This window comes from Ruegeria alba (assembly GCF_022321465.1).
Classification (GTDB): domain Bacteria; phylum Pseudomonadota; class Alphaproteobacteria; order Rhodobacterales; family Rhodobacteraceae; genus Ruegeria_B; species Ruegeria_B alba.
The window spans coordinates 1-43,963 of sequence record NZ_JAKOEM010000028.1; the positions used below are offsets into that span (position 1 = coordinate 1).

42 protein-coding genes, 2 tRNA genes and 1 pseudogene are annotated in these 43,963 nt (G+C 62.2%); 16 read left to right on the top strand and 29 right to left on the bottom strand.

Annotated elements, in window-relative coordinates; all coding sequences use genetic code 11:
- The 6 genes and pseudogenes from MB818_RS19915 to MB818_RS19940 form a co-directional block, all read right to left on the bottom strand.
- Positions 1–173, bottom strand: a pseudogene (locus MB818_RS19915) (S-(hydroxymethyl)glutathione dehydrogenase); the annotation flags it as partial.
- Positions 174–203: 30 nt separating this feature from the next.
- Complete coding sequence (locus tag MB818_RS19920) at positions 204–1,418, bottom strand: cytochrome-c peroxidase (protein ID WP_238906177.1); 1,215 nt, start codon at positions 1,416–1,418, stop codon at positions 204–206.
- Positions 1,415–2,128, bottom strand: a complete 714-nt coding sequence (locus MB818_RS19925) for an SCO family protein (RefSeq protein ID WP_234166746.1) — start codon at positions 2,126–2,128, stop codon at positions 1,415–1,417. The genes MB818_RS19920 and MB818_RS19925 overlap by 4 nt, the downstream gene beginning before the upstream one ends.
- Positions 2,129–2,197: 69 nt before the next feature.
- Positions 2,198–3,508: a methanethiol oxidase gene (gene mtoX, locus MB818_RS19930; RefSeq protein WP_234171587.1), complete on the bottom strand. Its 1,311-nt coding sequence runs from the start codon at positions 3,506–3,508 to the stop codon at positions 2,198–2,200.
- A gap of 22 nt (positions 3,509–3,530) precedes the next feature.
- Positions 3,531–4,343, bottom strand: coding sequence for an IclR family transcriptional regulator (locus MB818_RS19935; RefSeq protein ID WP_238906178.1), 813 nt, complete (start codon positions 4,341–4,343; stop codon positions 3,531–3,533).
- A 176-nt stretch (positions 4,344–4,519) separates the two neighbouring features.
- Positions 4,520–5,422 carry a LytTR family DNA-binding domain-containing protein gene (locus tag MB818_RS19940; protein ID WP_234166743.1) on the bottom strand — a complete coding sequence of 301 codons (903 nt, stop codon included), beginning with the start codon at positions 5,420–5,422 and terminating at the stop codon, positions 4,520–4,522.
- Between the two features lie 435 nt (positions 5,423–5,857).
- Here MB818_RS19940 and MB818_RS19945 point away from each other — a divergent pair, with 435 nt between their 5' ends.
- Positions 5,858–8,419, top strand: coding sequence for a Hint domain-containing protein (locus MB818_RS19945; RefSeq protein ID WP_238906179.1), 2,562 nt, complete (start codon positions 5,858–5,860; stop codon positions 8,417–8,419).
- A gap of 936 nt (positions 8,420–9,355) precedes the next feature.
- Here MB818_RS19945 and MB818_RS19950 read toward each other — a convergent pair.
- Both MB818_RS19950 and acnA read right to left on the bottom strand, forming a co-directional pair.
- Positions 9,356–9,430 (bottom strand) — tRNA-Glu (locus tag MB818_RS19950).
- A gap of 509 nt (positions 9,431–9,939) precedes the next feature.
- Positions 9,940–12,630: an aconitate hydratase AcnA gene (acnA, locus tag MB818_RS19955; RefSeq protein WP_238906180.1), complete on the bottom strand. Its 2,691-nt coding sequence runs from the start codon at positions 12,628–12,630 to the stop codon at positions 9,940–9,942.
- Between the two features lie 251 nt (positions 12,631–12,881).
- Between acnA and MB818_RS19960 the strand changes: the two genes are divergently transcribed.
- Positions 12,882–13,580, top strand: coding sequence for a DUF1223 domain-containing protein (locus MB818_RS19960; RefSeq protein ID WP_238906181.1), 699 nt, complete (start codon positions 12,882–12,884; stop codon positions 13,578–13,580).
- Here the strand turns inward: MB818_RS19960 and MB818_RS19965 are convergent, their stop codons facing one another.
- The 6 genes from MB818_RS19965 to purB form a co-directional block, all read right to left on the bottom strand.
- Positions 13,581–14,507, bottom strand: a complete 927-nt coding sequence (locus tag MB818_RS19965) for a lysophospholipid acyltransferase family protein (RefSeq protein ID WP_238906183.1) — start codon at positions 14,505–14,507, stop codon at positions 13,581–13,583.
- Positions 14,508–14,516: 9 nt separating this feature from the next.
- Positions 14,517–15,338, bottom strand: coding sequence for a DMT family transporter (locus MB818_RS19970; protein ID WP_234178107.1), 822 nt, complete (start codon positions 15,336–15,338; stop codon positions 14,517–14,519).
- 204 nt (positions 15,339–15,542) lie between these two features.
- Positions 15,543–16,592 (bottom strand): flagellar motor switch protein FliG, encoded by a 1,050-nt coding sequence (locus MB818_RS19975; RefSeq protein WP_234140729.1) that lies wholly within the window; start codon positions 16,590–16,592, stop codon positions 15,543–15,545.
- Positions 16,593–16,734: 142 nt separating this feature from the next.
- Entirely contained in the window at positions 16,735–17,289 is a 555-nt protein-coding gene (locus MB818_RS19980; protein WP_238906185.1) for a tetratricopeptide repeat protein, read from the bottom strand.
- A 94-nt stretch (positions 17,290–17,383) separates the two neighbouring features.
- Positions 17,384–17,548 (bottom strand): hypothetical protein, encoded by a 165-nt coding sequence (locus tag MB818_RS19985; protein WP_234140676.1) that lies wholly within the window; start codon positions 17,546–17,548, stop codon positions 17,384–17,386.
- 104 nt (positions 17,549–17,652) lie between these two features.
- Positions 17,653–18,957, bottom strand: a complete 1,305-nt coding sequence (gene purB, locus MB818_RS19990) for an adenylosuccinate lyase (RefSeq protein WP_234140677.1) — start codon at positions 18,955–18,957, stop codon at positions 17,653–17,655.
- An 88-nt stretch (positions 18,958–19,045) separates the two neighbouring features.
- Between purB and MB818_RS19995 the strand changes: the two genes are divergently transcribed.
- From MB818_RS19995 to MB818_RS20015, 5 genes are all read left to right on the top strand, one after another.
- Positions 19,046–19,378 carry a hypothetical protein gene (locus MB818_RS19995; protein ID WP_238906186.1) on the top strand — a complete coding sequence of 111 codons (333 nt, stop codon included), beginning with the start codon at positions 19,046–19,048 and terminating at the stop codon, positions 19,376–19,378.
- Positions 19,375–19,797, top strand: coding sequence for a DUF6314 family protein (locus MB818_RS20000; protein ID WP_234178110.1), 423 nt, complete (start codon positions 19,375–19,377; stop codon positions 19,795–19,797). The genes MB818_RS19995 and MB818_RS20000 overlap by 4 nt, the downstream gene beginning before the upstream one ends.
- 76 nt (positions 19,798–19,873) lie before the next feature.
- The gene (locus tag MB818_RS20005) at positions 19,874–20,461 is read left to right on the top strand and encodes a biotin transporter BioY (RefSeq protein WP_238906188.1); all 588 of its coding nucleotides are present in this window, start codon (positions 19,874–19,876) and stop codon (positions 20,459–20,461) included.
- Between the two features lie 113 nt (positions 20,462–20,574).
- Positions 20,575–21,138: a hypothetical protein gene (locus MB818_RS20010; RefSeq protein ID WP_234217507.1), complete on the top strand. Its 564-nt coding sequence runs from the start codon at positions 20,575–20,577 to the stop codon at positions 21,136–21,138.
- Between the two features lie 10 nt (positions 21,139–21,148).
- Entirely contained in the window at positions 21,149–21,436 is a 288-nt protein-coding gene (locus tag MB818_RS20015; protein ID WP_234217506.1) for a hypothetical protein, read from the top strand.
- Positions 21,437–21,445: 9 nt separating this feature from the next.
- Here the strand turns inward: MB818_RS20015 and MB818_RS20020 are convergent, their stop codons facing one another.
- Positions 21,446–22,666 carry a bifunctional alpha/beta hydrolase/OsmC family protein gene (locus MB818_RS20020; RefSeq protein ID WP_234140688.1) on the bottom strand — a complete coding sequence of 407 codons (1,221 nt, stop codon included), beginning with the start codon at positions 22,664–22,666 and terminating at the stop codon, positions 21,446–21,448.
- A gap of 189 nt (positions 22,667–22,855) precedes the next feature.
- The gene (gene dddP / locus MB818_RS20025) at positions 22,856–24,199 is read right to left on the bottom strand and encodes a dimethylsulfonioproprionate lyase DddP (RefSeq protein WP_234217505.1); all 1,344 of its coding nucleotides are present in this window, start codon (positions 24,197–24,199) and stop codon (positions 22,856–22,858) included.
- Between the two features lie 129 nt (positions 24,200–24,328).
- On the opposite strand from dddP, the gene MB818_RS20030 reads away from it, so the two are divergent.
- Positions 24,329–25,063 (top strand): heme-dependent oxidative N-demethylase family protein, encoded by a 735-nt coding sequence (locus tag MB818_RS20030; RefSeq protein ID WP_234178113.1) that lies wholly within the window; start codon positions 24,329–24,331, stop codon positions 25,061–25,063.
- A 55-nt stretch (positions 25,064–25,118) separates the two neighbouring features.
- On the opposite strand, the gene MB818_RS20035 is transcribed toward MB818_RS20030, so the two are convergent.
- The 5 genes from MB818_RS20035 to MB818_RS20055 all read right to left on the bottom strand — a co-directional run bounded on the left by MB818_RS20035 (position 25,119) and on the right by MB818_RS20055 (position 29,852).
- Positions 25,119–26,030, bottom strand: a complete 912-nt coding sequence (locus tag MB818_RS20035; protein WP_238906191.1) for a hypothetical protein — start codon at positions 26,028–26,030, stop codon at positions 25,119–25,121.
- Positions 26,031–26,237: 207 nt separating this feature from the next.
- On the bottom strand, positions 26,238–27,041 hold the full coding sequence (locus MB818_RS20040; protein WP_439653303.1) for a lytic murein transglycosylase: 804 nt from the start codon (positions 27,039–27,041) through the stop codon (positions 26,238–26,240).
- Between the two features lie 19 nt (positions 27,042–27,060).
- On the bottom strand, positions 27,061–27,882 hold the full coding sequence (locus MB818_RS20045; protein ID WP_238906193.1) for an amino acid ABC transporter substrate-binding protein: 822 nt from the start codon (positions 27,880–27,882) through the stop codon (positions 27,061–27,063).
- Positions 27,883–28,074: 192 nt separating this feature from the next.
- Positions 28,075–29,481, bottom strand: a complete 1,407-nt coding sequence (glnA, locus tag MB818_RS20050) for a type I glutamate--ammonia ligase (protein WP_234140698.1) — start codon at positions 29,479–29,481, stop codon at positions 28,075–28,077.
- A gap of 32 nt (positions 29,482–29,513) precedes the next feature.
- Positions 29,514–29,852 (bottom strand): P-II family nitrogen regulator, encoded by a 339-nt coding sequence (locus tag MB818_RS20055; RefSeq protein ID WP_234140699.1) that lies wholly within the window; start codon positions 29,850–29,852, stop codon positions 29,514–29,516.
- A 170-nt stretch (positions 29,853–30,022) separates the two neighbouring features.
- Between MB818_RS20055 and MB818_RS20060 the strand changes: the two genes are divergently transcribed.
- Positions 30,023–31,666 carry an NAD(P)H-hydrate dehydratase gene (locus MB818_RS20060; RefSeq protein WP_238906194.1) on the top strand — a complete coding sequence of 548 codons (1,644 nt, stop codon included), beginning with the start codon at positions 30,023–30,025 and terminating at the stop codon, positions 31,664–31,666.
- On the opposite strand, the gene MB818_RS20065 is transcribed toward MB818_RS20060, so the two are convergent.
- Positions 31,663–32,172, bottom strand: a complete 510-nt coding sequence (locus MB818_RS20065) for a Hint domain-containing protein (RefSeq protein ID WP_234166390.1) — start codon at positions 32,170–32,172, stop codon at positions 31,663–31,665. The two genes, MB818_RS20060 and MB818_RS20065, sit on opposite strands and share 4 nt — an antisense overlap.
- Before the next feature lie 209 nt (positions 32,173–32,381).
- Here MB818_RS20065 and MB818_RS20070 point away from each other — a divergent pair.
- The 4 genes from MB818_RS20070 to tig all read left to right on the top strand — a co-directional run bounded on the left by MB818_RS20070 (position 32,382) and on the right by tig (position 36,874).
- A tRNA-Leu gene (locus MB818_RS20070) sits at positions 32,382–32,466 on the top strand.
- A 330-nt stretch (positions 32,467–32,796) separates the two neighbouring features.
- Positions 32,797–33,903, top strand: coding sequence for a porin (locus MB818_RS20075; protein WP_234140716.1), 1,107 nt, complete (start codon positions 32,797–32,799; stop codon positions 33,901–33,903).
- A gap of 327 nt (positions 33,904–34,230) precedes the next feature.
- Positions 34,231–35,352 (top strand): porin, encoded by a 1,122-nt coding sequence (locus tag MB818_RS20080; protein ID WP_238906196.1) that lies wholly within the window; start codon positions 34,231–34,233, stop codon positions 35,350–35,352.
- 190 nt (positions 35,353–35,542) lie between these two features.
- Positions 35,543–36,874 carry a trigger factor gene (gene tig, locus MB818_RS20085; protein WP_238906198.1) on the top strand — a complete coding sequence of 444 codons (1,332 nt, stop codon included), beginning with the start codon at positions 35,543–35,545 and terminating at the stop codon, positions 36,872–36,874.
- Between the two features lie 94 nt (positions 36,875–36,968).
- Here tig and MB818_RS20090 read toward each other — a convergent pair whose 3' ends face one another.
- From MB818_RS20090 to rpsF, 7 genes are all read right to left on the bottom strand, one after another.
- Positions 36,969–37,826 carry an acyl-homoserine-lactone synthase gene (locus tag MB818_RS20090; protein WP_238906199.1) on the bottom strand — a complete coding sequence of 286 codons (858 nt, stop codon included), beginning with the start codon at positions 37,824–37,826 and terminating at the stop codon, positions 36,969–36,971.
- 106 nt (positions 37,827–37,932) lie between these two features.
- A complete protein-coding gene (locus MB818_RS20095) occupies positions 37,933–38,634 on the bottom strand; it encodes a LuxR family transcriptional regulator (protein ID WP_234140721.1) in 702 nt (233 codons plus the stop codon).
- Between the two features lie 39 nt (positions 38,635–38,673).
- Positions 38,674–39,078 carry a helix-turn-helix domain-containing protein gene (locus tag MB818_RS20100; RefSeq protein WP_234178118.1) on the bottom strand — a complete coding sequence of 135 codons (405 nt, stop codon included), beginning with the start codon at positions 39,076–39,078 and terminating at the stop codon, positions 38,674–38,676.
- Between the two features lie 401 nt (positions 39,079–39,479).
- Positions 39,480–39,953 (bottom strand): lytic transglycosylase domain-containing protein, encoded by a 474-nt coding sequence (locus MB818_RS20105; protein ID WP_234140723.1) that lies wholly within the window; start codon positions 39,951–39,953, stop codon positions 39,480–39,482.
- Between the two features lie 180 nt (positions 39,954–40,133).
- Complete coding sequence (gene rplI / locus MB818_RS20110) at positions 40,134–40,739, bottom strand: 50S ribosomal protein L9 (protein WP_234140725.1); 606 nt, start codon at positions 40,737–40,739, stop codon at positions 40,134–40,136.
- Positions 40,740–40,751: 12 nt separating this feature from the next.
- Positions 40,752–40,979, bottom strand: coding sequence for a 30S ribosomal protein S18 (gene rpsR, locus MB818_RS20115; RefSeq protein ID WP_008328567.1), 228 nt, complete (start codon positions 40,977–40,979; stop codon positions 40,752–40,754).
- Between the two features lie 27 nt (positions 40,980–41,006).
- Positions 41,007–41,360: a 30S ribosomal protein S6 gene (rpsF, locus tag MB818_RS20120; RefSeq protein WP_011048000.1), complete on the bottom strand. Its 354-nt coding sequence runs from the start codon at positions 41,358–41,360 to the stop codon at positions 41,007–41,009.
- Positions 41,361–41,650: 290 nt separating this feature from the next.
- On the opposite strand from rpsF, the gene MB818_RS20125 reads away from it, so the two are divergent.
- The 3 genes from MB818_RS20125 to MB818_RS20135 all read left to right on the top strand — a co-directional run bounded on the left by MB818_RS20125 (position 41,651) and on the right by MB818_RS20135 (position 43,853).
- Positions 41,651–42,169: a hypothetical protein gene (locus MB818_RS20125; protein ID WP_234140726.1), complete on the top strand. Its 519-nt coding sequence runs from the start codon at positions 41,651–41,653 to the stop codon at positions 42,167–42,169.
- Positions 42,170–42,306: 137 nt separating this feature from the next.
- Positions 42,307–42,897 carry a YceI family protein gene (locus tag MB818_RS20130; protein WP_234183331.1) on the top strand — a complete coding sequence of 197 codons (591 nt, stop codon included), beginning with the start codon at positions 42,307–42,309 and terminating at the stop codon, positions 42,895–42,897.
- A 152-nt stretch (positions 42,898–43,049) separates the two neighbouring features.
- Complete coding sequence (locus MB818_RS20135; RefSeq protein WP_238906200.1) at positions 43,050–43,853, top strand: AAC(3) family N-acetyltransferase; 804 nt, start codon at positions 43,050–43,052, stop codon at positions 43,851–43,853.
- Positions 43,854–43,963: the final 110 nt, after the last annotated feature.

Here is a 43,963-nt window from a genome sequence, read left to right on the forward strand (position 1 = left end):
GCCGGGAACAGCCCCTCGGGATCGGCGCCCGAGAGGGTGAATTCGTCGGTATGACAGATGCCGGTGGCCTTGATCTCCACCAGAACCTCGCCGGCCTTCGGCCCTTCGAGGTTCACCTCCATCACTTCCAGAGGCTTGCCCGCCTCAACCGCTACCGCAGCACGTGTCCGCATGTGTTCCGTCTCCTTGGTTCAATAGTAGTGTCAGAAATTGTCAGGGGGATGGCTGCGTGCCTCGGCCACGAGGCAATCGAGCCCCTCCGAGGTGAGCGCCAACAGAAAGGCCTCGATATCGGCCAGCTCTTCGGGGCTGAGGCCCAGCGGGCGGATGCGCGCATCCTGATCGGGGTGTCCGGCGCCGCCCGTGTTGTAGAACTCCAGCACCTCCCCCAGCGTGGTCAGCGCGCCGTCATGCATATAGGGCGCACTCACCGCCAGATTGCGCAGGCCCGGGGTACGGAATTTCCACCGATCCGCAGGTTCCTCGGTCACCTCGTAGCGGCCCAGATCGGCCTCGCGCGGGGCGCTGACCGAACGGATGCGAGAGAAATCGAGCTGATGCACCACGCCGGGCGCCACCTGGACCGGGTGGCTGGCGGGCGGGTTCTGGCGCCGTTCTTCGCGCATCCGGCCATAGCCGGTGTCGTGAAAGGCCTGATCGGTGAACAGCGCATGATCCGCGTCGATCAGATGGCACGAGGCGCAATCGGCCTTGCCGGTGAACAGCGCAAACCCGCGCTGCGCCGCCGCGCCCATCGCGGCCTCGTTGCCGCCGAAATACCAACGGTCAAAGGCGCTGTTGCCCAGCGTCAGGCTGCGCTGATAGGCGCCAAGCGCCTGGCCGATCCGGTCAAGCGAGGCGGGCGCGGCAAAGGCCGCGTCAAAGAGGGGCCGGTAATCGGGCAGGCGATTCAGCTCGGCCACCACATGGCCGATCGAGGGGTTGGCCATCTCGTTGCGCGCCACCAGGGGCGCGACGAACTGGGTTTCCAGCGCCGGATCGCGCCCATCGTGAAAGAGCGGGGTCAGAAAGCCCACATTGATCATGCTGGGCGCGTTGCGCTTGACGCTGCGCCCCTCGACCCCGATGGCGGTGGCCAGTTCCCAATTGGCAAACCCCTGTTCGGGCACATGGCACATGGCGCAGGACATGGTGCGGTTGATCGACAGGCGCCGGTCGAAGAACAGTTTGCGCCCCAGTGCGATCTTGGCCTCGGTCGGCGGATTGTCCGCCGGATGCGGCACCAAGGGCAGGCCCAGTTGCGGCACGAGGCTGCGCTCCAGCGCGGCCTTGGTCCAGCTTTCGGGGTCCGCCGGACAGGTCTCGGCACTGATCGGCACGGGCAGGGCGGTGCCATGCTCCCCGGCCAATGCGGCGGGGGCAAGCAAGGTCAGCGCGGTCGCGAAGGTTCGGATCACGCGCCTGCCTCTTCCATCAGCAGGGTTTCGATATCGGTCAACAGCAGGCGCGGGTCGAGAAAGCCCAGCCCATAGACATTGCGGATGTCGCCCTGCCGGTCGACCAGATAGAGACGCAACAGGTGGCTGATCGTCTCCTGATCCTCGGACCGGTCCACGACCTGGCCATAGCCGTCCAGAATAGGGGCCAGCGCCTGTGAACCGGACGTGGTCAGCACATGCCAGTCCAGCTTGTCACCCGCTTGTTCGTCCGAGGTGATGGGATAGGCAAAGGCCTCGATCGCCTCGACCGTGTCGCGGTCGGGGTCGAAGCTGATCGTCAACAGCTGCACATCCTCGTTCAACCCGGGCAGATCGCGGCTGGCATCGTGCACGTCGAAAAAGACAGACATCGCCAGCGGGCAGCCATTCACGTCGCCGCAGGTCAGATAGACGAAGCTGACCAGCGAGATCTTGCCCCGCGTCAGGTCGTGCAGGCCGTGTTCGCGTCCGTTGATATCCAGCACCCGCCCATCAGGCGCGGATTTGATGCGGTTCAGGCGGTAGCTGCCCGGGGCGGGCGGGTCGAACTGGTAAGCATCGCTCGCCTCGAAAACCGAGGCCATCGGGCTGGGCCGGGCCGCGGGCTGGGGCTGCCAGACCTGCCACCCGAGGGCTGCCGCCGCCAGCGCCGCGACTGCCAGCCCGGAAAGGAGGTATCTCTTGCGCATCCGCCGCCACCGTCCATGTCAAAGGAAAAGCCGGGGCAGCGATGGGCCGCCCCGGAAGTCTGGGAGGTATCAGGACGAATAAAGCGCCGAGCTGCCAAAGCGCATGATATGCGCGCGGCCCAGACCCAGTTCATAGAAGTCGACGGCGAAATCCTCGACCAGTTCCTTGCCGTCCCAATTATAGGCCTTCAGGTACTGGACATCGTCGTCGCCCTTCTTGTCCCAGTTGGCGAGCAGCGAGGACGAGAAATAGACGCGCTTGCCGTCCCAGCTCTGGCTGACCATGTTGACCTGGCGGTCGATGACCTTTTCGTAGATCTGGAACGGTTTGTGCGGATCCGAAATGTCGAACAGCCGGGTCTTGCCATCCATGAAGCTGTTGATCCACAGCGTCTGGTCGTCGGCGGCGATCGAGATATCGACCGGCAGCGGGATATCCGCCGGGTTGCCGATATCTGCCACCGCCTTGGCCTGCCACTCGCCCGCCTCATCCTCGTAGATCAGCCAGAGCTGCGAGGTGAGCGCCGTGGTCGAGAAGGCGTAATTGGCGTTCGGCCCCCAGGGGAACCGGATTTCCAGCGGCGCGCCGGGGACGTTGAACACTTTCTTGGGCTGACGGGTGTGCAGATCCCATTGCACGATTGTATTGCCGAAGCGTTTCATCGCTTCGCCGTCCTGCAACATCTGGCCGAAATCCATCATGTAGTTGGACCAGCCGGTAAAGGACGAGGTCAGCATGACGTTCTTGCGGATCAGCGCCCGGATGTCATAGCCGTAACCATCGGCCACCGCGTCACCCACGGCAACCGCGCCCTGCATGTCGGCGGTGGTGGGCATCCAATAAGTCGCCACGTAATCGCCGTCATCGTTGTATTCGACCAAAGCGGTGCGCCCGCCATGGTCGTCATCGTTGCTGAGACCGGTGATCATCATGCTGCCGGGCAGGGCAAAGAAGGTGTGCGGCCCCACGACCCCGCCGCTGTCCTTGACGAAAGTGTCGATGGTCTTGTGCAGTTTCGGGTTCGACGGGTCGGAATGCACGTCGAAGATGAAGATGCGGTTGGTGTCCAGCCCGCCGGTCCAGAAATAGCGTCGGTCGGCCGAGAACCCGCCATGATGCGCCTCGTTGCGGCCGCCGACCGAAACCGAGTTGATCACCTGCCCACGGGTAGCCGAACCGGGGCGTAGGTCGATGGTGACCAGCTTGTCCTGCTCGTCGCCCATGCCCTCGACCCCCAGGGTCCAGACATAGACAAATTCCTCTTGCCCGGTGATCTTGGGCATATAGGGCGATTGACAAGTTTCATCGGCAAATGCGCGAAACGGCAGCCCCATTGCCAAGGCACCGGCGGCCAGGGCCCCAAATTCTCTTCTTTTCATGACTTTCCTCCCGTTTGGATCGTTAATGCGTATTGTTCAGACCTTCTCTTGCGTCGGCCATGGCCTCGGCATTGGTGGTTTCGGCATCGACTACCGAACAATGCTGGATCGCCGCCGCAGCGCGCACCGCCTCGGCGGTCAGCACCGGCAGGATGCGGTTCTGAACCATCGGCTTGATCCGGTTCGACGGGCCAACGACGCCCATGGAAAAGATCGCGCCCAGCCGGTCCACATTGATCGGCACCGCGACGCTGCTGACCCCTTCGTCGATCTCACCGTCGCAGATCGCATAGCCATAGCGGCGCACCTGGTTCAGCTCGCGCTGGATCTGGTCAGGGTCGGTGATGGTTTTCTGGTTATAGCGCATCGGCTGGATGTCCAGCAGTTCCTCTCGCAGTTCGGGCGCCACAAAGGCGGCGATCGCCTTGGCCGAGGAACAGGCGTGCGCAGGCCGGGGCCCGAGCCCGGGATAGATGTAGGACAGCGACGGATCGGCCGGCGTCTCGATGTGGATCAGGTCGACCCGTCCGCCGCGGTAACGGGCCAGAAACCCGGTCTCGCCCGAGGTTTTCACCACCTGCTGCATCATCGCTGTGACCGCGTTGATCACATGCACGTCTGACTTGCCGGTCAGCGCGATTTTGACAAAGCGCATCCCCAGAATATAGCGGCTGCCACAGTCAGTATTCTCGACAAAGCCGCAGTCGATCAGCGACGAGATGTTGCGATAGATGGTTGCCCGTGGCACGCCGGTCAGCCGCGCCAATTCAGTGGCGTTTAGCGGGCTGGCGGCGCCTGCGATGGCTTCGAGAAGGCGGATCAGTCGTTCTTGCATCGGTTTCTCAAAATGCGGACATTGTTAGCATAATGTGAGAGCTCGATTCTGTGCAACCGCTATCTGCCGCAAACACAAAGCATGTTTCGCGTCCTTGGTGGTTTGCGTGCGTCAGTCGCCCTGACGAGCATTGTCCGAAGGATACTCTGATGCCGTTCCTGTCTTCTATGCCAGTTCTAGAATCCGCCTTTGCCCGCATCCTCGAGTACAGCCGCACCTCGTCCACCGCCCCGTTGCGTCCGGCTGCGAAACGCTTCACGGAAGGCGCGCGCCCGGCTGCGCGCGCCCGGAATTGCGGTCTTGTCCTTGAGGATCAGTTTCAGGCCGCCGTCTCGTTTTGATTGCACCTGTTGGATATGGTCGAAGGCCACCCAATAGGATTTGTGGACCTGCATTCCGGCAGCATCGTCCAGCGCTTTGACCAGTGCCCCGAAACTTTGACGCACATGCGACTTACGGTCTCCATGATGGACAAAGACATAGTGCTCGTCCGCCTGAACCAGCGTAATGTCCTTCGCGGCGATGGTCTCTCCGGCCAGCATCAGTTTGGGGTCAGAGGCGGGGCGCGGGGTGCCGGCAGGGGCCATTTGCGGGCTGTCTGCGCGTGCGAGCAGCGGCAGCATCACCGCGGCGAACAGCAGTTCGAACCCAAGATGGACTGCAAAGGCCAGCAGGACGATCATTGCCGCCGCCATCGGCGTCCAGATGTCCAGGTCAAAGATCCGAGCATAGAGCCACAGCAACGGGATATCGTGGCACAAAACGCCCGACAACCCGATCAGAGGTACGGGCAGGTTGACACCGTGGCGGGTCGTTTGGCCGAGCCGGACCAAGAGCAGGCAAAGCAATAACAGAAAGACCCAGAGAACGACCCCTAGCCCCAGGCCCAGCCCAACCGTCGCTAACCAGCCGACCGGCACATCCAACATGAAGATGGAAAGGATACGTACGATAGTGGCCGAGAACACAATCATGAACATGGCTATAGGGGCGGTCATCATTGTCAACGCCGCGCGGCGGTCGAGTGAGACGGTATCGCCATTCAGAAAGCGGAGCGTCAGCGGTCTGGTGGAGGTCATCTTTGTGGCACAGATATCTTGTCCGGGACGCGGTGGCGCCCTGGCGGGTTCGGGTTTCAGCGCCTCGTCGAAGATTGCTCTTTAGGTCACTGTAATTCCTATATAATCACGCCAAGTTGACATGCCAGTCACGTTCGTTTGAGGGCAGGGCATGTCGCTGCTTCTGACTTGCAATGGCGCACCGCCGGTCATGATCGTGACCGGTGGAGCGATGTCCTTTCACGACTTGCTGAGGTGCTGAAACCACCGCTCACGACGGATGGGCTGTTGCGCTGCGGCGGAGCGCCTAAGCCTCTGTAGGGCGCACTGGGTGGGGGCTCAGATCGCGCCAGCGATGTCAGTGCCGATGTTTCCGATTGGCCAACGACCTCAAGCAGGTGGTGTTGTGTTTCGATCGGCACTGACCCGCTGGAAGCAAGTAGGGATGACTAATCCATGGATACTTCCATTTGGCTTTTCCTCGGCGCAACTGCGCCCGATGGGGAAATGCAGACAGTGCCAGGCCGGTTGAGCGGCATTCTATTCGAGCCCGAGGGCTATGTAGCCATATCGGGAAACTGGGCAATCGCGGACACGGACGCGTCTTTGACGCTGCGCTATTCAGTGCGCAATGGCGCCCAGGTATCGACCGAGGTCGCCGGGGTCGTCTCGTCATCCGTGCAGGTTACCTTTGCCGACGGTCGCCTTCAAACCGTTGCAGGTGGCTCTCTGATGTCCATGTCGAACGGTGATTTGTTCTATGTGGTAGGGGCGGGGGATCCTGCGGCAACGTTCAAGACGATCGAGGGCGATGTCAGGCCGATATCCACCCTGCGGGTGACCGGCCTGCAGCAAGAAACAGACACCGACCTGACCGATCTGAGCTTTCCACAGGAATTCGCCGTTACAACCGATGGCAGTGAACCTGTGATCGGTGAAGCGCCAGACCCTAGTGGGCTACTGTCGGACGGAACGATCAGCGGCACCGGCTTGGCGGACCGGATCAACGTCAGGTATTTGGGTGATCGGGATGGCGACGTGGTCGACAATCTCGACGCCATGGGCCTCAACGGAGAACTGGCAGAGAGCGATGATGACCTGATCGACGCCTTGGGCGGGAATGACACGGTCGAGGCCGGGCGTGGCCACGACACGGTGCTGGGCGGCGATGGAGACGACTCGATTGATGGCGGCGTCGGCGCCGACAGCCTGTTGGGCGGTCTGGGCGCGGATACGCTGGACGGCGGCATCGGCGCCGACCCTCTGTCGCCGGTCTATCAACAGGTCACCTCGGTCAACCAGGTCCTGAATGGTGTGAACAGCAGGCCGGATTTCGGGGTGACCACGGTGTCCGATACCGGAAATGTCGCCTTTACCTCGGTCGGGACCATCGCCGACGGGTTCTTTGTCGGCGATAACTTCAACACGTCAGGCCTGTTTGCAGAGGAAACTCATACGCATGTCGCGTCGACACAGGCGGCAGGTGCCCGGATCGTGATGAACCGGCTCGAAATCTCCGAGACATTGACGATTTCAGTCGATGGAAGCGTGCTTGATCTGAACGCGGCAATCGCTGCGGGGACGGTCACGTTCGACGGCGCGGGCGTCTATGTGATCGACGCCTCGGGCAAGATCGTCAGCACCTCGAACGATGTTGCCGTCACCGCCAACACCGAACTGACGCTGACATTCAAGGTACCGCTCAGCCGGATCGACGTGACACTGGTAAAAAGCGCCTTCAGCGCCGAAGGCGCCGTCTATGCACTGTCATTCGACACCAATCCGATTGTGGCGCCGCGCCTGTCCACCGCGAATGACACGCTGGAGGGCGGCGACGGCAACGACCTTCTTGATGGCAATGACGGCGACGATTCCCTGCGCGGCGGCACGGGCGACGACACCCTGTTCGGCGATGACGGAAACGACACGCTGCTTGGCGATGCCGGTCGGGATTCGGTTCTGGGCGGCGCCGGGGACGACACGCTGGCGGGTGGCGGAGAGGCCGATACCCTGGTTGGCGGCGCCGGCAATGACAGCATCTTCGATGGCGGCGGGGACGATCTTGTGTTCGGCTCCGAGGGCAACGATCTCTTCTTCATCGGGCGGGGTCACAACACGATCGGAGATTTCGGCTTTGGCAACGGTCCGGTCGACGATGGCGACCAGACCAACAACGATTTCGCCAATCTGAGCGCATTCTACAATCGCGCCACATATGACGCCGCCGTTCTGAACGGCCGGATCGACCCGAGCGTGATCCGTAACCCGCTGGAATGGCTGCGCGCAGATCACGCCGACGACGGTGTGCTCAACGACACCGCCGCGGGATGGACCGCGAGTGACAGTCTGACGCTGCGCAATGGCGGCGCGCCGGTCGATCCCGGCCAGCTGACTTTCGATACCACCAACGTGACCTGTTTCTGCCGGGGCACGCTGATCGCCACCGCCGAGGGTGAGATCCCGGTCGAGGATCTGTGCGCTGGTGACCGAGTCATTACCCGAGACCGGGGTTATCAGCGCATCCGCTGGATCGGGAGCACCGTGCGCGATGCGCATCCCGGCATCGCGCCTATCCGAATCCGCGCGGGCGTTCTGAAAAACAACCGTGATCTGAGGGTTTCACCCAATCATCGGGTTCTGATGGTCGGGCCAATGGTGGAGTTCTTTCTGGGGCATGCCGAAGTTTTGGTGCCGGCCAAATTCCTGGTCGACGGTGAGGGGATAGTTCAGGAGCAGTTCGGGCAAGTCGACTATTTCCATATGCTGTTCGACCAGCACGAACTGGTGCTTTCGGAACGCGCCTGGACCGAGAGCTTTCATCCTGGTCAGGCGGGCTGGTCAGCTCTTTGCGATGAGACGCGCGCGGAAATTCTCGACCTATTCCCCGAGTTGGAGAGTGATTGCGCCACAATGGGCAGCTCGACCGCCCGCTATGTTGTCGATCGGCGCGAAGCGCTGGTCCTGCTGCAATCGCTGGGTGGGCACAGTATTCAAACAATGGAGATGCTGCCATGTTGAGGCGACGAGATGTCCGGCCCCGCCACCGGCAGGAGAGCGGATTCGAGCTTCGCGTTGTCTCGAACTGCAAGGAGCCTCACATTGATCGTGAGAGCGGTCCTTGTCGGTCAGAGGTCAACGCCCGCCCAAGGGTACGACTCTTCGCCAGCACGGCGATCGTTCTTGTCCTTTGCTGCGTCAGCGGCGCGGCGGTAGCCGGTCTCGCTTTGGCGCTCGGCAGGGGGCCGCTTTTTGCGGCGATATTATACCTCACGCTCCCCAGTATCCTGTACGCCACGTTCCTGGTGGCGGTGCTGCTGCGGGAAAGGCCGCGGAAAAAGCTGGTGAAATCGGCGGTTGACGGGATCGATAGCGATGTAACGGGTCTTGCGAGTTGCGCTTTTGAGAGGGGGCGGCGTATCCGTATAAGGATTGGCGTTGCCGCCTGCGCGGTTATCACAACTCTCTTCTTGACGGATGACCGGCACATCCTGACCGGAGTCGCGTTGATGGGCTCGGCAGCCATTCTTCTGGCGGTGCTTGCCCGCCGGCGGGTCCTTGCGACCTATGCTACTACAAAGCGCCCCCGCAAAGGGCGCGGGTAGCACGGTCTTTCGCCTAGCGAGTAGGCAGGCGCGAAACGAAGGCGGGCTCTGATCCAAGTTTCTTTCGGGCCAGCACTGCCTCCGTCCCGGTCGACTTGATCTGCTCCTTGAACCTAGGGGTGCGGGCAGGAAAACTCGTTCTAATCGGAATGACCAGAGAGTTGTGCCTAACGGACTGCACTTTGTACCGACATGAGCATCAAACAGGGGGCACTTCGGGTGATCGTGGTCACGTTGAAGTCACCTTGGCTGAATGTGATTCTTGGTTTATTCTTCAATATGATGTGAAGGTTATTTTATCTGGAGATAGGAGTGCCGCCACAGCCTCAAATCTACATGCTGTTCGGGAAAGTGGCAGCCCGTAGGGGAATCGAACCCCTCTTTCCAGGTTGAAAACCTGGCGTCCTAACCGATAGACGAACGGGCCACTGTTGGCGTGACGCGGCTTTTAAGGAGAATCGTGGGACGGCGCAAGAGGGGAAATCGCAATTTCTTGACGGGTAATAGAGGAGGGTTCAGGCCGACCGCGCCCTGTCAACTTTCACCCCATAGTGGTACGGAAACTGGTGCGCTCGGTTGAAACCGCACGCACATCGATCCGCCGATCCGCCACGATAACGGTCCAGTCGTTGTCGAACCAGATCAAGCGGGGACGTATTTCCTTCGATCCAGAAACTGGAGGTCATGCTCTGCCTTCAATGCTGCCGTTGACGACTGGTCCTGCTTCGACCGGGATCAACGCCGCGCGTTCCGATTGTTCCATGCTTTTCAGGGCGGGGCCCATCATTGCACGGTCGCTGGAACTGCCCGTTTCCGATCCTCAGGGTGGGGCTCCGTAACTTCATTCCGCCCAAAATACTCCGGAGCGCGAGGCAGCGCCTCGCAAAAGAAAAAGGGCGCCGCAAGGCGCCCTCTTGTTAATCTGTTCAGCCCGGATCAGCTGGCTTTTGCCAGGTTGCGCAGCACATAATGCAGCACGCCGCCGTTCTCGATATATTCGATCTCGGGTGCGGTATCGATCCGGCACTTCAGCGTGATGGTCTTTTCGGACCCGTCGCCATAGGTGATGGTGCAGGGCACATCTTGCAGCGGTTGGATGGTGTCCAGACCGCTGATCGCCACGGTTTCGTCGCCCTTCAGGCCCAGCGACTTGCGATTGTCGCCGCCGGTGAACTCGAACGGGATGACGCCCATGCCGACCAGGTTCGAGCGGTGGATACGCTCGAAGCTTTCGGCGATGACCGCCTTGACACCCAGCAGAGCGGTACCCTTGGCCGCCCAGTCACGGCTGGAACCGGCGCCATATTGTTCGCCGCCGAACACCACCAGCGGAGTGCCCTGTTCCTGATAGGCCATCGAGGCCTCGTAGATCGAGGTCTGCTGCCCATCGGGTCCTTTGGTATAGCCGCCTTCGACACCATCCAGCATCTCGTTCTTGATGCGGATATTGGCGAAGGTGCCGCGCATCATGATCTCGTGGTTGCCACGGCGCGAGCCATAGGAGTTGAACTCGCGCGGGGCCACCTGACGCTCGGTCAGATACTTGCCGGCAGGCGTGGTGGTGGCAAAGGAGCCCGCGGGCGAGATGTGGTCGGTGGTGACCATATCGCCCAGGATCGCCAGCACCTTGGCGCCCGAGATGTTCGAGATGGTGCCCGGCTCGGTGCCCATGCCCTGGAAATAGGGCGGGTTCTGGATATAGGTCGAGGTCGCGGGCCAATCATAGGTTTCCGCATCGGTGGTTTCCACCGCCTGCCATTTCTCGTCCCCCTTGAACACGTCGGCGTATTTCGACTGGAACGCCTCGCGCGTCACGGTCTGCTCGACCAGTTCGGCGACTTCCTGGGTGCTGGGCCAGATGTCTTTCATATAGACATCGTTGCCATCCTTGTCTGTTCCGATCGGCTCGGAGGTCAGGTCGATATCCAGCGTGCCGGCCAGCGCATAGACCACCACCAGCGGCGGCGAGGCCAGGTAGTTGGCGCGCACGTCGGGCGAGATGCGCCCTTCGAAGTTGCGGTTGCCTGACAGCACCGAGGTGGCCACCAGATCGCCCTCGGCAATCGCCTCGCTGATTTCCTTCTGGATCGGGCCCGAGTTGCCGATACAGGTGGTGCAGCCATAGCCGACGAGGTTGAAGCCGACCTTGTCCAGATCCTCCTGCAGGCCGGCGGCCTCCAGATAGGCGCTGACAACCTGGCTTCCCGGCGCCAGCGAGGTCTTGACCCAGGGCTTGCGGTTCAGGCCCAGTGCTGCGGCCTTGCGGGCCACCAGACCGGCGCCGATCATCACATAGGGGTTCGAGGTATTGGTGCAGGACGTGATCGAGGCGATCACGACCTTGCCCGATTCCATGGTATAGTCTTCGCCCTTGACCGCGACTTCCTTGCCCATCGGGCGCTTGAAGGTCTCGGCCATCTCGCGGGTGAACGCGGCCTTGGCATCGGTCAGTGCCACATAGTCCTGCGGGCGCTTGGGGCCGGAAATGGCGGGCACGATGGTGCCCATGTCCAGGCTCAGCGTGTCGGTATAGACCGGGGCGTAATCCGCATCGCGCCAGAAGCCGTTTTCCTTGGCATAGGCTTCGACCAGCGCGATCCGGTCCTCGTCGCGGCCGGTATTGCGCAGATAGCGCAGGGTCTCGCCGTCGATCGGGAAGAAGCCGCAGGTGGCGCCGTATTCCGGCGCCATGTTGGCGATGGTTGCGCGGTCGGCCAGCGGCAGACGGTCCAGACCTTCGCCGTAGAATTCGACGAATTTGCCCACCACGCCCTTGGCACGCAGCATCTCGACGACCTTCAGAACCAGGTCGGTGCCGGTGGTGCCCTCGACCATCTGGCCGGTCAGTTCGAAACCGATCACCTCGGGGATCAGCATCGAGATCGGCTGGCCCAGCATCGCGGCCTCGGCCTCGATCCCGCCAACGCCCCAGCCCAGAACGGCCATGCCGTTGACCATGGTGGTATGGCTGTCGGTGCCGACCAGCGTGTCGGGATAGGCGACCTCGGCCCCGTCCTGATCGGTGTCGGTCCAGACGGTCTGGGCCAGATATTCCAGGTTCACCTGGTGGCAGATGCCGGTTCCGGGGGGCACCACGCGGAAGTTGTTGAACGCGCCCTGGCCCCATTTCAGGAACTGGTACCGCTCCATGTTGCGCTCGTATTCGCGGTCCACGTTCATCTGGAACGCGCGCGGATTGCCGAATTCGTCGATCATGACCGAGTGGTCGATGACCAAGTCAACCGGGTTGAGCGGGTTGATCTTTTGCGCGTCGCCACCCAGCGCCTTGATGCCGTCGCGCATCGCGGCCAGGTCGACCACGGCGGGCACGCCGGTGAAATCCTGCATCAGCACGCGGGCCGGGCGATAGGCGATCTCGCGCGGGTTCTGGCCACCCTTGGCGCCCCATTCCGCAAAGGCCTTGATGTCGTCTACCGACACGGAAAAGCCGCCATCCTCGAACCGCAGCATGTTTTCCAGCACCACTTTCAGCGCGGCGGGCAGTTTCGAGAAATCCCCCAGACCGGCCTCGGTGGCGGCGGGGATCGAGTAATAGGAAATGGATTTGCCATTGACGCTGAGCGTGCGGCGCGTCTTGGCGGTGTCCTGTCCAACCTTGATGGGCATCGTGGCCTCCCTCTCTTGGAGCGTGGAAATGGGATTCGCTGCGGGTTATCTGCATCACGCCCGCCTTGGGTTCAAGCACCAAGACGGGGGGTGCGTCAATTTTTGTATACCATTGCACACATGGGTGCGCAAGATGCGGTATGCAATGGTATACATATGTTTCCGCAGGTTCAAGAAACCTTGATTGGCGCTGTGATCGGCGGGGCGGTAAAGCTGGATCATCCCCTTGCCCAGCGACGGACCCGACCCGGATGAAAGCCCTGACGCTCTGCCTTGCCCTTGCCGCATCGGCGCTGACCATCGCCGCCCGGGCCGAGGGTCCGGTGGTGGTGGAGCTCTATACTTCGCAGGGGTGCTCGTCCTGCCCGCCGGCGGATGCGATCATGCACCGGCTGGCGCGCCGGGACGATGTGATCGGACTGGCGCTGCATGTCGATTATTGGGACTATATCGGTTGGGTCGACGATTTTGCCGATCCGGCCCATACCCTGCGCCAGCAGGCCTATGCCCGTGTCGGGGGACGGTCGATGATCTATACCCCGCAGATGATCGTGCAGGGGGTCGAGGATGTGGTGGGTGCCCGCGAGGACCAGGTGCTCGCACTGATAGAGGCCCACAAGGCGCGTCCCGCACCGATGGGGCTGGCCGCGTCCCGTGTGGGCGATGACATCACCATTACACTGACACCCGGCGCGGGCGCGCAGGCGGGGTTCTATGCGGTGCAACTGGTGCGTTACACGCCGCTGCGCCATGCCTCGATCCAGCGTGGCGAGCTTGCCGGTCATGAACTGGATTATGCCAATGTGGTCGACAGCTGGCAGGTGGTCGGGCAATGGGATGGACAGAGCGAGAAACGCTTGAGTGTCACCACCGAGGGCGAGCTGCCGGCGGTTGTGCTGGTCCAGCAGGCCGGGCCGGGGCCGATCCTGGCGGCGGCCCGCGTCGAGTGATCAGCCCGGCGTGTCCTCGGGCTGCTCACCGAGGTCGAGCCAGGGTTTCCAGCGCCGGTGGATCCAGAACCATTGCCCCATATGCTGGCGCACCATCTTTTCCAGATCGTCGTTCAGGAACTGGGTCATGGTGATCGGATCAGTATGGGCGACCGGATCGTGCATCACGATCTCGAAATCCAGCCCGTTATCCTGCCTTACCGAATAGCAGGGGATCATCACCGCATCATATTTCAGCGCCAGTTCCGCGTTCAGCACCGAGGTCACCGCAGGCTTGCCGAAGAAACTCAGCTCGGCACCGCCATGGGCGTGCAGGTCCGAGACGATGGCGATGATGCCCCCCTGTTTCAGGCTGCGGACCATCTCCATCATGCCGCGCCGGCCTTGTTCGAACATCGGTTTGCCGGTGCGCAGAAAGGCGTCGACATAGATCTCGTTGAAATAGGGGTTGGCCATGCGGCGGTAGAGACAGCCGATCGGCGTGCCGCCTCGGGCCTGCAATGCGGCGCGGGTGGCTAGGTAATGGCCGAAATGGGCGGTGATCAGCATCACCGGCTTGCCCTCGGCAATAGCCGCGTCAAAGGCGGCCGCGCCCGGCCCGCTGACCCGTGCCCCCTGTTGCCGACGGGTGAATTCGTCGGGCGAGAAATGTTCCATGATGGCGCGGCCTGCATTGTCAGGCACCGCGCGGCACAGGCGCGCGATCTCGGCCTCGGGCAGGTCGGGGCAGGTCAAGGCCAGATTGGCGCGAATGCGCTTGCTGAACCCCACCAGCGGGCCAATCGCGCTCATCACCCGGCCCATCGCCGCGATCCGGCGATCATAAGGCAGCAGCCGCATCCCTCCGATTAGCCCGCGCAGCAGCAGATATTGCGCGTAATATGAGGCGCGTGCGCCTCGGCCGAGTTCGGATTTTTCAACGGGCATCGGGGTCTCTTAGCGGCTGTGCATCTCGCGATGCCACACATACAGACCCGCCCCCGCGATCACAAGCGCGCCCAGGATGGTCCAGCCATCCGGGAATTCGCCAAAAAAGACCGCGCTCCAGACCGCGGCAAAGCCAAGGCCGCAATAGGCATAGGGCGCCAGCATCGCCGCCTCTCCTTGTGAAAAGGCGCGGATCAGGCAAAGCTGGCCCAGCGTGCCGAAAAGGACGACCAGCGCGATCATCCCCCAACCTGCCGGGCCGGGCGGCTGCCAGTGGCCGGGGACGATCAGGCTCAGCAACAGCGTGCCGACAAGGCCGGTGTAAAATAGCGAGGTCCAGACATCCTCGTCCGGTCCGACGCGGCGGGTCAGCAGGGCATAGGTCGAATAGCAGGCGGCAGCACCGAGCGGGAAGAGCGCGGCGGGCTGGAAAAGGTCCGAGCCCGGACGCAGCACGATCAGCGCGCCGGTCAGGGCGAGCGCGATGCCCAGCAGGCGACGGGGCCCCAGACGCTCGCCCAGGAACAGGGCAGCGCCCAGGGTAATGAAGACCGGATTAACAGACATCAGCGCGGTGGCATCTGTCAAAGGGATGCGGCTGATGCCGAGAAAGAAGAAGCCGGTCGCGCACATCAGCATCAGCGAACGCAAGAGTTGCAGGCGCGGATAGGCGGTTCGGATGACCCTGTGCAGGCGCGGCAGCACAAGAAGCAGGACCAGCAGCATCTGTCCCGCATAGCGCGCCCAGAGCGCGGGGATCACGCCGATGCGCGGGGCCAGTCCCTTGACCGTCGCGTCCATCAGCGAAAAACACAGGATTGCGAGAACCATGAACCCGATGGCCCGACGCGCCGTTGAGGCCATTACGCTCGGGCCCGCGACTGGAGTAGGATGTTGAACATGTGAAGCTGATAGCGCCCGGGTTCGGTTCTGTCCATCACCCAGCGGCCTGGTGCCGGAATTTTGAAAAAATTCCGGCCCGGAAAGCGTTCGCTTTCCGACCCGTTTTCCGTGCCGGAAAACGGCCTGCCGAGATCAGGCGTCACGATCCTCCTCGGGATCGATGAGCTGAAGGGCGCCTTCGTCCTCAAGGCTACGGATAACGCCCACGACGGTTGTCATTGCCGCTTCGCCTTCGCTGCGCTTGACCTTGCCCTTGTCGCGGATCTCGTCGCGCAGGTTGTCGGCCATCCGCGAGGACATGTTGCCAAGCAGGAACTCGGCCACCTTGGCCTCGTCCCCCTCGGTGGCGGCGGCCAGGGCCAGGATCAGCTGGTCCTGATCGGCCACGCGCACCACGGCGGGCACGTCGCGTGGCGACAGGCGGGCAGGGATGTCGGTAAAGGTGAACAGCACCTTGCGCACCGAGGAGGCAAAGGTCGCATCCTCTTCGTCCAGCGCCGACATCATCTGGTCGCGCGTGGCGGGCGCGGACTGGTTCAGGATATTGCCCACCCGTTTCTCGGGCCGGTCGGCAAAGGCCAGGATCGGCCGCGCATCCAGCTGCGCGGCCAGCGACCAGCCGATCCGGTCCACTGCCTCGGGCGTCACCCGGCCGGTCTGCGAGATGGCATAGGTGATGCGCCGCGCCACCGGACCCGGCAATTGCCCAAGCAGCGCCGCCGCCTTGGATGTGTCGAGTTTCGACAGCAGCACGGCGGCCACCTCGGTGCTTTCGGCCTGGGCGATCTCGGCCAGTTCCTCGGGCGGCAGGGCGCGCAGCCGCTGCCATGGATCGCCCATCTGGCGAACACCGGCCTCACGCCGCAGACGCGCGGCGGTGGTGGCGGCGATCTTGCCGTCCATGGCGCTGAGCGCCCCGGCCAGCCCGTGCGGAAAGCTGAGCCCGATCCCGTCCAGCGCCTCGGCGAATTCCTCGGCCACGGCATCCAGCGTGATCCGGTCGACCAGCCCCATCTGCCCCATCTGCTTGGTCAGGCGGGCCTGCAACTCCTCGGGCAGTTCCTCGAGCGGGATTTCCGCCCCCGCATTCAGCAGCAGCCGCACCACCACGGCGGCCTTTTCCAGATTGCTCAATTGCCGGGGCACGCGCCGGGGCGCGTCGGCCACCGGCGGGCCACCCATCCTTGTCACCGCCGGAGTGTCGTCGAAATCGAACATCTCGGCGTCAAGGGGCATCAGCGCATTGTCGTCCTGCATCTGCCTGCGTCATCCGTCATCAGAGTCGCAGGCAGAATAGGGGGCGGGCGGTAAAGAAAGGCTGAACTCAGTAGCTGTAGGTCAAGCCCGTGCGGATGGCCTCGCGCAGCGACACCTCGGCCCAGCTGCCTTCGCCGCCGCGCGCGGTGATCTCGCGCCACTGGGCGATCGCCAGATCGGTCTTGCCCGCCTCGACAAACCCTTGCCCCATATAGCTGCGCGCCAGGATATTGTCGGGATTGGCCGCGATTGCCGCCTGATAATAGAAGGCCGCACGATCCAGATCGCCCAGCTTGCGGTGGGTGAACCCCCAATAGGTCAGCACGCGGTCGTCGCTCTGGTCGGGCATTGCCGCCAGCACGCCCTGCGCATCGGCGGGACGCCCGGCATAGGCCAGTTCGCGCACCGCTTGGTACAGCGTATCGGCATCCAGGCCGGAATTCTTGGGCGCGACGCAGCGTTTTTTCTTGTCGTCCCAGACCTTGACCCCTTTGCATTCCTTGGTGGTCTGGGTCTCCTTGGGCGGGTTGGTCCAGGTGCTGCCACCGGTACTGTCGCCGCCAGCGGCAAAGGCGCCAAGCGGCAGGGTCAGACCCAGGGCAAGAAAAGACGGCAATCGCATGAGGGAAACTCCGGTGTCAGGTAAATCGGAAGGTCGCAAAATCGTCTCGGGCGCCGCCATCGACACCCGGAAAACCGGCCAGATGGGCGCGGCCTCAGCTGTTGATCACCTCGACACAGGTTTGCGAGGCGGCGTCCCATTGCATGCCCGGGGCGCAGGATTGGGTCTGTTCATGGCCACGGCTGGAACAGCCCATCGCCAGCGAAGCCACCGGTACCAGGGCCAGCGCGACCGCGCAGCACATCGTCCTGAGGGTCATGATCTCTCCTCCCGTTCAGACTGAACAGGAGTGTAGCGCAGAGACCCCCTTGGGCAAAGGGGGCTCACGCCGTTGTGTCAGGTTTGTTGTGTCAGAACGGGCGGTCAGTCGCCAAAGACACGGGCAAAGATCGTGTCCACATGCTTGGTGTGATAGCCCATGTCGAACTTCTCGTTGATGGCGTCCTCGCCCAGCGCGGCGACAACATCGGCATCGGCGAGCAATTGCTCGCGGAAATCGACCCGCTCTTCCCAGACCTTGAGCGCATTGCGCTGCACCATCGTATAGGCGTCCTCGCGGCTGACACCGGCCTGGGTGAGGGCCAGCAGCACCCGCTGGGACATCACCAGACCGGGGAACTTGTTCATGTTTTCCAGCATGTTGTCGGGAAAGATCAGCATCTTGTCGACCACACCGGCCAGACGGTGCAGGGCGAAATCCAGCGTCACGGTGGCGTCGGGGCCGATGCCGCGTTCGACCGAGGAATGCGAGATGTCGCGTTCATGCCAGAGCGCCACGTTTTCCATCGCCGGGATCACCGCCATGCGGACCAGACGCGCCAGACCGGTCAGGTTCTCGGTCAGCACCGGGTTCTTCTTGTGCGGCATCGCCGACGAGCCTTTCTGACCCATCGAGAAGAATTCGGCGCCTTCCAGCACCTCGGTGCGCTGCATGTGGCGGATCTCGATGGCGATATTCTCGATCGAGGACGCAATAACGCCCAGCGTGGCAAAGAACATCGCGTGGCGGTCGCGCGGGATGACCTGGGTGCTGATCGGCTCGGGTCGCAGGCCCAGCTTGGCGCAGACATGCTCTTCGACCGCCGGGTCGATATTGGCGAATGTCCCAACCGCGCCCGAGATGGCCCCGGTGGCGACCTCCCAGCGGGCCTTTTCCAGCCGGTTCTTGTTGCGATCCATCTCGGCATAGAAGCGGGCGAAGGTCAGTCCCATGGTGGTGGGTTCGGCATGGATGCCGTGGCTGCGGCCCACACGGACGGTATCCTTGTGCTCATATGCGCGTTTCTTGAGCGCGGCGAGCACCTTGTCCATCCCCACCAGCAGCAGGTCGGCGGCGCGGACCAGCTGCACGTTCAGGCAGGTATCCAGCACGTCCGAGCTGGTCATGCCCTGATGCACGAAGCGCGCCTCTTCGCTGCCGACATGTTCGGCCAAATGGGTGAGAAAGGCGATGACGTCGTGCTTGGTGACCGCCTCGATCTCGTCGATGCGGGCGACGTCGAATTCCACATCCTTGGCTTTCCACACGGCCTCGGCGTTTTCCCGCGGGATCACGCCCAGATCGGCCATCGCGTCACAGGCATGCGCCTCGATCTCGTACCAGATCTTGAACTTGGTCTCGGGCGACCAGATTGCAACCATCTCGGGGCGGGAGTAGCGGGGGATCATTGGCAGCGACACCTTTTTGTGATTGGCAGGACCTGTTGGCGCGGGTCATAGACCCAGCCGCATCGCGGGACAAGGCAGGAGCGGAAAGATGAGACGGTTTGCCCTGATTTTGGCGGCTGTGCCCACCTGGGCGATGGCGGATGGGTTCATGCCGCTGGCCGGAGACGAGATCCGCGCCGCGCTGGCAGGCAGGGAGCTGGTCTATGAAGGCGGCGCGCGGCAGAGCTTTGACGCCTCGGGCGGGACGGTCTATGTGACCGACCGGCCCAGCCAGGGCCGATGGAGCCTGCGAGGCGATCTTTTCTGCTCGCTCTGGCCGCCCTCGGACCGCTGGGCCTGCTACACGGTGGCCAGCGACGGCGAGAGGGTCCGCTTTGTCGGGCAGGGGGGCGATATCACCGACGGGGCCTATGCCCAATGACCCTGCCGCGGGATATTGCAGAATTCGAGGGCGACTGGCTGCTGGATCGCGTCATCGACGACCGTTTGACGGGGCAGAAACTGCGCGCCGAAGGGGGCGCGACGCTGCGCCGCAGCGAGGGCGGGCTGACCTATGACGAGCAGGTGACGCTGTTCATGCCCGGCCAACCGCCGTTTCACGGCACCCGCCGCTATCTCTGGCGTCCCGGTCCGGGTGGCATCGCCATCCACTTCGAAGACGGCAGGTTTTTCCACCACTTAACCTTGGGTCAAGTGGCGCCGGGAGATCACCATGACTGCCCGCCCGACAGTTATGACGCGGGCTATGACTTTGCGCGCTGGCCGCTGTGGAGGGTGCGCTGGACGGTCAAGGGGCCGCGCAAGGATTACGAGATGGTCACCGATTTTCGGCGGCGATAGCGTAAACGTCTTGCGGCGCGCGCGCGGACAGGGCATTTCTGTGTGCCAATACCTGTCTGAACTGGGAGACAACCGAATGAGCATGACTGTTCTGGCCGACGCAATCGGCCCGCGCGAAGGCACCGCGCGTCTGGCAAAGCAAGCGGTTCTGGTGGTGCTGGGCATCGCCGCGCTGGCCGTCGCCGCCAAGATCAAGGTGCCGATGTGGCCGGTGCCGATCACCATGGGCACCTTTGCCGTGCTGACGCTGGGCACCGCCTATGGCGCGCGGCTGGGTCTGGTGACCATGCTGGGTTATCTGCTGGTGGGCGCGCTGGGCTTTGACGTCTTCGCCACCTCCTCGGCCGAGAAATTCGGGCTGACCTACATGATGGGCGGCACCGGCGGCTATCTGGTGGGCTACCTGATGGCCACGGTGATGCTGGGCGCGCTGGCCGCGCGCGGCTGGGATCGGTCGTTCGGCAAGATGGCGCTGGCGCTGGTGCTGGCCAACGTGCTGATCTATGTGCCGGGCCTGTTGTGGCTGGGCCAGCTTTACGGCTGGGACAAACCGATCCTTCAGTGGGGCCTGACCCCGTTCCTGGTGGGCGACGCGCTGAAACTGGTGCTGGCCGCCGTGCTGATCCCCGGCCTGTGGAAACTGGTGGGCAACGCCCGCGGCTGATCCCGCCCGATACCTTCTGCAAAGGCCCGGACACATTGTCCGGGCCTTTTTCGTTGCCTTTGCGGGATATGGTATGGACACTGGAACCATCGCGATCAGGAAAGATGTTTGCCATGCCAAAGAGTTTCGCCCCCTTGCGCGCGCTGGCGTTGGCGCTGGCAGCAAGCCTGCTGCCCTTGCCAGCCACAGCTGACATGCCGCTCACCTATGTTTCTGACGGCAGGGCGCTGTTTCACCTCAGCGCGCCGGATTTCTGGCAGGTCCGCAGCGGCGGTCCGCGGGCGCTGACCCCGCCGGGGTCGGACGAGGCGCGGCTGATCAACCGCGTGATCGGGTTCGAGCCCGAAGCCGAGCCGGGCGTCTGGGTCGGTTTCATGTCGCCCAACGGGGTATCGACCTTTGCCCAGGCCGAAGACTACCTGCGCAACATCGGCAAATCGGTGGTCAGCGACCCCGAGTTGCGGGAACAAAGCCGCATCCGCATCGGCGGGTTGCCGGCGGCGCGTTATGTCGGCACCGGGCGACGCGACGGAAATGCGGTCGCGTTCACCGCGGTTCTGGTCGATCTGCCCGGCAGCCGCGTGGCGATTTCCCTGGCCGTGGTCGAGACGGGCGCCCGGCTCGAACTGGTCGAGGATATCAATTCAATCTACGCCTCGTTCCGGGCGGCAAACTAGGAGGATGGCCATGAGCTTTGCAAAACTCACCCTCTCGGCCGGTCTCGTTGTCGCGGTTCTGGGCCTTGCGGGGTGTGATCCGACCGCGACCGGCACCAACTCGGTCTATTACGACTCGATGCTGTGGAACGACTACTATTACGGCTATCCGCGTCCGCCCCGGCCGGACCGTCCGCGCCCCGAACACCCGATCGCGCGCCCACCGGCAAAACCGGTTCCGCCGATCGCCCGGCCGCCGGTGGCACGACCGCCGATCCACCGGCCGCCCGTGGCCCGCCCGATGCCCGCCCGCCTTTAGTGAGGCGCGTCAGGACCCGGAGGTCAGGCGTGTGACGATGCGTGCCGCGCCTTCGAGGGTGCGGTGAACCGGGCATTTGTCGGCGATCTCCAGCAGCTTGGCCCGTTGCGTTTCACTCAACGGGCCCTCAAGCGTGATAACCCGGGTGAACGCGTCGATCTTGCCGCTGGCACCGGTATCGGCGTCCTGGGCATGCACCTTGTCATGGCAGACATCGACATTGATCCCGGTCAGGGGCCATTCCTTGCGCTGCGCATACATGCGGATGGTCATCGAGGTACAGGCGCCAAGGCCCGCCGAGACGAAACCATAGGGCGACATGCCCCGGTTGGTGCCGCCATAGGACAGCGGTTCGTCCGCCTGGGTGTGGTGATCGGGACCGGACTGTACATCCTGCAGGAACCCGCTCGCCGAGACTTCGGTGACGCGCACCACGCCCTCGGGTGCGCCAGGCGGCGGCGCAGGCGGCGACAGGCTCACATAGCGGCCGACCCAGGCGGCGATCACATCGGCGGCATACTCGGCATCCTGCGCTCGGCTGATCAGGTGATCGGCATCGTCCAGCGTGACAAAGCTCTTGGGATGTTTCGCGGCCATGAAGATCCGGGCGGCATTGTCTATGCTCACCGTCTCGTCACGCGGCGCGTGCAGCACCAGCAGCGCGGCGTGCAGCCCAGCAATGGCCGGTTGCAGCGCGCTCTCGGCGATATCCTCGACAAACTGCCGCCCGATGCGGAACGGCCGCCCGCCCAGACAGACTTCGGCCGCGCCCTCGGCCCGGATCCGGGGCAGGGCGGCTTCGAAATGATGCGTCACATGGCCCGGATCGGCGGGGGCGCCAATGGTCACCACGGCGCGCACAGTGGCTATCCGCGCCCGTGCGCGCAGTACAGCAGCCCCGCCCAGCGAATGCCCGATCAACAGCGCCGGCGCCATGTCGCGCCCGGCCAGATAGGTGGCGGCAGCCACAAGATCATCGACATTCGAGGTGAATGTCGTGTTGGCAAACTCGCCCTCGGAATGGCCCAGACCGGTAAAGTCGAAGCGCAGCACCGCGATCCCCATCGCCGCCAGCCGCGCCGCGATCCGGCGGGCGGCGGGAATGTCCTTGGAACAGGTAAAGCAATGGGCAAACAGCGCCGTGGCCAGCACCGGCCCCTCCGGCAGGTCCAGCCGGGCGGCCAGTTGACTGCCATCATGACCGGCAAAGGTGATCCGTTCGGTGGGCATGGGGTCACTCCTGATGGGTTTCTCCCCAGAGTGGGCAGGACCGCCCCCCGCCACAACCCTCATGTCAAACGCCTCACGCGGAGGTGACGCGCAGCCAGCTTCTTCTTCTGTTCAGAAATACCTCGGGGAGCGCGAGGGGCAGCGCCCCTCGCATCGGTCGCCGTGCCGCAGGCGCGGCGAAATCCCTTGTCAGTCGGCGCCCATCAGCGCCGGATCGAACGGATAGGTGGTCAGGTTCTCATACCCGTCCTCGGTGATCAGAACCTGATCTTCCAGCTTGATCGAGAAGTCGCTGCCCACCTCGCCGACACAGGCCTCGACACACAGGACCATGCCCGGCTCCAGCGGATAGTCATAGGCACCCGCCACAGCCTTGTCGGGATAGGCGACCAGCGGCCACTCGTCACACAGGCCCACCCCATGCATCAGACAGCCGTATTTCTGCGCCTGATACCTGTCGTCCAGCCGGTGGCAATTGGCGGTCAGTTCCGGGATCATGACGCCGGGTTTCAGCATCTCCATATTGGTCATGATATGTTCATGCGCATGCTGCATGGCATAGATCATGTCCGGGCGCGGCGCGCGATCGCCGATCCACCAGGTGCGGCTGATGTCGATGCAGATGCCGTAGGACCCGATCAGATCGGTATCAAAGGCGATGATCTCGTTTTTCTGCGTGATGCGCGGCCCGCATTCCTGGAACCAGGGATTGGTGCGCTGCCCCGAGGCCAGCAGCCGCGTCTCGATCCATTCGCCACCGCGCCGGATGTTCTCGGCATGCAGCACCGCCCAGATGTCGTCCTCGGTGGTTCTGCCGTCGCCGACATTGGCGCGCGCGAAGCGCTCCATCTCGGCGATGGCGCTTTCACAGGCGTGATGGGCGCAGCGCATGGCAAGGATCTCGTCAGGCCCCTTGATGGCGCGGGTCTTTTCGGTGACCTCCTCGCCCTCCATGATCTCGAACCCCTGCGCCTCGAGCGCGCGCAGCCCGTGCAGCATGATCTTGTCGACCGCCAGCCGTTTGTTGCCGCCGGAATGCTCCTCGATCAGCACCCGCACCTCGTTGCTGAATACATCCGCCGCCACATCCACCTTGTCGCCCCGGTCGAAATAGAACAGGTCCGCGCCCGAGCGCTGTTCGCGCACCAGCGGGTTGAACGTGCTGAGGAAGGGCGAATTCTTGTAGTCCCAGATCACCATGTAGCCATCGGCACAGAGCAGCACCGCGCGGAACGGGTTGTGGGTGTTCCACAGCTGCATGTTGGTCGAGTCGGTCGCATAGCGGATGTTGAGCGGGTCGAACATCAACAGGCCACCATAGCCCCGCTCGACAATGGCGCGGGTCAGCCGTTTCCAGCGATGCTCGCGCATCCGGGTCAGGTCGGGCAGGTCCAGCCCTGCCTGCGCCCATTCGGCAAAGGCCAGCTGGGTCGGCCCGATCTCGATCCGGTCGTTGTCATTGGGACTGCCGTCACCCAGCGTGGCGCCCCGACTGGGGTCGATCTTGCGGGTATCGCGGTAATGCTGGGTCATCGGGGCCTCCCTTGTCATGCTGATCCCAACTGTGGCCGGGGCCAAGGGGCTGAGTCGCATCCTTTCGCGACGGGTGTTCGTGTCGTTTTTGGCCTGTTTCCGTCGCCAAGGCGATGCTAGGCCGGGCACATGACCGAGATCCTGCAAACCCGCCTGCCATATGATATCCACAGCCCCCGGCCATTGCCGGGTATCGCACCGCTGCAAATGGAGGACTGGTTGCACCGGGACGAGGCCTTTGCCGGGCAGATGGCCCGGCGCGCGGCATTGCTGGCCGAGAGGCCGGACGCGGTGCTGGCGCTGGACGAGGGGGCGCGACCGGCGGCGGTCGAATTGCTCGACTTGGTGCAGGGGCTGGCCTATCCCGGCACGGGCAATCGGCTCACCCGGCCCGATGGCGCAACTGTCCCGGTTGATCGTGCCGATCCTCTGCGCAGCCTGGGACAGCTGGTGCAGGAGGATTTCTGCATCCTCGAAAAGCGCGGCGACGAACATGTGCTGACAGGGGCTGTCCTGTGCTTTCCGGCCAGCTGGACGCTGGCCGAGAAATTCATGCACCCCTTGATCGCCATCCACGAGCCTGTGGGCAGCTATGATGCGGGGATCGCGCGGCGGGTGCAGCGGCTGTTTGACGGGGTGCAGGTGGGGCGGCCCCTGTGGCGGTTCAACGCGCTCTGGTACGCCGATGCCGAGCTGCACCAGCCGCGCAGCATCCATGACCGCCGCAGCGCGCCGGTACCGGCGGATGCGGGGTATCTGCGCAGCGAGCGGCAATGCATCCTGCGCCTGCCCGAAACCCGCGCGGTGGTATTCTCGATACATACCTATGTTTTGGCGCGCCGTTCCGTGCCGGTACCGGGCTGATGCGACATCGCCCCGCCGGTATCGGGCGGGGCGTATCGCGGCGATGCTGTTTGGTTCAGACCGGCAGCAATGCGAGAACGCCGGACATGGCGCCCGAGCTTTGCATGAAAACAAGCGCCGCAGTTAGAGAAAGGACCTGCGTATTGAGGCGGAAATCCTCGCCCTTGATCAGGTTCACCGCGGCAAGCGAGGCGGCGACCGGGGCCGAGACAAAGGCCAAGCAACCCGTCATGCCCCAACTGGCAAGCCGGCGAATATCGGTCTGCGCCCGCTCTTCCGGGCTGAGAGCATCCATCTGGTCTGGGCGCGGCTCACTGCGAAAGGCGAGGGCTAGCGCCTCCTGATCGGTCAGTTCGATAAGACCCGTTTCGCCCTGATGGGCGTATTGTCCCATGATCCGGTCATAGCGGTTTGCCAGATCCGGGGCGGTATCGTCGATAGGGGCAAAACGCGCGCCATCAGGGTTCAGGAGCTGCTGGCGGCCGCGCACCCTGCGGGGCGATACATTGGCGAACGCGCCGAGGAATTGTTCGATCGTCAGGCGGACATCGGGGTCCAGCCACTCGATCAGTTCGCTGGTATAGAGATCCACCATCCGGTAGAGCATCACCACCAGCATCAGTTCGGTCACGTCGCGGTCGTCGGTCAGGTGTGAAACCGGTGTGATCGAAATGACCAGCCGGTTGCGGGCTCGCTCCTTGCTATCGTGCAGGCGCTGGTTCAACCCTGCTGCAGCATCCATGCGACGAACGCGCGACGTGTCCATGCCTTCGGATTCAAGGGCTAGCCTGACCAGGTACTGGCTGGACATAATCCGTGCTTCGTGGTCGTTCAGCAGCGTTTGCCGTTCGACGGCGTGACCATAGTCCTCAAGTGTTGCCGTTACGATCCGGCTGAACCGGTCCATTACGCCATCTTCGTTACCCAGGAATACTAGTCCACCGTGATACGTGCCTGTCTGTGCCACAGCGACATCCTCCAATCAAAGTTGTGCTGAGGATCAAACTAGCGACAATTGGTGCAAAAATTTGGGCCAAAACCAAGTTATCACGAGGCAATTCGTCTAGTTTTGCAAGATTGACTATGGTCTGGAAACTGCAAATACCTCGAAAAACCCCTTAAAAGTGGCTGCAACCTGTCAGGTCTGTGTCATGGTTATGGCGCAATGCAACTTTTAGCTGTCGATTCGTTTGGCCATGATGGCGATGGCCTGCTGATAGACAGATGCTGAATTCCACGCTTTGATGACTGCAAAATTTGGTTCTCCCGGCTGATAGCCGCGGCCGGGTCGCCAGCCTTTCTGGCGTAAGAAATTCGCCGTAGAGGCGAGTGCGTCGGTCATGTCGTAGAAATCCACCCGCCCGTCGCCGGTTGCATCCACGCCATAGGCCAGCGCGTTTCCGGGCAGGAATTGGGTGTGACCCAGCTCGCCATGCTTGGCGCCTTTGGTGGCGCCGGAAATGGCGTTGCGGTCCACCAGTTCCAGGGCTGCCAGCGCATGGGGAACAAAGAAATCAGAGCGGCGGCAGTCATAGGCCAGCGTTGTGATCGCTGAAACCACCGCGCTGTCGCCCATGAACGAGCCAAAGGCGGTCTCCATCCCGTGCAGCGCGATCAGGATGCCGGCGGGCACGCCATATTGCCGTTCCAGCGCGGCATAGAATTCGGGATTGCGCGCCTTGCGCTTGCGGCCCTGGGCGACGATCGTATCCGCGCCGCGCACCTGCATGAACTTTTCGAGCGAGTATTTGAAGCTTTTCTGATTTCGGTCGGCGGCGATGGTGCGGGTGGCATAGCGGGCCTGCGCCAGCGCCTCGAGCCCGCGCTTGCCAACGCCCTGTCGGCGGGCCACTTGGGCGAACTCGGCCTTCCAGGCCTCGAACCCGGCGCCGGTATTGCCGCAGGTCAGGGCAGCGCCCGCCGAGGGAAGCTGCGAGAGCATCAACGTCAGAAGGATCGGGCGGAAATAGGGAACCATGATATCGCTCTGCAAAGGGTCAAGGCACAGTCGGTGCAAGAAGGAACATCGCTTTCAGCGCGGCACCCGGTTCGACACCGGGCAGGGTTTCACGGAAAACGCGGTCGATGGTGCCGTCGGCATACATCTCAGACAGCAACGTATCGATGAGAAGCCGGAAATCGCTGTCGCCGCGGGGCAGGGCCAGCGCCTGTTTCTCGATCGTCAGGATCTCGTCCAGAAGCTGGAACTTCTCGCCCATATTGCCGGAGACATAGTTGTAGATCAGGATGGATTGATCGGCGAAATAGGCGTCAAGCGCACCGTCGTTCAGCGCCTTGAAGCCGGCATTGTGATCGGCGAAGCGCTCGAACCGGGCCTCTAGCCCGGCGGCCTCGAACGAGTTCAGCACGGCTTGTTCGGTCGTTGTGTCGGCGCGAAAGCCTATGGTCTTGCCCGCCAGATCGGACAGGTGAGCACCTTCACCGCGGCGGGTTATGACAGACGTCCCGTCAACATAGATCGGGATCGAGAAATCGACCGTCTTCTGGCGTTCCAGCGTCACCGTGGCCGCGCCGCAGAGCATGTCGATGTCGCCCTTGGCAAGCCGTTCAAAACGGTCCGAGGCAGAGACCGGGACAAAACCGGCCTTCAGTTCACCCAGATCAAGCCGGTTGGCCATGGCCTGTGCCAGCCGGCCGCACAACTGGGGCGTATAGCCCGCCGGCCGCCCTTCGGCATCCGCAAAGGAGAGCGGAGCCGCGTCGACGCGGAAACCGATATTGATCTGTCCGGTGTCGCGAATGCGTTCGATCGTCTGGGCCGCAACGGCGCCGGTAGTCAGGGCGAGCGCCAGTGTCAAAGCTAGAAGCCGCATGAATAGTCCTTTGTCAGCAATGTGAAGCCAGACTAGCCGGGCAGGGGCGCACCTCAAAGGGGAATATCGGACCGGTCAGGGTCAAAAGACGCGATCGTGCTCGGCACAGGCGGTCGATCCTCCAAAAAAGGAAGGGGCGCCCGAAAGGCGCCCCCCCGATTTGCGTACAGACTGCGATCAGCAGCTGTAATACATGCCGAATTCCACCGGGTGCGGGGTGTGTTCGTACTTGTGGACCTCTTCCATCTTCAGCTCGATATAGCCTTCGATCTGGTCCTTGGTGAACACGTCGCCCTGCAGCAGGAAGTCGTGATCGGCAGCCAGGCATTCCAGCGCCTCGCGCAGCGAACCGCAGACGGTGGGGATGTCTGCCAGTTCCTCGGCGGGCAGGTCGTAGAGGTTCTTGTCCATCGCCTCGCCCGGATCGATCTTGTTCTTGATGCCGTCAAGACCGGCCATCAGCAGCGCGGCAAAGCACAGGTAGGGGTTTGCCGACGGATCGGGGAAGCGGGCCTCGACGCGCTTGGCCTTGGGGCTTTCGGTCCACGGAATACGCACGCAGCCCGAGCGGTTGCGGGCCGAATAGGCGCGCAGAACGGGGGCCTCGAAGCCGGGGATCAGGCGCTTGTAGCTGTTGGTGCCCGGGTTGGTGAACGCGTTCAGCGTCTTGGCGTGCTTGAGGATGCCACCGATGAAATACAGCGCTTCCTGGCTCAGATCGGCATATTTGTCACCGGCAAACAGCGGCTTGCCGTCTTTCCAGATCGACATGTTCACGTGCATGCCCGAGCCGTTGTCGCCATAGATCGGCTTCGGCATGAAGGTCGCCGACTTGCCATAGGCGTGGGCCACGTTGTGGATCACGTATTTGTATTTCTGGATCTCGTCGGCCTGCTTGGTCAGCGTGCCGAAGATCAGGCCCAGTTCGTGCTGGCACGAGGCCACTTCGTGGTGGTGCTTGTCCACCTTCATGCCCATGCGCTTCATGGTCGAGAGCATCTCAGACCGCAGGTCCTGCGCCTCGTCGGTCGGGTTGACCGGGAAATAGCCGCCCTTCAGACCGGGGCGGTGACCCATGTTGCCGGTCTCGAACTCGGCATCGGTGTTCCACGAGGCGTCGGTTGCGTCGACCTCGTAGGAGACCTTGTTGATGGTGTTCGAATAGCGCACGTCGTCGAACAGGAAGAATTCGGCCTCGGGCCCCATATAGGCAACATCGCCGATGCCCGATGCCTTCAGATAGGCCTCGGCCTTGACGGCGGTGCCGCGCGGGTCGCGGTCATAGGCCTCGCCGGTGTCGGGCTCGACCACAGAGCAATGAATGCAGATGGTCTTTTCCGCGTAGAACGGATCGACATAGGCGCTTTCGGTGTCGGGCATCAGTTTCATGTCCGAGGCTTCGATCGACTTCCAGCCGGCAATCGACGAGCCGTCGAACATGAAGCCTTCTTCCAGGAAGTCCTCGTCGACCAGATCGGCGATGATCGTCACGTGCTGCAGCTTGCCGCGCGGGTCGGTGAAGCGGATGTCGACATATTCGGCACCCTCGTCCTTGATCAGCTGAAGAACTGCGTCCTTGCTCATACTCTCTTGTCCTCTGCTAGAGTGTGTTCGGGTCAAAGCGCGTCCGAACCGGTCTCGCCGGTACGGATGCGGATGGCTTGTTCGATGGTCGAGACAAAGATCTTGCCGTCGCCGATCTTGTCAGTCTTGGCGGCGCCCACGATGGCCTCGATGGCGGCGTCGACCTGGTCGTCGTCCAGCACCACTTCGAGTTTCACCTTGGGCAGGAAATCGACCACATATTCAGCACCGCGATAGAGCTCGGTATGGCCTTTCTGACGGCCAAAACCCTTGACCTCGACCACGCTGAGGCCCTGGACGCCGATATCCTGCAGCGCCTCTTTGACCTCGTCCAGCTTGAACGGTTTGATGATCGCTTCGATCTTCTTCATCGCGGTGCTCCTTGCAAGCTTGTCAGCCCGCCTCAGATCACGTCTAAGCTGGAGGCTCAACGCGAATGCGAAACCGGCCAGGCCGCACTGCGGCAATTTTGGGCGACAGGTGAAAATTTGTGCAGAATGCACAAGGATTGTGCAGAAGTGAATCGGCAAAGGGGCAGGGCATGACCGAACTGCTGACCGCGGCGCAGATGCGGGCCATCGAGCAGGCTGCAATCGCCTCGGGTGAGGTGACCGGGCTGGAGTTGATGGAGCGCGCCGGGCGCGGCGTGGTCGAAGCGATTTTCGAGGAATGGCCCGAACTGGCAGAAGAGCGGGGGCCAGCCCCCGCACCCCCGGGATATTTGCAGCAAGAGGAAGGGGCGAGGCGCGCGGTGGTCCTGTGCGGGCCTGGCAACAATGGCGGCGACGGGTTCGTGGTGGCGCGGCTGCTGCACGAGCGCGGCTGGGCGGTGGAGGTGTTTCTTTATGGCGATCCCGGGAAGCTGCCGCCGGATGCGCGAGCGAATTATGAGCGGTGGCGGGTGTTGGGGGAGGTTCAGGCTTATGCGAAGTTTGAGCCAGAGAACTGGAATTGGCAAATCGGAGAGGTTGGAGGGGTCGATCTCATAGTAGATGCGGTTTTTGGCACTGGGTTGGTTCGACCGCTCGGCAGCGAGATGTGCCTGCATGAGAAGATCGGTGTACTCACAACTGAGGTGGTCAACGCACGTCGCGTGGCGATTGATCTTCCTTCTGGATTATGTGCCGACAGCGGAAAGCCTCTCATTGATACCCAGGAACAGATAGGGCGTGGGAAGCTGGAATTTGAACTGTCTGTGAGTTTTCATCGCGAGAAAGTCGGGCATCGAATTTCAGATGGGCCGGCTTTTTGCGGAAAAACAGTGGTGAAAAGCATCGGCTTGGATGACTTGCCATCCAGTCGCGCTGCCACAAGGGAGCTTGCCAGCGAAATTGTGCGCCTTGCGCAACCAAGGCTATCGGACAAGGCGGCGGAGTCGCACAAGTACACGCACGGCCATGCCCTGATCCTCTCCGGCGGCTCGGGCAAGACCGGCGCGGCGCGGTTGGCGGCGCGCGGCGCGCTTCGCATCGGGGCAGGGCTGGTGACGCTGGGGGTGCCACCCAGCGCGCAGCAGGAGGTTGCCTGTCAAATCACGGCGTTGATGTTGGCACGGATCGACGGTGCCGATGGGTTAGCGACAGTGCTGGGGGATACCCGCCTTAGTGCGCTCTGCCTGGGGCCTGGCATGGGTGTCGAACGGGCGCGCGATCTGGTGCCGGTGGCGCTGGCCGCAAAGCGCGCCACGGTGCTGGATGCCGATGCGCTGACGGCCTATGCCGACGATCCGGCAGAGCTGTTTGCCCAACTGCATGAAGCTTGCGTTCTGACCCCGCATGGCGGCGAATTTGCGCGGCTGTTTCCCGATATCGCGAAGAGGCTCCGCGAGGAGCCGAAGAGCGGCCCGGCCTATTCCAAGGTCGATGCCACCCGTGAGGCCGCCAAGCGCGCGGGCTGTGTGGTGCTGTTCAAGGGGCCCGATACGGTGATCGCGGCGCCGGATGGGCGTTGTTCAGTGAACTCGGCCCATTACGAGCGCTCGGCACCCTGGCTGGCGACCGCCGGGTCGGGCGACGTATTGGCAGGCTTCATCACCGGGCTTTTGGCGCGCGCCCTTGCGCCGATGCAGGCGGCAGAAACCGCCGCCTGGCTGCATGTGGAATGCGCGCTTGAATTCGGCCCCGGCCTGATCGCCGAGGACCTGCCGGAGCAATTGCCGGCAGTGTTTCGCAAACTGGGGCTTTAGGCGGCGAGCCGGCCCGAGGCGGGCAGGCATTGGCCCGCCACTTCCAGACCACCGGCATAGAGTACATGGGCGGCATCGAAATGCAGCTGGAACAGCGGCATGTCGCGCGGACCCAGATCGCAGACGAACTCTCCATCCACCAGCGCATCGGCCCGTACCATGGCTTGCGCTGTGCCAAACAGCGCCCGCGCCCGCCAGTCGCGGATCAGCACGGGTTGTCCAGCGGGCAGGATCAGGTCGCAATCGGGCCGGGTATCACCCAGCGATCCTGCGGCAAAGCGGATCGCGCGCACGGTCTGGCATGCGCGGGTGAGATGACGCAGCGGAACAAACCCGCGGTCGCGGGTAATGATCCGGTCACCGGGGGACAGGAATTCCACCGGCATCTCGCCATCCTGTGTCAGCAGGACGGTGCCGGCCAGGAATCCGGCCTCGGGAACCGGCGTGATGTCGGGACTGGGATGCGAGCCTCTGCCCGCAGCACGGACTGCCGCTTTTGCGTTCATGATGGATCACCTTGGTCTGCTCGTTATTTTTGCTGGTCAGAATGTGGCAAAACCGTGAACTTGTCGCGGCGATTTGCTGCCGTTTTTAGATAAATCCCGGAAAGCGTGCCTTTGCGGCATCGTGACGGAAGCATTCAGATTGCCTCTCGCGCTCGGCTGAAAGCTTTGCTATTCAGCGCGTCACGGTGCCGCTGCGGCGGATCGTGACTGCGGGTGTGGCGGAATTGGTAGACGCACCAGATTTAGGTTCTGGCGCCGCAAGGCGTGGGGGTTCAAGTCCCTTCACCCGCACCATCTTGTCCCTTCAAAATATAGGCCCGACCCCATTTCCCCCGAGCGATTGTGCACCCCGGTTTTTCATAGGTGCACGCGTGCTGCGCCAAGCGGGGCGTGCCATGCAGGGGGTGCATGGCCGCAGGGCGGTTTTTCGCTTTGCGCGTGATTTCGCCGTTGGGTCATTGCGCGGTAAACGCTTGTGGTTCCATCGGATCATCACGAACCCTCACGATTCCGTGTTGCGAAAATATCAGCCTCGGCGCGCGTATCGGCGGGTTCTCTGGAAGTGGGAGCCCCTTTTACCATTTGAAGAAGGGTAATCAGCAACCTCCTCAACGGAGACACGATATGACGAGACAGATCAAAACAGCGACAGGTGCTGCGCTGCTGGCCGCGATCACCGCGGTTCCGGCTGCGGCGGAACTGAAATGGGACAACGCTTCGGGTGGATATGTTCAGATCTACGGGCAGGTCTCGCCCGCCTGGCAGTCGGTCGATGACGGGGTGCAGAGCAAGGATACCTTTGTCGATAACGCCCATTCCAACACCCGCGTCGGCCTGTGGGTCGTGCAGCCCATGTACCAGGGCACGTTCAAGTTCAATCTGGAAACCGCGCTTGGCCTGCGTTCGTCGGGTGGGGTGAGCCAGACCAACACGCCCAAGGGGGCCGATTGGGATCGGACCGACCTGCGCAAGATCGACTTTTCCTATGCCAGCGAGAGCTGGGGCACGATCTATGTGGGGCAGGGGTCGATGGCCAGCGACGGCGTCGCGGACATCACGCTGAACAACAATGGCATGACCACGTATAACGGCATCGGCGATTTTGCCGGTAGTTTCCAGTTCCGCACCGCTGCCGGGGCGCTGTCGGGCGTCACCATCGGCTCGGTCAATCCCAGCCTGGATGGCGGGCGCCAGGGGCGCGTGCGCTATGACACGCCCAGTTTCAATGGCTTTACCGTTTCGGTCGCGGCCGGTACCGACGTGCTGACTCCGGGCAACAGCGACAAGTATTACGACATCGCGCTGAAATATGCGGGCGAGTTCGATGGAACCAAGGTCAAGGGTGGCATTGGCTTTTCCCGTCGTGACAGCGGTGGCGTCGACCGCGACGACACCTTTGGCTCGGTCGCGGTCAAGTTCCGGTCGGGTCTGAACTTTGCCGTGGCCGGTGGCAGCCGCGAGAACAGCGGCGACTATACCTATGTTCTGGCCGGATACGAGACGCAGTTCCTGTCGGTGGGCATGACCTCGTTTGCCGTCGATTACTATAACGGCAATGATTTCGGGCTGGCCGGTCGCGAGTCGAAATCCCTTGGGCTGGGCATCAACCAGAATTTCGACAGCATCAATACCCAGGTCTATCTGGGCTACCGCAATCATGAACTGTCCGATCCCGGTACGGCCTATCAGGATGTGGACGCATTCCTGTTCGGCGCGCGCTGGAAATTCTGATCCGGTGTCGATGGGTTTGCGCCCGCCCGTCCCCGTCAAGGGGCGGGCGGGCGTCACTCTTGCGTGAGATGGGTGCAAAAACGCACATCGCATTTGCAGAAAGCTGGCATGTTGCAGGGCGCTTTTTTGAATTTCACGTGCTGCTCGCATTCGCGTTACTTCATTATCTATATGTAACAAAAGCATTTTTATTTTTTCTCGAGTCGTGCCGCGTAGCAGCGATGCAACGCGCGGGCCACGGGCCGGGGCGCGCATATGGAACCAAGACCCATCCCCGCCACATCAGAGGGCACGCAACCGCGTTTCATCCATCTGATGGGAAAGAAGATGATCACCACACTCAGAACCACTTCGGCTCTGGCCCTGGCGGCGGCGGCACTGGCCGCGCCCGCATCGGCCCAGCTGCTTTATGAAAACCAGTCCGGCGGTTCGGTCCGGCTGTATGGCCAGTTCAACCCGGCCCTGATCTCGGTCGATGACGGCCAGCAGACCGAGACCCAGATCCGCGACAATGACCTGTCGCGCAGCCGCCTGGGCCTGCGCCTGACGCAGCCCTTTGGCGACAACACCTTCCGGTTCCGGTTCGAAGCCGGGCTGGGCCTGCCCAACTCGACCGAGACCAACCAGCTGGGCGACAATTTCAGCGGCTGGACCCGCGACGACCTGCGCCATATCGACTTCTCGCTCGAAGGCGACTGGGGCCGGGTCTCGCTGGGGCAGGGCAGCATGGCGGCCGATGGCATCGCCGAATCCGACCTGTCCTATGTGGGCGTGGCGCTGTATTCGTATCTCGCCGATGCCAACGCGGCCTTCCTGTTCCGCGACACGGCCGGGGTTCTGTCCGGTCCGGCGGTGGGCGATACGCTCGACACGTTCGACGGCTCGCGCCGCGGCCGCATCCGCTATGACAGCCCCGAGATCGCCGGGTTCACCTTCTCGGCTGCATACGGCGAAAACATCCTGAACACCGCCGACCAGTCGGATTACTACGATGCGGCGGTGCGCTATTCGGGCGAGTTCGCGGGCGGTGTGCAGCTGGACGCGGGCCTGGCCTATCAGGTGCGCGACAACAATGGCGTTGATCGTTCGGATGTGGTGGGTTCGGCCTCGGTCCTGCTTCAGAACGGGCTCAGCTTCACCTTTGCGGGGGGCACCCGCGACAACGACGCCGCAGGCGCCAGCGATCCCGATTACCTGTATTTCAAGGTCGCCTATGACGCCGACTGGTTCTCGTTCGGCAAGACCGGCGTCGGTGTGCACTATTATGACGGGTCGGACTTCAACGTCGCGGGCTCCGAGACCAAGGGCTGGGGCGTGGGTATCGCGCAGCGGGTCGAGGCCTATAACACCGACGTCTATTTCACCTATCAGGACTATGAATATGACGACGCGGCCAACAGCTATCAGGACCTCAGCACCATCGTGCTGGGCGCGCGCTGGCGCTTCTGATCGGTTCGTGACCGTTTGACATCGACACGCCCCGACCCGTCCGGGGCGTGTTTTTTGTCTCATACCCCCAATTGCGGGGTCAGCGCGGCACTACCCCCTTGCACCGGCCTCTCGGGACAAATAGAAGGCCACAAATTGTGCATGGCGCGCGCCTCGGTGCGTGCGCCCCGAATCCTATGGGGACTACCATATGCAGGTTACCGAGACGCTGAACGAAGGTCTGAAACGCGGCTACAACATCGTTGTAAGCGCGGCTGAGCTGGACGCCAAGGTCAACGAAAAGCTGGTCGAGGCGCAGCCCGAGATCGAGATGAAGGGCTTTCGCAAGGGCAAGGTGCCCATGGCGCTGCTGAAAAAGCAGTTCGGCCAGCGTCTGCTGGGCGAGGCGATGCAGGAAACCATCGACGGCGCCATGAACAAGCATTTCGAGGACAGCGGTGACCGTCCCGCGCTCCAGCCCGAGGTCAAGATGACCAACGAGGACTGGAAAGAGGGCGACGACGTGCATGTCGAGATGTCCTATGAGGCGCTGCCCGCAATCCCTGAGGTCGACATGAGCGACATCGCGCTGGAGAAGCTGGTGGTCAAGGCAGACGACGCCGCCATCGACGAGGCGCTGGGCAACCTGGCCGAGACCGCGCAGGACTTCAAGGCGCGCCGCAAGGGCTCCAAGGCCAAGGACGGCGACCAGGTCGTGATGGATTTCGTCGGCAAGGTCGACGGCGAAGCGTTTGAAGGCGGTTCGGCCGAGGATTACCCGCTGGTGCTGGGTTCCAACAGCTTCATCCCCGGCTTCGAAGAGCAGCTGGTGGGTGTCAAGGCCGAAGAGGAAAAGGACGTCACCGTCACCTTCCCCGAGGAATACGGTGCCGAGCATCTGGCCGGCAAGGAAGCTGTGTTCACCTGCACCATCAAAGAGGTGAAGGAACCGGTTGCCGCCGAGATCAACGACGAGCTGGCCAAGAAATTCGGCGCCGAGGACCTGGCCGCGCTGAAGGCCCAGATCGCCGAGCGTCTGGAAGCCGAATATGCCGGTGCGTCGCGCGCGGTGATGAAGCGTGGCCTGCTGGACGCGCTGGACACCAAGGTCTCGTTCGACCTGCCGCCCAGCCTGGTTGACGCCGAGGCCAAGCAGATCGCGCATCAGCTGTGGCACGAGGACAACCCCGAGGTTCACGATCACAACCACGGTGAGATCGAAGCGACCGAAGAGCACACCAAACTGGCCGAGCGTCGCGTGCGTCTGGGCCTGCTGCTGGCCGAACTGGGCCAGAAGGCCGAGGTCGAGGTCACCGATGCCGAGATGACCCAGGCGATCCTGAGCCAGGCCCGTCAGTATCCGGGGCAGGAGCGCCAGTTCTTTGAATTCGTGCAGAAGAACCCGCAGATGCAGCAGCAGCTGCGCGCACCGATCTTCGAGGACAAGGTGGTCGACCACATCGTGGCACAGGCCAAGGTGACCGAGAAAGAAATCAGCAAGGAAGACCTGCAAAAAGCGCTTGAGTCGCTCGACGCAGAATAATCCGCGCTCCCCGGAACGGGATACAAAAGGAGCCGCCCGAGATTTCGGGCGGCTCCTCTTTTTTGTCGCGCGTCTGGCTTTGTTCGTGAGTGGCTTAGGCTTCGCGCGCGACCATATTGTGGGTGTCCAGAAGGTTCTGTCTCCTGCTTGGGGTCAGGGAACCGGCCAAGGCGTCGATCAGGGAGTGGACGGCTTTCAGTTCCTCTACGGTTGTTGCGGACTGAATCTGTTCAGCCAGATAGCGTTCCAACGGCGTGGCCGGGACGTCGTCGGCGTTGGCTGCGAGCGGCTTTGCCCTGGCCCGTGGGCGATTGAAGAGCGCCAGCGCGTCGTCGTCGCTCAGGAACACGTCATGGGGGATTCCGGCAAAGCGGCGAACCCGTTCGACGCGTTCCTCACCAGTATCGAGCAGGGCGGCCAGCGCCGGCACCTTACCCATTGGCACGGTCTCGCCCACATAGTCGTAAGGGGCATTGTCGGACCGCTTTAGCACCCGGTCCATCACCGGGTCGATCACGGTGACGATGTCACTGATCCCGGCACGACGGGCATATTCCAGCGAGCCGATCATCAGTTCGCAAGTGGCATAAGACACCGAGTTGCGGTCCTTGCCCCGTTTGAGCCGCTGCGTGTCCACACAGAACCGTGTGGATTCCCACATCGTGGAGCTGCGGAGCGGTGGTTCGCCACACAGGATGTCAGAAAACACATCCGCCAGCATATGTGGACCGGTGGTCTGAAGCGCCCTGACGGCCGCCACCACATTCCCTTCGTCGTCAAGCCCGACAACATAGACAGGATCCAGGTGATCGAACTTGTCAATCTCCTTGCCGTCCTCGATTGTCACATCCCATCCCAGACGATCACCAAAAACACGGGCACGCAACCGAAACATTTCATCCAGAACTCCATCGAATAGATGCTTGTTCAAAGCGTCGATCACGATGATCATTTGTTTCCCCCTACGAGTGGATTTCGGTGAACCAATCGTTACCCAAGTTGGGGCTGAGGACTATTGGGGGTTTCCCGTAGAGGCGGAAAAAAGTGTACTGGTTGGTTCAGCCGGGGTAGATCAGCCCGAGGCCCACGGCCCGCCCGACAGCCTGAGCAGTGGTTAAGGCGCAGAGTTTCTCGCGGGACGAGCGCAGATGCACCTCGACGGTACGGTGCGAGATCGACAGGATGTCACCGATGTCCTGTTGCGATTTGCCAGCAGCCACCCATTGCAGGATCTCGGCCTCGCGTGTCGAGAGCGACGGGTGATACAGAACCCGGCCCAGCATGTCCGAACTCATCACCGTGTCGTGGATATGCACAGCCAGCGATTGCAGGTCACCGAGTGTATGACGTACAAGCTTGTGCCACTCGTCGGTCGAGCATTCGCGGGTGACGCTGAGCAGCCCGACATCGCCATAGGGACCGCGTACCGGGATGGTCAGGCCCTGATCGCCGATGCCAAAGTCATGAGCATCGCGAAAGACACGACGGAAATCACTGCTGCGTTCGAGGCGGCTCCAGTCGACCGGGGCGATGCTGCGCTGGCTCATGTGCAGCGTCGGGTCGATCATGTGAAAGCCCTGCTCCTGATAATGGAGCTTCCACTCGTCACTATAGGTGACATAGCCGTGAATGGCACCGGCGGCCGGGTTCAGCCCGGCATAAGCGGCGTGGTCCATCTCGAGCTTTTCGCGCACTTGTAGGAGGAAGTCCGAATAGACGGCTTCCGACTTGGGCAGAGTTCCGAGATCGACAATATCCATCTGCTGCACCTGTTCGATCAGAGCAAGGCAGTGGGCGCGTTATCCCGGTACTTTTTCGCCGGATAACTGTCTATCGACCGCCATTGTTCTGACAAAGGCTAGAACAGCACGCTTTTGTGCCGGAGGCAAGCTGCTATAGATCTCTACCATTTCGACTGAATCCCGATCCTTAAGGAACATAAGACGGTCGATCGGCGCATCGCTGCCGTCGATCATCCCGGATTCCGGGGCCTGAATGCCTTCGAAGAAATGGCTTATATGCACATCGAGCACCTCGGCAATTGCCCAGAGGCGCGACGCGCTCACCCGGTTTGCACCGGACTCATACTTTTGAACCTGTTGAAACCGCACTCCGATCGCACGGCCTAGCTCGGCTTGGCTGAGGCCCAGCGCAGAGCGTCTGGCGCGGATCCGGCGCCCGACCACGGTATCGACTGTATCCATACCTTCACCTGTTACATTCGTATATTCAACGAGTACCAGTATTCGAAAACCGGCATGCAACTAACGCTTACGGCACTTGGTCGCGTGCACGCACTCGCTAATCACGCCGACAGATTGCCCCATTGCAGGCATCGAAGCAACGGTTTTCCTGTTATGGTTGCGGAAAGGTAACGGCTGATTGCCGACAAGTACCTGTCTACTAATAATTTGCTATCAACGGTTTGCTGGGCACAGACCAAGATCATCCTCTGCCGCTAGCGCTCCGGTCGGAGTTAGGGGAACCGTTTGGAAGTACAAGGATTTGTGCCGGGTGAACGTTTCATCGACGGGGCTTTGGAACAGAGCGACAGCCCCTTTCCAGGGCGCCCGGATTGCAATTTTTGAAAACTGATGACGTTGGGTCAAGCAGCGGGACGCAATCCTGTTTCGACAAGCATCCCGCGTCGTTTCGCCTCATAATAGTATCCCGAGGCGTAGAGCTGGATCGCCCTATCCTGGTCTCCATCCGACAAAAGCCAGGCGCCGCGAAGGTATTTCCCCGCAAACTGCAGGTTAGTGTCTGCATCCAGAAGATCTTCGGGCGCACCGCGGAACCCCATTGTTCGGGCGGTTGCGGGCAATATCTGTAGCAGACCGTAATAGGGCCTGTTAACCGCCCAGGGGCGATGGCTGCTTTCGCGGATTGCCAGCTTGTGCACCAGATTCCGCGGTAGTTCATAGTGATCTGACCAATGGTTGATCGCGGCGCGCAGCTCAGGCGTTTCATTGGGGTGAAGCGGTGGGTTGACAGGAGGGGAAGCTTCCGGTGTGCGCCCGCAGGCAGCAACGGGCAGCGCGAAGCCGGTCAACAACAGGGCGCGGCGGGTCAATTGCATCAAGGGTTCCTTGGTCGCGTCAGTTGCCTAACGCAATTACCCCGACATTTGCAGCGTGCGAAGAGGCTTTTCAAAGAACGTGGCAAGATGGGCGGATTACGGCCAGTGGACCGGAAGTCTAAAAGAAGAAAGGCCGCACATCGGCGCGGCCTTTCAATCTTGTATCCTGTGGGAAACCGGTCAGGCGGTTTCGTCGCTGGCGGCAGGGGCCTGATCGTCGTCGTCCGAGGCGGCGCTGCCGATATCGTCGAACAGTTCGGCGATCTCGAATTCAGCGGCGGCCTCTTCCTCGGCGGCCAGTTCCTGGATCGACTTGCCAGATGCCTGCAGTTCGGCCTCTTCGGGCGAGCGGGCAACGTTCAGGTTGATCGCGACTTCGACCTCGGGGTGCAGGCGGACAGTGACGCTGTGCAGACCCAGTTCCTTGATCGGAGCGATCAGGGCAATCTGTTTCTTGTCGACCGAGAAGCCTGCCTCGGTGGCGGCGTCTGCGGCGTCACGCGGAGTGACCGAGCCATAGAGCGCGCCGGCATCCGATGCCGAGCGAATCACGATGAACTGCTGACCGTCGAGCTTTTCGGCCAGGGCCTCGGCTTCCTGCTTGGTCTCCAGGTTGCGCGCTTCGAGCTGGGCTTTCTGCGCTTCGAACTGGGCGATATTCGCATCCGATGCGACCAGCGCCTTGCTCTGCGGCAGCAGGAAGTTGCGAGCGTAGCCCGGCTTGACGTCGACGACGTCGCCCATCTGGCCCAGCTTCGCCACGCGTTCGAGAAGGATAACTTGCATGTGCCTATCTCCTTACTTCACGGCGTAGGGCAGCAGGGCGAGGAAGCGCGCGCGCTTGATGGCACGGGCCAGTTCGCGCTGCTTCTTGGCCGAGACGGCGGTGATGCGCGAGGGCACGATCTTGCCGCGTTCGCTGATATAGCGCTGCAGCAGCTTGGTGTCCTTGTAGTCGATCTTGGGTGCGTTGTCGCCCGAGAAGGGGCACACCTTGCGACGGCGGAAAAACGGTTTAGCGGCCATAACTTGATGTCCTTTCCTAATGCGGGCTTAGCGGCGTTCGCGGCGGCTGTCGCGCTCGTCGCGCTTCTGCATCTGGACCGAGGGTCCTTCGGCGTGCTCGTCGACCTTGATGGTCAGAACGCGCATCACGTCGTCATGCAGGCGCATCAGGCGTTCCATTTCCTGCACGGCGGACGCGGGCGCGTCGGTGCGCAGAAAGGCATAGTGGCCCTTGCGGTTCTTGTTGATCTTGTAGGCCATCGTCTTGACGCCCCAGTACTCGTGGTCGACCAGGCTGCCGCCATTGTCGCTGAGTACGGCACCGAAATGTTCGATGAGGCCTTCGGCTTGCGTGTTGGACAGGTCCTGACGCGCAATCATGACATGCTCGTAGAGAGGCATGCGATCTCCTGTTTTCTATCTAGGCGCATTTCATAGGCGGGGCCCTTGATCCTTTCACGGCCCTGCCACGAGAGACTGCGCGGTTCACGAATTCTGTGAAAGGATGGCCCCATATACACGCCTGCGCGCCGGGGGCAAGGGGTTTGGCGGCGCCGCACTTCTGGGTTGTGTCTGGGGTCATGCCGCTCAATTACCCAGAGACTGCCGCATTCCCGTCGCAATGTTTATCAATCGTTAACCCTGCCGGACACAACCCGGCGATAAACTTGGCGCAGGGAGCGCGACCTGACATGCATGTGGCACAGCAACAGACGCTTCGCAACCGGATGCCGCTTCCGTCTTTCGAAGAGACGGTGCCGTTGATGATCACTTTCGCCCCGAACTGGCCGCTGCGCACCGTGATCTTTCGGGTGGTTGGTACCGCGCTGGTGATCGGGGCCGCCGCCATGTGGCTGCTGCCAGGATCGGGCGTTGACGCGGATGCGGCGCTGATGAAGCTGGGCGTGTCGCTGTTCTTCTTCCTGTGCGGTCTGGCGCTGTTGATGATCCATCATCAGGACAACCAGCCCGACGCCTATTTCGATCCGATCCGGCGCGAGGTTCGGGTGCTGCAAAAGAACAATCGCGGCCGTCCCCAGACCATCCTGCGCCGCAGCTATGACAGCCTGGGCGCGGCCCGGTTCAACGAGCACTACCTGGAGATCTGCGACGTGGACGGGTCGATCCTGATGCGCCTGCCGATCCCTTCGGCCGATATCCGCCAGGCCCTGCGCAGCCAGCTGAGCGGATTCGTGACCATTTCGGCCTGACATCCGCCACTGTTCATTCCTCCACAGACTCTGTGGAGTTCTGTCAGATTGCCCGCACAACCCGCTTGCCCCATGTCTGGGCCAAGGCAAGGACAACCGTCCGCCTGAACCCACAAGACAAGACATGGAGCGACAGAATGAAGACCACCCGCCTTGCCGCAGCGCTGATCCTGGCCGGCCTCGCCGGCGCCGCCACAGCCGCGCCCGAGACATACCTGCTGGATGCCAGCCACAGCCAGGTCGTGTTCAGCTACAACCACCTGGGCTATTCCACCACCACCGGCATGTTCTCGGGCTTCGAGGGCGAGATCCTGTTCGACAAGGAAGACCCGGCCGCCTCTTCGGTGACCGTTTCGATGCCGGTCCTGTCGATGTTCACTGGCTGGGAAGCACGCGAAGATCACTTCTTCTCGGGTGATTTCTTTGGTGCCAAGGAAGGGGACATGATCACCTTTGTCTCGACCGGCATCGAAGTGACCGGAGACAACACCGCCAAGATCACCGGCGACCTGACCATGAACGGCGTGACCAAGTCGGTGGTGCTGGACGCGGTGCTGAACCAGATGGGCGATCACCCGATGGCAAACAAGCCCTGGGCCGGGTTCGATGCCACCACCACCGTGGTGCGCTCCGATTTCAACCTGGGCATGTTTGCACCTTATGTCAGCGACGAAGTCGAGGTTCGCATTTCGATCGAGGCCATGAAGGCCGGAGCCGACAACACCTGATCCGGTTCACCGTCAGGCGAACGAACGGGCCCGTCGGCCAGCCCTTTGCAAAAAGTGGCGCATGTGAAAAGTGTGAGGGCTCGAAGCGCACTGGCAGCTTCGAGCCCACTTTACCGGATGTTGCATCCGCAGAAATGGTGATAGTCAGGCGTATGGTTGCCGTATTTCATACTCAGACAAGCCTTCTCCATGATCTTTTCTCGCTCGGTGTTCACGCGGGAGATGGGCTTTTTGTACATGGCTCGATGACTGCCGTAGACGCTACCGTGGGCGGTGCCCGGACAATTGTTGAAAGCCTTCTGAGAGCGGTAGGTGGAACAGGTCTTGTAGGAATGCCGGGGTTCTCTTCCGACGCCTACTTTCCTGCTGAAATTGATAAGTCCCGCTTAACCCAAGACCAGATTTCTGAAATAGAAGATGCCGTTCCCGGTTTCGATGTCGCGAAATCCCCAACGTCTGGCATGGGTATCATTGCGGAGACTTTCAGAACCTGGCCGGGAACTCAGCGCAGCGAGCACCCGGCTGTATCGATCTGCCTCAATGGCGAGAAAGCAAATGACTTTCTCAAAGAGCACAGCCTCGCGTGGGCAACGGGAGAGAAAACGCCCCTTGGGAAGCTCCGTGATCGCCATGCAATGAAGATCTTGCTGATCGGGGTCGGCTGGAACCGATGCTCAGCCCTTCACACAGCCGAGAGCTTTGCACAACACAAGCGGACCAAGACGCGGCGCTTCAAGAATGGTGGCCCCAACGGAACATGGATCGAAACACCCGACGTAGCAGATGATATGAACCGGCTGTTTCCGGCAATTGGTGAGGCGTTCGAAAAGACCGGCGCTGTTTCTTTCGGAAAATTCGGGGGTGCCGAATGCAAGGTATGCGATTTTCGATCTCTAGTTGACTTCGCCTCTGACTGGATCGACTGCGCCAACAAACGAAGCGGTGATCTCAGCTAAAGGAACTGTGCTGCCCAATGGCAGGTTTGTGCTGGATGCTGTTGAAAAAGTCGATGTGTAAGCGCGGCGAAAATAGCGGCTGAAGTCTTCCTGCTCGGCTCTTCACGCCG

Bases quoted from the DNA above. Each gene is read 5' to 3' on its own strand.
- MB818_RS19980 (WP_238906185.1), bottom strand. From the start codon at position 17,289: ATGCGATTGCCGTCTTTTCTTGCCCTGGGTCTGACCCTGCCGCTTGGC.
- MB818_RS20015 (WP_234217506.1), top strand. From the start codon at position 21,149: ATGAGCTTTGCAAAACTCACCCTCTCGGCCGGTCTCGTTGTCGCGGTT.
- MB818_RS20010 (WP_234217507.1), top strand. From the start codon at position 20,575: ATGCCAAAGAGTTTCGCCCCCTTGCGCGCGCTGGCGTTGGCGCTGGCA.
- MB818_RS19975 (WP_234140729.1), bottom strand. From the start codon at position 16,592: ATGGGTGGCCCGCCGGTGGCCGACGCGCCCCGGCGCGTGCCCCGGCAA.
- MB818_RS19925 (WP_234166746.1), bottom strand. From the start codon at position 2,128: ATGCGCAAGAGATACCTCCTTTCCGGGCTGGCAGTCGCGGCGCTGGCG.
- tig (WP_238906198.1), top strand. From the start codon at position 35,543: ATGCAGGTTACCGAGACGCTGAACGAAGGTCTGAAACGCGGCTACAAC.
- MB818_RS20130 (WP_234183331.1), top strand. From the start codon at position 42,307: ATGAAGACCACCCGCCTTGCCGCAGCGCTGATCCTGGCCGGCCTCGCC.
- MB818_RS20075 (WP_234140716.1), top strand. From the start codon at position 32,797: ATGACGAGACAGATCAAAACAGCGACAGGTGCTGCGCTGCTGGCCGCG.
- MB818_RS20125 (WP_234140726.1), top strand. From the start codon at position 41,651: ATGCATGTGGCACAGCAACAGACGCTTCGCAACCGGATGCCGCTTCCG.
- MB818_RS20065 (WP_234166390.1), bottom strand. From the start codon at position 32,172: ATGAACGCAAAAGCGGCAGTCCGTGCTGCGGGCAGAGGCTCGCATCCC.
- MB818_RS20060 (WP_238906194.1), top strand. From the start codon at position 30,023: ATGACCGAACTGCTGACCGCGGCGCAGATGCGGGCCATCGAGCAGGCT.
- rpsF (WP_011048000.1), bottom strand. From the start codon at position 41,360: ATGCCTCTCTACGAGCATGTCATGATTGCGCGTCAGGACCTGTCCAAC.
- MB818_RS20090 (WP_238906199.1), bottom strand. From the start codon at position 37,826: ATGATCATCGTGATCGACGCTTTGAACAAGCATCTATTCGATGGAGTT.
- MB818_RS20005 (WP_238906188.1), top strand. From the start codon at position 19,874: ATGAGCATGACTGTTCTGGCCGACGCAATCGGCCCGCGCGAAGGCACC.
- purB (WP_234140677.1), bottom strand. From the start codon at position 18,957: ATGATCCCCCGCTACTCCCGCCCCGAGATGGTTGCAATCTGGTCGCCC.
- MB818_RS20040 (WP_439653303.1), bottom strand. From the start codon at position 27,041: ATGGTTCCCTATTTCCGCCCGATCCTTCTGACGTTGATGCTCTCGCAG.
- MB818_RS19985 (WP_234140676.1), bottom strand. From the start codon at position 17,548: ATGACCCTCAGGACGATGTGCTGCGCGGTCGCGCTGGCCCTGGTACCG.
- MB818_RS20055 (WP_234140699.1), bottom strand. From the start codon at position 29,852: ATGAAGAAGATCGAAGCGATCATCAAACCGTTCAAGCTGGACGAGGTC.
- MB818_RS20100 (WP_234178118.1), bottom strand. From the start codon at position 39,078: ATGGATACAGTCGATACCGTGGTCGGGCGCCGGATCCGCGCCAGACGC.
- glnA (WP_234140698.1), bottom strand. From the start codon at position 29,481: ATGAGCAAGGACGCAGTTCTTCAGCTGATCAAGGACGAGGGTGCCGAA.
- MB818_RS19970 (WP_234178107.1), bottom strand. From the start codon at position 15,338: ATGGTTCTCGCAATCCTGTGTTTTTCGCTGATGGACGCGACGGTCAAG.
- MB818_RS20030 (WP_234178113.1), top strand. From the start codon at position 24,329: ATGACCGAGATCCTGCAAACCCGCCTGCCATATGATATCCACAGCCCC.
- dddP (WP_234217505.1), bottom strand. From the start codon at position 24,199: ATGACCCAGCATTACCGCGATACCCGCAAGATCGACCCCAGTCGGGGC.
- MB818_RS19995 (WP_238906186.1), top strand. From the start codon at position 19,046: ATGAGACGGTTTGCCCTGATTTTGGCGGCTGTGCCCACCTGGGCGATG.
- rplI (WP_234140725.1), bottom strand. From the start codon at position 40,739: ATGCAAGTTATCCTTCTCGAACGCGTGGCGAAGCTGGGCCAGATGGGC.
- MB818_RS19945 (WP_238906179.1), top strand. From the start codon at position 5,858: ATGGATACTTCCATTTGGCTTTTCCTCGGCGCAACTGCGCCCGATGGG.
- MB818_RS19960 (WP_238906181.1), top strand. From the start codon at position 12,882: ATGAAAGCCCTGACGCTCTGCCTTGCCCTTGCCGCATCGGCGCTGACC.
- acnA (WP_238906180.1), bottom strand. From the start codon at position 12,630: ATGCCCATCAAGGTTGGACAGGACACCGCCAAGACGCGCCGCACGCTC.
- mtoX (WP_234171587.1), bottom strand. From the start codon at position 3,508: ATGAAAAGAAGAGAATTTGGGGCCCTGGCCGCCGGTGCCTTGGCAATG.
- MB818_RS20095 (WP_234140721.1), bottom strand. From the start codon at position 38,634: ATGGATATTGTCGATCTCGGAACTCTGCCCAAGTCGGAAGCCGTCTAT.
- MB818_RS20105 (WP_234140723.1), bottom strand. From the start codon at position 39,953: ATGCAATTGACCCGCCGCGCCCTGTTGTTGACCGGCTTCGCGCTGCCC.
- MB818_RS20020 (WP_234140688.1), bottom strand. From the start codon at position 22,666: ATGCCCACCGAACGGATCACCTTTGCCGGTCATGATGGCAGTCAACTG.
- MB818_RS20135 (WP_238906200.1), top strand. From the start codon at position 43,050: ATGGTTGCCGTATTTCATACTCAGACAAGCCTTCTCCATGATCTTTTC.
- MB818_RS19935 (WP_238906178.1), bottom strand. From the start codon at position 4,343: ATGCAAGAACGACTGATCCGCCTTCTCGAAGCCATCGCAGGCGCCGCC.
- MB818_RS19940 (WP_234166743.1), bottom strand. From the start codon at position 5,422: ATGACCTCCACCAGACCGCTGACGCTCCGCTTTCTGAATGGCGATACC.
- rpsR (WP_008328567.1), bottom strand. From the start codon at position 40,979: ATGGCCGCTAAACCGTTTTTCCGCCGTCGCAAGGTGTGCCCCTTCTCG.
- MB818_RS19965 (WP_238906183.1), bottom strand. From the start codon at position 14,507: ATGCCCGTTGAAAAATCCGAACTCGGCCGAGGCGCACGCGCCTCATAT.
- MB818_RS20000 (WP_234178110.1), top strand. From the start codon at position 19,375: ATGACCCTGCCGCGGGATATTGCAGAATTCGAGGGCGACTGGCTGCTG.
- MB818_RS20080 (WP_238906196.1), top strand. From the start codon at position 34,231: ATGATCACCACACTCAGAACCACTTCGGCTCTGGCCCTGGCGGCGGCG.